This window comes from Chromobacterium sp. ASV23 (assembly GCF_016428945.1).
Classification (GTDB): Bacteria; Pseudomonadota; Gammaproteobacteria; order Burkholderiales; family Chromobacteriaceae; genus Chromobacterium; species Chromobacterium sinusclupearum.
In genome coordinates this window covers 1-44,930 of sequence record NZ_JAELTR010000035.1, presented here as the reverse complement: position 1 = coordinate 44,930, position 44,930 = coordinate 1, and the positions used below count along the sequence as shown (strand labels likewise).

Below are 44,930 nucleotides of genomic sequence, written 5' to 3'. Positions count from 1 at the left end.
CCCCCCCCCCCCCCCCCCCCCCCCCCCCCCCCCCCCCCCCCCCCCCCCCCCCCCTTTTCAAGCAGAAGACGGCATACGCGATAATTGGCGGAGTCTCGTGGGCTCGGAGATGTGTATAAGAGACAGTCAACTAGCTGTACATTTTCAGCTCTGACTGTTATTAATGATTTAAAAGGCGGAGTATTAATGGGGATGTACTTTTCACCCACTTGTATTTTATTGTCAAAGCCATCATTAACGCTTGGTGACAAAGAGTGCATTAGTATGCCATCGAACGCGTCTCTTTCTAATGGGCCCTGATGTATCAGTGGTTGGTTGTATGTGTGATCTTCAATGTGCGGTATTGTTGAATTTGCGGTGGGCACCATCTGATTGCTTGATAGAATATCACCCACCCGAATGTTTTCGTCAATAATGCGAGAGGTTGGAATGTAGTTTGGCAGCACGGGTCTTACGCATCGCCTCGTCTCCAAATCGATACCTGCAGTACATACAATAGTACCATTGCTAAATCTCGTTATGTCTGTAATTGCTATTTGCATGAATATACCTGTTTGGCATTTTGATGGTGAAAAAATAAGGCCGATTGGCCTTATTTAACGAAGTTAGAAAATCAATCCCAGCTCAACGCCCCGCCAGTCTGATACTCGGTGACGCGAGTCTCAAAGAAGTTCTTCTCCTTCTTCAAGTCGATCATCTCGCTCATCCACGGGAAGGGGTTGTTCACCCCCGGGAACAGCTGATCCAGGCCAATCTGCTGCATGCGGCGGTTGGCGATGAAGCGCAGGTATTCCTTGAACATGCTGGCGTTCAGGCCCAGCACGCCGCGCGGCATGGTGTCTTCGGCGTAGGCGTATTCCAGCTCCACGGCTTGCTTGAACAGTTCAACGATCTCGGCCTTGAAGCTGTCGGTCCACAGCAGCGGGTTTTCCAGCTTGATGGTGTTGATCAGGTCGATGCCGAAGTTGCAGTGCATGGACTCGTCGCGCAGGATGTACTGGTACTGCTCGGCGGCGCCGGTCATCTTGTTCTGGCGGCCCAGGGCCAGGATCTGCACGAAGCCGACGTAGAAGAACAGGCCTTCCATGATGCAGGCGAACACGATCAGGGATTTGAGCAGCTTCTGGTCGTTTTCGACAGTGCCGGTCTTGAATTCCGGGTTGCACAGCACGTCGATGAACGGGATCAGGAATTCGTCCTTGTCGCGGATGGATTTGATCTCGTGGTAGGCGTTGAACACTTCGCCTTCGTCCAGGCCCAGGCTTTCCACGATGTATTGGTAGGCGTGGGTGTGGATGGCTTCGTCAAAGGCCTGGCGCAGCAGGAACTGGCGGCATTCCGGGCTGGTGATCTGGCGGTAGGTGCCCAGCACGATGTTGTTGGCGGCCAGGGAGTCGGCGGTGACGAAGAAGCCCAGGTTGCGCTTGACGATGCGCATTTCGTCTTCGGTCAGCTGGCCGGTTTTCCACTGTTCGATGTCGCGCTGCATGTTCACTTCCTGCGGCATCCAGTGGTTGGCGCACTGCGCCAGGTACTTTTCCCAAGCCCACTTGTGCTTGAACGGTACCAGCTGGTTGACGTCGGTCGTGCCGTTGATCACCTTCTTGTCCACCACGTTGACGCGGCCGGTGCCATGGGCGTCCATGGAGGAGGGGGCGGCGGCCGGGGTGGGGAGGGTGTCTTCGAAATTCAACATGGGTGCTCCTGATTTCTGGTTTCTTGCCGCGCGGGGCGCGGCGCTTGGTTTTATGCGGTTTTCACTGCGTATTGGGGGCGTTGCGGGGCAGCCTGCGGCTGGCGCAGCTGGCTGACGGCGACGACGCTGGCTTGGCCCGGCTGCAGCGGGGTGTCCGGCGCGGGCTGGGCCTGGACGAAACAGGCGGCGGAGCCGACGTCTTGGACGGCGATGCGGCGGCCGCCGGCGCTTTGGCGCAGCAGGCAGTAGGCAGTGGCGCTCATGGGGTCTCCCGGTTTAGAAGCGCAGTTGTTCCGCCAGCTGGCGGATGATGCGGCGGTCGCTGGCTTCTTCCTGTTCCATCTGTTCCTGCTGCCGGCGCAGGTCGCGCAGCTGCTGCAGCTGGCGGTATTGCCGGTTGGCGAAGGCGATGTCTTCCTTCAGCGTTTCGATTTCCTGCTGCAATTCCTCCGGCTGGCAGTACACCACCAGGCAATCGCCTTCCACCCATACCTTGCGCCAGACGGTGGCGCGCGGCAGGCGGCGGGATTCGGCGAAGTAGTCTTTCCATTCGTGCGGCGGCGTGTGGCTCAGCTGCAGGTACATGTTGAACAACAGGAACTGCTTGTCCGGGTTGTGCGATTTGTCTTCGCAAAGTCCGGTAATGCCGATGTTTTCAAATGTCTGCATCTGTCTCTCCTCAGGCGCTGCCTGTTGCTGTGCCGCTGCCACGGCTTGTGACTGCCAGCGCTATCCGGCGCTGTGCGCGGGCGACGGTGCCTTCGTCGCTAAGGTTTGCTGCTCCGGCTCGGTGTCGTACTGCACCAGGCCGTATATCTTCCAGACGCCGTTCACCTGCTTCAGGTGGTAGCCGGTGTGGTAGCGCCAGGGCGGGCGGCCCTGCGTGCGCTGCACGGTCCAGGCCACCAGCGCGGTGGCCACGCCGGGGCCCATGGCCATCACATTGACCAGCCGATGGCTGGCGCTTTCAAACCCTTGGCTGCGATACCACTCCAGCAGGGCGGCGGTGGTGTCGACCAAGGACGGCATGTCCTGCCAGCCGGTCAGCTCGCCCTGGTGGATGGCGGTGAACGGCACCGTGAAGTGGCTGGCGATGCCGGCCGCGTCCAGGCGGGAATAGCTGTTGCGGTAGTGCTTGAAAAAGGCTTCCAGGCTCATAGGCGTTCTCGTCGCGTGTATGGGTCTGCTGCTTTTGCTGCGGGTTACCGTCTTGCTTCCACATCCAGAAACCGCCTGCTGGCAAGCGGCTTGAAGATGGGTCCGCCAGTTGGCGGAACGCCTCTTTTGGAGGCTTCCGCCTGATGCTCTGACTAGGCGGAACGCCCCCAAGGGGGCTTCCGCCCTACGAAATCTGCCTTATTGGCAGGATTCGCAATCAGGGTTGTCGATGCTGCAGAACTTGGCGTCGGTGGCCGGGGTGGTGTCCACCGCGGCGGCCGGCGCGGCCTGCATCTGGCTGGATACGGCGTTCAGCTCGCCGCCGCGGCCGGTGGATTTCTCGGCGCTGGTGGCGGCCAGGGTACGCAGGTAGTAGGTGGTCTTCAGGCCACGCAACCAGGCGTGCTTGTACAGCTCGTCCAGTTTCTTGCCGGAAGCACCGGCCAGGTACAGGTTCAGCGACTGGGCCTGGTCGATCCACTTCTGGCGGCGGGAGGCCGCTTCCACCAGCCAGCGCGGGTCCAGCTCAAAGGCGGTGGCGTAGATGGCTTTCAGCTCGGCCGGCACGCGGTCGATCTGGCCCAGGCTGCCGTCGAAGTACTTCAGGTCGGCCACCATCACTTCGTCCCACAGGCCGGCGGCTTTCAGGTCGCGCACCAGGTATTCGTTGGTGACGGTGAATTCGCCGGACAGGTTGGACTTGACGAACAGGTTCTGGTACGTCGGCTCGATGGAGGCAGACACGCCGATGATGTTGGCGATGGTCGCGGTCGGGGCGATGGCCAGGCAGTTGCTGTTGCGCATGCCAAACTGCTTGATGCGCTCGCGCAGCTTGTTCCAGTCCATGCGCTCGGTGCGGTCCACTTCCAGGTAGCCGCCGCGCTCCGCCGCCAGCAGGTTGATGCTGTCGTGCGGCAGCACGCCGCGGTCCCACAGGCTGCCGCTGTACGACGGGTAGCGGCCGCGTTCTTCCGCCAGCTCGGTGGAGGCCAGGTAAGCGTAGTAGGCCACCATTTCCATGGATTCGTCGGCAAATTCCACCGCGGCGTTGGAGGCGTACGGAACGCGCTTGATGTGCAGGCAGTCCTGGAAGCCCATCACGCCCATGCCTACCGGGCGGTGCTTCAGGTTGGAGTTGCGCGCCTTCTTCACCGGGTAGAAGTTGATGTCGATCACGTTGTCCAGCATGCGCAGGGCGATGCGGATGGTGCGCTGCAGCTTTTCGCTGTCCAGGCTGCCATCGGCTTGCAGGTGCGCGGCCAGGTTGACCGAACCCAGGTTGCAGACGGCGATTTCGTCGTCGTTGGTGTTCAGCGTGATCTCAGTGCACAGGTTGGAGCTGTGCACCACGCCCAGGTGCTGCTGCGGGCTGCGGATGTTGCACGGGTCTTTGAAGGTGATCCACGGGTGGCCGGTTTCAAACAGCATGGTCAGCATCTTGCGCCACAGGCTCAGGGCCGGGATGCGCTTGTAGACCTTGAGTTCGCCGCGCTCGCCCTTGGCTTCGTAAGCGGTGTAGGCCTTTTCAAAGGCTTGGCCGTACAGGTCGTGCAGGTCCGGGGTTTCCGACGGGGAGAACAGGCTCCACTCGCCGCCTTCCATCACGCGCTTCATGAACAGGTCCGGAATCCAGTTGGCGGTGTTCATGTCGTGGGTGCGGCGGCGGTCGTCGCCGGTGTTCTTGCGCAGCTCGAGGAATTCTTCGATGTCGGCGTGCCAGGTTTCCAGGTAGGCGCAGACGGCGCCCTTGCGCTTGCCGCCCTGGTTCACCGCCACGGCGGTGTCGTTGACCACTTTCAGGAACGGCACCACGCCTTGCGATTTGCCGTTGGTACCCTTGATGTGGCTGCCCATGGCGCGCACCGGGGTCCAGTCGTTGCCCAGGCCGCCGGCGAACTTGGACAGCAGCGCGTTTTCCTTGATGCCTTCGTAGATGCCGTCCAGGTCATCGGCGATGGTGGTCAGGTAGCAGCTGGACAGCTGGCTGCGGCGGGTGCCGGAGTTGAACAGCGTGGGCGTGGACGACATGAAGTCGAAGCTGGACAGCACGTTGTAGAACTCGATGGCGCGGTCTTCGCGGTGCACTTCGTTCAGCGCCAGGCCCATGGCCACGCGCATGTAGAAGGCCTGCGGCATTTCGATGCGGGTGCCGTCCACGTGCAGGAAGTAGCGGTCGTACAGGGTTTGCAGGCCCAGGTAGCCGAATTGCAGGTCGCGCTCGGCGTCCAGCGCGGCGCCCAGCTTTTTCAGGTCGAACTCGGCCAGCTTTTCGTCGAGCAGTTCGGCGGCGATGCCCTTCTTGATGAAGTCGGCGAAGTAGGCCGGGTATTGCGCGCCCATTTCGTCCTGGCTGACGGCTTCGCCCAAGATTTCCAGGCGGATGTTGCCCATCAGCAGGCGGGCGGTGACGTAGTCGTAGGCTGGGTCTTGCTCGATCATGGAGCGGGCGGCCAGGATGGCGGACTTGCCCACTTCTTCTTCCGGCACGCCGTCGTAAATGTTCTTCAGGGTTTCGGCCAGGATGGCGTCCACGTCGATGCCGACCAGGTTCTTGCTGGCGGCTTCGATATTGGCGCGCAGGCGGGCCACATCCAGCGGCAGCTTGCGGCCGTCCTTGCGCAGCACGTTGATCTGCACGCTGGTCAGCGCCTCGCCGCGGGCGGCGCGCTCTTGCGTGCGCTGTTCGCGGTACAGCACGTAGGCGCGGGCCACGTCGTGCTCGCCAAACCGCATCAGGGAGAGTTCAACCTGGTCCTGGATGTCTTCGATATGGATGGCGCCGCCTTCCGGCTTGCGGCGCATCAGGGCGTTGACCACCTGTTCCGTCAATTGCGCCACTTTGTCGCGGATGCTGGCCGACGTGGCGCCCTGCTGGCCCATGACGGCCAGGAAGGCCTTGGTCATGGCGATGGAGATTTTGACGGGTTCGAACGGCACCACCGCGCCATTGCGACGGATGGTCTTGTACAGGCTGAAATCGGCTTGCGGCGCGGCGGCGCGGCCGAGTTCTGCGGCGGTTTGCCCTTCAAAGGTGGTCAGTTGCATGTATCCCTCGATAAAGAGAAGTTTAAGTCCGGCCGCGCTGCTTCTTGGCGGGCAGGTCGGCTTGTGGACAAATCTGTTGAAAAGCTGTGTGCGAGCTGTGGGTAAACACAATATATACCGTCAGCAGCGCTAGGACTGCCCAAATTCTAGTGGTGGGACTGACGTAGTTCAAGTCTTGACTTTGTGCCGAAAGACGGAAAACCGCGCCGTTATTGGCTTTGCGGGCCATCGAAATTTTTCTGCAAAAATTCGGCGTCTGATGAGGGTGTCAGGAAATTGCAGAAAGATGGCGGTTGGCTAGCTGAGGGTGCTACAGATTCGGGCGGCACAAGATGTTGTGTACATGCACTGTTGCATGGCCGCTACGACTTTGGCGTAAAAATTGCGCCCATTCCCCGGATGGCGGCTTGCCGGCCGCGGCGTGCTTCGTCGGGCCCCGGCGCAAAGCAGCCCCGGCAAGCCGGGGCTGCTGCATTGCAGACTATTGTGCCTTAACGGCAAAGCCGTTTTGCTGGATGAAGCTGTACAGATTGCCCACGTTCAGACTGCCCCAGCCGGTGGCATAGTCCCAGCCGGGGCCGGCGCTGTAGCCGCCGTTACTGCTGCCGTCATTGATGTCGTTGTACAGCGAGGGGTTGGCTGAGAGGTATTGGTAGATCGGCTGCGCCGGGAAGGGCAGCTGATTGCCGCTGGCCGACTGGATGCGCGCCCAGAAGCCGGTGAACAGCGGTGCCGCCAGGCTGGTGCCGCCTACCGGCTGGACGCTGCCGTTAACCAGCACATTGGCGCCGGTGTTCGGGTCAGCGTCAAACGACACGTCAGGCACGCCGCGCTGGCTGGGGTTGACAGTCAGTACGCCTGCGCTGGTTTGCCATGTCGGCGCGCTTTCCGTCGTGCTGGGGCCGCCGCCGCCGCCGTTCCAGGTGCTTTCGGACTGATAGCTGGTTTGTCCGCTGGTGCTCAGCGTGGTGCCGCCCACGGCGATCACATATGGGGAAACGGCTGGGTAGCTCTGGCCGACGGCGTTATCGCCGCATTCGGCGGAGCCGGAGTCGCCGGTGGACACCGAAAAGACCTGTCCTTGAGTCGCGGCGGCCTGGAAAATCTGGTCGTCAGCGGCGGTGGAGCCATCGCTTTGCGAATCGTTTTCACATTCGCCCAGCGATACATTCACCACTTTGGCGCTGCCGTCGCTGACCGCTGCGTTCAGCGCAGCCGTGATGTCGGCGTTGGTCATCGAGGACGCCACGTAGAAGTTCAGCTGTTGCACCGCGCCGCCGGCGGCGGCCACGATGTCCTGGCTATCCAGGTTCCATTCCACGGTGCCGTCGGTATCGGTCGACGGGGTGGCGGCGTTGATCACCTTAGTGTTGACGTCGCCGAAGCCGGCGCCTTTGGTGAAGGCTAGCAGGTCGATCAGCGTTTGCGTCAGATCGCCTTCGGCGATGATGCCGACCGTGGTGTGGCCGGCGGGTGGCAGGCCATCGGCGTTGTAGATGGTGGAGAAGTCGGTTGGGTTGTGCGCGACCTGATCCATGCGGTGGAAGCCCTTGCCGGCCGCGCGGCGTGCCAGCGTAGTATGGAACAGGTGCAGGTTTTGCAGGCCTTCCACGGCCAGCACGGTGTCGCCCAGCTGGCTTGGCACCATGGCGGCGGTGGCGTTGGCATACAGCTGGCGGCCTTTGACGTTGTAGCCGTGCAGGGTGGTGTTGAAGGCGGTTTTTACGGTGGCGGCGCTGCCATCGGCGGTAACCAGCAGATGATTGGACGCAACCTTGATGTTGCGGAAGCCGCTGGCTTGCAGGTGCTTGACCACGGCCTCAACCTGGGCCTGGGTGGGTGCGTACTGGCTCATGAACTCAGTTTTGCTCAGGCGGCGCTTGCTGGCGCCGCGCAGAATCGACTGGGTCAGGACGTCCAGTTGAGCCTTGTTGCGCAGCTTCAGACTGACGGCGACGTGGACGGTCTGGCCTGCCGCCAATTCGCCCGCATCGCGGGCTTTGGCGGCAAGGATGCGGGCTTGCTGCTGGCCCTGGGTCTTGGTGGCAACCCAGTTGGTGCCGGCTTGGGCGGTAGTGGCGCCGAGGAAGAGGGCAGCTACTGCCAGTGCTACAGAGCGTGGCTTGGCAAACATTCCATTTCTCCTTGAAATAAATCACGGTGAGCCATGCGGGGTGGCAGGCTCTGGAACGAAGGCTTGTTTGCGTGCTGATGCGCTGCCTCTGGTTCCGCTGGTTCAGCCCCGGTGCAAGGGCGGCCTCCTGATGGGAGGCAATTTCTGGATAGGCCAATGTCATTTAAAAGCGCAAGGCGATTTGAAATTGGCTCGATATCAAACCAGGAGTTATACGCAAAGAAATGTTTGTGTAACGAGAATGCGATCTTGAAATATGCAAGGATGATTCTTGCAAGTTTTATCCGGAACGTGAAATCTAAAACGGTAATTCTCGCGAGTAAATTCTTTCAAATTGCCAAAATCTGTACCGAAATATTGGCGATATCTGTTTCAACATGAGAGGAATGCCGAATGCGCGCTTTTCTCATGCCTGTACTTAATGACATCGGGATTCCAATTGGGTCGAGAGATGTGCTCAGCCGTAAGCAAAGAATTGCAAGCGCCGCTTGCCCGCCTGCGCAAACGCCGTCTTTATGGTATTCTTGCGCGCCTTGCTCAGCCGTGACCCGTCACCCATCAATGAAAGACCCTTGCGATCATTACACTTTCGACCTGATTGGCGGCGTCCAGAAGAAGCCTGGCCGCAAGCCTCTGGGCGAGCGCGCGATGACGGTTGCGGAACGCAAGCGGCGCAGCCGGGAGCTTAGGCGCAACCGGCTGCAGGAGCTGTCGGTGACGGTGGAGCTGAGCCGTGAGGCCCAGAAATCCTTGGACAAGATGATAGAGTGGTGGGGCGTCAGCAAGAAGGAAGCGATCAACCGCGCGCTGCTGATCGCCTGCCAGTCGCAGATGGGCCGCACCGCCAGCCTGTTTGGCTTTGAGCTGCCGCCGGAAGGCAAGGCGGCCGCCCGCAAGAATAAAGACATCTGAGAACGTGTTCACGATCTTTGGGGCTTTGCATCCGCTTCGCGGATAACCGTTTTCCTTGCCGGGTCTGCCCGGCGCGCAGGGAAGGGATATTTGCTTGGCCAAATATCCCTTCCACCCCTAAAGGCCACCCTGCAAGCCTGGCCTGCGGCTTCCCGCCGGGTCTCGCCAGGCCCGAGGCGCGGCTGAACTCGCGATTTGCTAACGTCAAATCGCTCAAACATGCAGCCGCTTAAAACCACGGGCCTGTCACCCGACGGCAGGCTTGAAGGGACGGGGCGCATTGAAAACGTGTTCTCCACAAGCTAGGCCCCAAAAACAAAGATCGTGAACAGGCGCTAAGGCGAAAACCACTTCACTACCGAGCCTGCTTGGAGCCTGGCCAGAGAAAATTGACGCATCAATCGAATAAAAAAACGCCCTGACGGCATGAGCCGGCAGGGCGTTTCTGTTTGGCGGCGGACCGGCCTAGCGGACGCGTTGCTGAGCGGCTTCCAGCTCTTCCCAGCGTGCCAGCTTTTCCAGCAGCAGTTCGTCGATTTCCTCGATACGTTGCTGCCAGGCCACGGCTTCCTTCGGCGTATCGCGGTAGCAGCTGGGGTCCAGCAGCCGCTGGTTCAGATCGGCCTGTTCCGCCTCCAGCGCGCTGATCTGGTCCGGCAGGGCTGCCAGCTCGCGGGTTTCGTTGTAGGACAGCTTGCTGCGCGCGGCTTTGGGCTTGTCCTGGCGCGCTGTCGCCGCGGCCGGGGGGGGCTCCTTGGCTTTTTCGGTCGGCGCCAGTTCCGCCATGCGCCGCCTGGCGTCCAGCCAGTCCTGATAGCCGCCCGGATATTCTTCCAGCCGGCCGTCTCCTTCGAAAGCGATGACCTGGGTCACCACATTGTCGAGGAAGGCCCGGTCGTGGCTGACCAGGAACACAGTGCCGGAATACTGGGCGATCACATCCTCCAGCAACTCCAGCGTGTCGATGTCCAGATCGTTGGTCGGCTCGTCCAGCACCAGCACATTGGCCGGGCGGGTGAACAGCCGGGCCAGCAGCAAGCGGTTGCGTTCGCCGCCGGACAAGGACTTCACCGGGCTGCGCGCGCGCTGCGGCGAGAACAGGAAGTCTTCCAGATAGCTCATCACGTGCTTCTTCACGCCGCCGATTTCGACGAAGTCGTTGCCCTGGCTGATGATGTCGGCCACGCTGGTTTCCTCGTCCAGCTGCTCGCGGAACTGGTCGAAGTAGGCGATTTCCAGCTTGGTGCCTTGCTTCACCGTGCCGGCGTCCGGCTGCAGCTCGCCCAGGATCAGCTTCAGCAGGGTGGTTTTGCCGGCGCCGTTCGGCCCGATCAGGCCGATCTTGTCGCCGCGCAGGATGCGGGTGGTGAAGTCGCGGATCAGCGTGCGGCCTTCAAAGCCCTTGCTGACGTGCTCCAGTTCCGCCACCAGCTTGCCGGAGCGCTCGCCGGCGTCCAGCTGGAAGTTCACCTGGCCGACGCGTTCGCGGCGCGAGTTGCGCTCGCGGCGAATGGCTTCCAGCCGGCGCACCCGGCCTTCGTTGCGGGTGCGGCGCGCCTCGATGCCTTTGCGTATCCACACTTCTTCCTGAGCGTGGAATTTGTCGAAAATGCGGTTTTGCTCTTCTTCTATGGCCAGCTCTTCCGCCTTGCGCGTCTGGTAGGCGGAGAAGCTGCCCGGATAGCTGCGCAGGATGCCGCGGTCCAGCTCCACGATGCGGCTGGCGACATTGTCCAGGAAGCGGCGGTCGTGGGTGATCAGCAGCACGCTGCCGGGGAAGTTCTTGATCAGGCCTTCCAGCCATTCGATGGCGGAGACGTCCAGGTGGTTGGTCGGCTCGTCCAGCAGCAGCACGTCGGGTTTGGAGGCCAGCGCGCGGGCCAGGGCCACGCGCTTTTTCCAGCCGCCGGACAGCTCGCCGATGCGGACGTCCGCGTTCAACCCCAGGTGGCTCAGCGTGGACGAGATCAGCGCGTCGAACTGCCAGCCGCCGCGCGCCTCCAGTTCGTGCTGGATGGTTTCCATCCGGGCCAGCGCTTCTTCGTGGCCGGCATTGGCTTGCGTCAGGTGCTGGGTGACCTGGTGGTATTCAGTCAGCAGCGCTTTCAGGTCGCCCAGGCCTTCGGCCACGGCCTCGAACACGCTGTGCTCGGGGTTGAATTCCGGTTCTTGCGGCACGTAGGCCACCTTGACGTCGCCCTTGATGTTGACGCGGCCATCGTCCAGCGCCACCGCGCCGGCGATGCCCTTGAGCAGGGAGGATTTGCCCGCGCCGTTGCGGCCGATCAGGCCGACCGCCTCGCCCGGCTCCAGAGCGAAGTCTACGTTGTCCAGCAGCGCGTGGTGTCCGAAAGCCAGACAGGCTTTCTCGACGGTAATCAGGGCCATATTCTGTGTGTCTTGCGGAATGAGGAAAATAACGGAGAGTTTACCACGTAGCCCCTATTGGCGGATGGGTCGCCTAGCCGCGGCCGGACTGATACAATGCGCGCCGAATCATCATTGCCAGAAAGGCCGCATCATGTATTTCGTCGACCGCGCCGTTGCCGTCATCAAACCGAAGCAACCGTTTCTGGATTGGCTGAACCAGCTGCCGGATACCGATATGGTGGATCTGTCGCTGGACAGCCTGCGCAGCGACTGCACCGCCGTGCTGCTGCCGGAGTTCATCGAGCCGGAGGAAGGCGTCGCCCACATCGACGAGATCTGCGAGCAGCTGTTCAAGGTGGAGCTGGCGTCCTGGGACGAGGACGAAAGCCACTGGCCGCAGGATCTGTCGCTGAAGGCGTTTTGGGAATGGTTCGATGTCGAGATCCATTCCATGGTGCTGGACAGCGTCGACGCCGACATCACCAACAGCCCGGCCAGCGAGCTGTAATTTCGATGCGCCGGGACCGGCCGTTGTTGCAGCCATTCGCTGTGGCGCTGCGGCCGTCCCGGTTGTGGCTGAGCCTGGTGCTGGGCGCCTTGGCCGGCTACGTCTTGCTGCTGGCTTTGTATCTGCCGGCGCGTTATCTGTTCAGCGTGCCGCTCGCGGCCTGGCTGGCCTGGCGCGCGGCGCGCGCCAACGGCTGGTGGCGGGGCGACGCGCCGCAGCGGCTGGAAATCGACCCGCGCGGCCGGCTGTTTCTGTGCCAGCGCGGCTTGCGGCAAGAGGCGGAGGTGTTGGACGACTGCTTCGTCACGCCGGTCCTGACGGTATTGAACCTCAAGGTGGCCGGCAAGCGCCGCAGCGTGATGCTGTGGCCCGATGCGGCCGACGCCGAATCCCGCCGCCTGCTCAGAGTGTATTTGCTGTGGTTTGAGCCGCCGCAGCCTAGCGATCAAACGGAATCCACGCCATGACCACAAAAAAGACCCTGGACGACTGGCTGCGTTGGCAGGAAAGCCTGCACCTCAGCGCGATAGACATGGGCCTGGACCGCGTTTCGCGCGTCCGCGACGCGATGAACCTGAAGCCCGCCTGTCCGGTGATCATGGTGGCCGGCACCAATGGCAAAGGCTCCACCTGCGCCATGCTGTCCAGCATTTTCCATGCGGCGGGTTTCAAGGTGGGCGCCTATACCTCGCCGCATATCCTGCATTACAACGAGCGCATCGCCATCGACCTCAAGCCGGCCAGCGACGCGCGCATCATCGCCAGCTTCGAGGCGATAGACGCCGCCCGCGGCGACACCACGCTGACGTATTTCGAATTCGGCACCCTGGCCGCGGTGCATAGCTTCGTCGCGGAAAAAGTCGATGTGATCATCCTGGAAGTGGGCCTGGGGGGGCGACTGGACGCGGTCAATATCTTCGAGCCCGACGTGTCCATCGTGGTCAGCGTCGATCTGGACCACCAGGCCATCCTCGGCGACAACCGCGAGGACATCGGCTTCGAGAAGGCGGGCATCTACCGCGCCGGCAAACCGGCCATCTGCGTCGACCCCGAGCCGCCGCGGCGCTTGCTCGACCACGCCGCCGCCATCGGCGCGGACTTGCGCTTGTATGGCCGGGATTTCGGCTTTACCCGCATGGACAACCAATGGTCGTTCCGCCACGGCGAGCACGCCCGCCACGCGCTGCCGATTCCGGCGCTGCGCGGCGGCTATCAGATGGTCAACGCCTGCGGCGCGCTGGCCGTGCTGGAGGCGATCAAGGACAAGCTGCCGGTAGGCATAGGCGCGGTCAAACAGGGGCTGGTCGAAGTGGAGTGGCCGGGGCGCTTCCAAGTGCTGCCGGGCCGTCCGGTCGTGGTGCTGGACGTGGGCCACAATCCGCACGCGGTCAAGGCCATGGCGGCGGCGCTGAAGCAGCTGCCGTATGCCGAGAATCGCTACGCCGTGTTCTCCATGCTGGCCGATAAAGACATGGCCGCCGTGATCGAGCTGGCGCGCGGCGAATTCGACCACTGGCTGGTGGCCGGGCTGGACATGCCGCGCGGCCAGAGCGGCGCAGCCATCGCCGCCGCGCTGGCGCAAGCCGGCATTGCCGACGTCAAAGCCTACGACACCGTGGCGGACGCATGGAAGGCCGCCTTATCGCAAGCCGGCGACAATGATAGAATCGTCGTTTTCGGGTCTTTCCACACCGTAGCGGAAGTGGAAGCGGCCCGGCGTCACCGGGTTTGAGGAATGCATGGCACTGTCCAGCCAAGATGAACTGATTTTGTTGAGAAAGCGCGCCCGCCGGCGTCTGGTGGGCGCGGTTGTATTGGTTTCCATCGCCACCGCGGTACTGTGGAAGGTAGTGGGCCATCTGCCGGAACAGCAGATGAAGCCCGAATCGATCGAAATCATGGGCGCCGCCTCCGAACCCGCCGCGTCCGCGCCGGCCGCAGCGGTTAAGCACGCCGCCTCGCAAGCGGTGGCGGAGGTCGCGCCTGCCGCTGCGTCCACCACCGAACTGCCGGCCAATCTGTCCACCATTACCGCGCCGACACCGCCGGCTGAGAAGTCCGCGCCAGCTGCCGTGGCGCCCGCGCCCAAAGCCGAACCCAAGCCGCAGCCGGCCAAGCCGGAAGCCAAGCCCGAGCGCAAGCCGGAAGCGCCCAAAACGGAAAGCAAGCCGCGCCAGGCGGACCCGGCGGCGATTCTGGAGGGCCGTTTCGATCCCGACGCCCACGCCGCCAAGAGCGAGCCGGCGCACGGCAAATCCGTGATCCAGCTGGCGGCCTTGTCCGATCAGGCCAAAGTCGACGCCTTGCGCGGCAAGTTGTCGGCCATCGGCGTGACCGCCCACTTTTCCAAGGTGCAGACCAGCAAGGGCGAAGTGACGCGGGTGCGCGTCGGCCCCTTCGCCAGCCAGGCCGAGGCGCAGCAGGCGCTGCAGAAGCTGGCGCACGCCGGCATCAACGGCATCATCATCAATAAGTAGCCGCCATGACCGCCTTCGACTATATCGCAATAGCCATCGTCGCCGGATCGGTGCTGATGGCCCTGATGCGCGGGCTGATCGCCGAAGTGCTGTCGCTGGGTTCCTGGCTGATCGCCTTCTGGTGCGCCAAGCAGTTCTCGCCGGTGGTGGAGGCGTTTCTGCCGGCCAGCCTGCCGGGCGAGGGCGTGCGCATGGTGGCTGGCTTTCTGCTGGTATTCTTCGTGGTATGGCTGGCCACGGCGCTGCTGCGCGTGACCCTGACCGGCCTGGTGGATAGCATCGGACTGGGCGCGATCAACCGGCTGCTGGGCGGCATGTTCGGCTTGGCGCGCGGGGTGGCGCTGGTGACGGCTATGGTGTTGCTGGGCGGGTTGAGCAGCCTGCCGCAGAAACCCATGTGGAGGAACGCCGTGCTCTCGGCACCATTCGAATCTTTGGCCTTGTCATTAAGGCCATGGTTGCCGCCAACAATGGCGAACAACCTGCACTACGACTCACCCGGCCAGGCGCCGGACAGTTAGGTGGAAAAGGCGGAATATCTTGATATCTTCACTTCAAGAATCCGCCTTTTTCTTTGTCTTGTCTTGATTTCAGGTAGTTGGATAGAGGGCATTAAAGATGTGTGGAATTCTAGGCGTGGTCGGTCAGTCTCCGGTCAATCAGCTGCTGTACGACGGTCTGCAAGTGCTGCAACACCGCGGACAGGACGCGGCCGGTATCGTTACCGCCAATGGCAAGACCTTTCACATGCACAAGGGCAGCGGCATGGTGCGCGATGTATTCCGCACCCGCAATATGCGCTCGCTGCTGGGCAATGCCGGCATCGCCCATGTGCGTTATCCAACCGCCGGCTCGGCCTCCTGCCTGGCCGAGGCGCAACCGTTCTACGTCAATTCGCCGTTTGGCCTGGTGCTGGCGCACAACGGCAACCTGACCAATACCGATGAGCTGAAAGCGGACATGTTCCGCCACGACCTGCGCCACATCAACACCAATTCGGACTCCGAGGTGCTGCTGAACGTGTTCGCGCATGAGTTGGCGCAGCGGGTCAAGGGGCCGGAGCTGACGGTGGATGCGGTGTTCGGCGCGGTGGGGGCGGTGCATCGTCGCGTGCGCGGCGCTTACGCCGTGGTGGCGATGATCGCCGGCTACGGCCTGGTGGCATTCCGCGACCCGAACGGCATCCGCCCGCTGGTGATGGGCAGCACCGAGGTGAGCGGTAGGACCGAGTACATGTTCGCCTCGGAATCGGTGGCCTTGGACTGTTCCGGCTTTACCCTGCTGCGCGATGTGCAGCCGGGCGAGTGCGTCTACGTCACCTTCGACGGCGACATGCACAGCCAAGTGTGCGCCGAGCATACCCGCCTGACGCCGTGCCTGTTCGAGTACGTGTACTTCGCCCGCCCGGATTCGGTGATCGACGGCGTATCGGTTTACCAGTCGCGTCTGAATATGGGCGAGATGCTGGCGGAGAAAATCCGCCGCGACCTGCCCGGCCTGGAAATCGACGTGGTGATTCCGATTCCGGATTCCAGCCGCCAGAGCGCGCTGCAGCTGGCCAATGCCATGGGCCTGCCGTACCGCGAGGGCTTCATCAAGAACCGCTACATCGGCCGCACCTTCATCATGCCGGGGCAGGCGGTGCGCAAGAAATCCGTGCGGCAGAAGCTGAACCCGGTGCCGCTGGAATTCACCGGCCGCAACGTGCTGCTGGTGGACGACTCCATCGTCCGCGGCACCACGTCCAAGGAAATCGTGCAGATGGCGCGCGATTCCGGCGCCAAGCGGGTGTACTTCGCCTCCGCCGCGCCGGCGGTGCGCTTCCCCAACGTCTACGGCATCGACATGCCGACGCGCGCCGAACTGCTGGCCACCGGCCGCGACGAGCAGGACATCGCGCGCGAGATCGGCGCCGACGCGGTGATCTATCAGGACCTGGAGGCGCTGAAAGACGCGGTGCGCAGCGTCAACCCCGAGCTGAGTCTGTTCGAAAGCTCCTGCTTCGACGGCCAATACATCACCGGCGACATCACCGAGGCCTATCTGGACGCCATCGAGTGCGCGCGCCTCGATCTGAAGCACAAGGACGGCAGCGAGCAGATGATAGACCTGAACCTGAATGTGGCTGAGCAGAACCTGATGTAGCAATGCCCGCGGCGCGGCGCGCTGGTCTATACCAGGGAATAGACGCCCGCGCGGCCTCGGACGACCGGGGCCCCTCCACATGGAGCGGGCTCCGGTTTTGCTTTGGCTGGGGGCCGTTGCGTGCTCAGAATTGCAATTACATTGCTGCTTCTTGCGGGGCTGCCGGCCTGGGCCGCCAGCCCTCTGGAGCTGGTCACGCTGCAATATCCGCCGTATCAATACCAGGACGGCGCGCAGGTCAGAGGATTCGTGGCCGATATCGTGCGCGAGGCGTTTCGACGGATCGGCGAGCCGGTCCATATTGTCATCTACCCTTGGGGCCGAGCGCTGGCCATGGCCGAGGATGGACGCGCCGACGCCATCTTTACGCTGTACCGTACGCCGGAGCGGGAGGCCCTGCTGGATTACAGCCGCCAGGTGCTGGCGCAGCAAACGGTTTCGCTGTTCGTCCGCAAGGGGCAGGCCATTCGTTTCGACGGCAAGCTGGACAGTCTGAGCGCCTACCGCTTCGGCGTGGTTCGCTCGGTCAATTACGGCTCGGCCTTCGAGCAAGCCTTGAAGCAGGGGCACATCCACGTTGCGGAAATCGCCGCCAGCGGCGAGCAGAATATGGACATGTTGCTGGCCAATCGCTTCGACATCCTCGTCAGCAACCGCCTGGGCGCCTGGGACATCCTCAAGCGCCGCCATGCCGAGCTGCAGGTCAGCGAATTGCGGCCAGCGGTGGAAGATATTCCCAGCTATATCGCCTTTTCCCGCAAACCATCGTTATCGGGCCTGAGAGACCGCTTCGACGCCGCGCTGGCGGAAATGCGCCAGGATGGCAGCTATGCCCGCATGATGAACGAGGCCGATCCCTGAAGTGCCGCAGCGGGCGCGCAAGGCGGATTTCTTCCGGTTCAACCTGCGGCAGCGCACTCAATTCCATCATACTGGAATTGATATTGTCTTTTTGCATAATGTTCTGATTTACTTTAATGAGGCCACCAAGCTGGATGTGCTTGCCCATCTGTGGTCCCGGATGAAGAATGGCGGCCGATTTGCTGATCGGCCATTCCGATTCCTTGCATAAGCTCGATGCGCTGGACGACATATCGGCATGCCGGCCGAGGCGATCGATCAGGGCGGGGCGGATGAAGCCATGCCGCTGGATAGCATTGCGCACACGCTGGCCGGACCAGGGGCTGAGTCATGGGATATCTCGATAAATGGCGGCAGCGTTCGGTGATGGTGGTGGACGATTCCGCCACGCATCGCCTGCTTGCCGCGGGCATTCTGCAGGACTTGGGTTTTTCCAAGGTATGGGAAGCGGAAAACGGTGTGGATGCGCTGAACAAGCTGCAGGGGCTGGACAATCTCGATCTGGTGATCACCGATCTGAACATGCCGTGCATGGACGGCGTGAAGCTGCTGGAGAACATCGCCGCCGCAATGAAGGGCAAGGTGCAGTTCGTCGCGGTGATGAGCAGTGTGCCGCGCGATGTGCTGGACGCGGTGCAAGGCGTGGTGGACGCTTCGGATCTGGATCTGCTGGAGGTCTTTCCCAAGCCCTTGCGCCGCGAGGAGGTGGAGCGGGTGCTGGATGCCTGCAACCCGGATTGGCATTTGCCCAGCCGGGTGGGGAACAAATTCGCCATCAGCCGCGAGGAAGTCGCCCAGGCCTTGCAGATGAAGCAGCTGGTGCCGTACTTCCAGCCCAAGATAACCTTGAAAGACAATGCCTTGTGCGGCATGGAGGCGCTAGTGCGCTGGGAGCATCCCAGCTACGGCGTGCTGTCGCCATCGCTGTTTGTCGAGTACCTGGAAGACGGCGAGCTGGCGATCCGCTTCTTTTATCACTTTCTGCGCGATGTCTGCAGCGCGTTGCTGCATTTCCAGGCCATGAGCCCGGAGCTGCACGCGTCGATCAACCTGCCGGTCCCGCTGCTGAGCGATCCCAACCTGGTGGACGAGATGACCACCATCGTGCAGCCCAAGGGGCTGCCCAGCCAAAGCATTGTGCTGGAGGTGACCGAAACGTCCCTTATGTCCAACCTGGCGCCGTCTTTGGGCACACTGGCCCGGCTCAGGCTGAACGGCTTTGGTCTGGCGATGGATGATTACGGCACGGGGTATTCGTCGATGAAGCAGCTGTCGCGCAGCCCGTTCACCGAGTTGAAAATCGACCGCGAGTTCGTTCACGACGCATCCAGCAGCCCGAAGAAGCTGGCCATCCTGACCGCGGCCATCGCCATGTGCCAGAAGCTGCAGTTATCGTCGGTGGCGGAAGGCGTGGAGACCGAGGCCGACCGGCAGCAGCTGGCCGCGTTGGGTTGCGACATGGCTCAGGGCTATTACTACAGCCGGCCCTTGCCAAAAGAGATGTTTCTGCTGTGGATGCAGGAAAGAGGCGCTTAGGCGCAGTCGATAGGCATGAAAAAAGGGGCCGGCGGCCCCTTTTTCGCGCAGAAGCGGGATCAGGCGGCGAAGTTCTTGGCCACGAAGTCCCAGTTCACCAGCTTCCAGAAGCTTTCCATATAGTTCGGGCGGCTGTTGCGGTAATCGATATAATACGCGTGTTCCCAGACATCACAGGTCAAGAGCGGCTTCTTGTCGGTGGTCAGCGGGGTGGCGGCGTTGCTGGTGGAAACCAGATCCAGGCTGCCGTCGCTGTTCTTCACCAGCCAGGCCCAGCCGGAGCCGAAAGTGCCAACGGCGGTCTGGGTGAAGGCCTTCTTGAACTCTTCGAACGAACCCCACTTGGCCTTGATGGCGTCAGCCAGCGCGCCGGTCGGCTCGCCGCCGGCGTTCGGGGCCAGGCCGAACCAGTAGAAAGTGTGGTTCCATACCTGAGCGGCGTTGTTGAAGATGCCGCCGGAAGACTTCTTGACGATCTCTTCCAGGGAGGCGTTCTCGAACTCGGTGCCCTTGATCAGGTTGTTCAGGTTGGTGATATAGGTCTGGTGGTGCTTGCCGTAGTGGAATTCCAGGGTTTCCTTGGAAATGTGCGGGGCCAGGGCGTCCAGCGCGTACGGCAGTTCAGGCAGTTTGTGTTCCATTATGCTCTCCTTGTTGAGAAAGTAAGCCGCATAAGCGGATGCTTTTTTCGGAGTTTACTGGAATATGGCCGGGATGGCCAATAGTTGACTAAAATGATAGGAATAAGCTTTTGCAATTTGATGTAATTGTCATCGGCGCCGGCGCGGCCGGCATGATGTGCGCCGCCACTGCCGGCCAGCGCGGCCGAACGGTGCTTTTGCTGGATCATGCCGCCAAATTGGCGGAGAAAATCCGCATCTCCGGCGGCGGCCGCTGCAACTTCACCAACGTCAATGCCCGTTTCGACTGCTATCTGTCGGCCAATCCCCATTTCTGCCGCTCCGCGCTGGCGCAGTACACGCCGCAGGACTTCATCGCCATGGTGGAGCGCCACGGCATCGGCTACCACGAGAAGAAGCTGGGTCAGCTGTTTTGCGACGACGGCAGCGAGCGCATCATCGCCATGCTGGACGAAGAGTGCCGGCTGGGCGGCGTGGACAGGCGGATGGAAACGGCTGTCCTCGGCGTAGCGCGCGGCGATGACGGCGTGTTCGCAGTGGAAACCAGCGGCGGCCGCTTCCGCTCATCCTCACTGGTTGTCGCCACCGGCGGGCTGTCCATTCCGCAAATCGGCGCCACGCCGCTGGGCTACCAGTTGGCCGAGCAGTTTGGCCTGCCCGTGACACCCTTGTCGCCAGCCTTGGTGCCGTTGACCTTCCATGTGGAAGATGCCGAAATCTTCACGCCCTTGGCCGGCGTGTCGATAGATGTGGAAGCCAAAGCCGGCAAGGGCAAGTTCCGCGAGAACGTGCTGTTTACCCATAAGGGCGTATCCGGCCCGGCCATCCTGCAGGTTTCTTCCTACTGGCAGCCCGGCATGGAGCTGTTGCTGGATCTGATGCCGGACGGCGACGCCGAACACTGGCTGGAGCTGCGGGCGGACAGCGAACAACTGATCGCCAACGCCCTGGCCGAGCTGGGCTGGTCGCGCCGCTTCGCCGACGCCTGGCTGGACCGCGTCGGCATGAACAAGCGGCTCAAGGATTTGGGGCCGAAGCAACGCCGCCAATTGGCCGAGCAGCTGCACCGCTGGTGTGTCAAACCCAACGGCACCCAGGGCTACAAAAAAGCCGAGGTCACGCTGGGCGGCGTATCCACCCAGGCCCTGTCATCCAAGACGCTGATGGCGGCCGATGTGCCCAATCTGTTCTTCATCGGCGAGGTCGTGGACGTGACCGGCTGGCTGGGCGGCTATAACTTCCAGTGGGCCTGGTCGTCCGGCTATGTGGCCGGAATGAACTGCTGAGCCGCGCCGCCAGATGGCGGCGTTTCGGGTTAGAATCACGCTTTGCCTTACGCGCATTTTTCCGCGCATGCACTCCGGGTCTACATGACACAACAGTACGATAATTTCGATAGCGAAATGGCGGCCATCCGCACGCCGCCTCATTCGGTGGAAGCCGAACAATCGGTGCTGGGCGGCCTGTTGCTGGACAACAGCGCCTGGGACAAGATCGCCGACGTGGTGACGGAAGCCGACTTCTATCGCCATGACCACCGGCTGATCTACCGCCACATCGCCAGACTGGTGGAAATGGCGCGCCCGGCCGACGTGGTGACGGTGGCCGAGTCGCTGGACAAGAACGCCGAGCTGACCGAAGTGGGCGGCCTGGCTTATCTGGCCACGCTGGCACAGAACACGCCGTCGGCGGCCAATATCCGCCGTTATGCGGAAATCGTCCGCGAGCGCTCCATCATGCGCCAGCTGGCGCAGGTGGGCACCGAGATTGCCGACGCCGCGTATTCGCCCATGGGCCGCGACGCGGCGCAATTGCTGGACGAGGCCGAGGGCCGCGTGTTCCAGATCGCCGAATCCACCGCCAAGTCCAAGCAGGGCTTCCTGGAAATGCCGGGCCTGCTGAAGGAAGTGGTGGAGCGGATCGACATGCTGTACAGCCGCGACAATCCGGATGAAGTCACCGGCGTGCCGACCGGCTTCATCGACCTGGACGCCAAGACCTCCGGCCTGCAGCCAGGCGACCTGATCATCGTGGCGGGCCGTCCGTCCATGGGCAAGACCGCTTTCTCGATGAACATCGCCGAGCACGTGGCGGTGGAAACCCATCTGCCGGTGGCGGTGTTCTCCATGGAAATGGGCGGCGCTCAGCTGGTGATGCGTATGCTGGGTTCGGTGGGCCGGCTGGATCAGCATGTGCTGCGCACCGGCAAGCTGGGCGACGACGACTGGCAGAAGCTGACCTACGCCATCGGTAAATTGTCCGATGCGCCGATGTACATCGATGAAACCCCGGCGCTGACGGCGCTGGAACTGCGCGCCCGCGCGCGCCGGCTGGCCCGCCAGCACGGCGGCAAGCTCGGGCTCATCGTGATCGACTACCTGCAGCTGATGAGCGGCTCCGGCCGCGGCGACAACCGGACGGCCGAACTGGGCGAAATCTCTCGCGGCCTGAAGGGTTTGGCCAAGGAACTGCAAGTGCCGGTGATCGCGCTGTCCCAGCTGTCCCGTGCTGTGGAGCAGCGGCCCAACAAGCGGCCGATGATGTCCGACCTGCGGGAATCGGGCGCCATCGAGCAGGACGCGGACTTGATCATCTTCATGTACCGCGACGAGTACTACAATCCGGATTCGCCGGACAAGGGCCTGGCCGAGGCTATCATCGGCAAGCACCGTAACGGCCCCACCGGCGCGGTGCGGCTGGCCTTCATCGGCCATTACGCCAAGTTCGACAATGCCGCCAGCGTCGGCGCCGCCGGCTGGGCCGACAACGACAGCTAACGCGATATCGAGACTACGACATGAGCTTTTTCGACAAGCACGTATTCATCTGCTGCAATCAGCGCGACGCCTGTCAGGATTGCTGCAACAACCACGGCTCCAGCGAATTGCTGGGCTATATGAAAGACAAGGTCAAGGCGCTGGGCCTGGCCGGCGAGGGCAAGATACGCGTCAACAAGGCCGGCTGCCTGGGACGCTGCGACGATGGCCCGGTGATGGTGGTCTACCCGGAAGAGACCTGGTACACCTTCCTCGACAAGGAAGACATCGACGAAATCGTCCATGAGCATATGGTGAACGGCCGCGTGGTGGAAAGGCTGAAGATCTGATGTTGAAGGCTTTGAACAAGATTCAGATTGCCGGCCCGGCCGGCGCGCTCGACACCATCATCGTTCCGGCCCAGGGCGAAGCCAGCGGCGTCGCCGTGATCTGCCATCCCAACCCCTTGCAGGGCGGCACCCACACCAACAAGGTGGTGCAGACCGCCGCCAAGGCGCTGTCGCAGATGGGGTACGCCTGTTATTGCCCGAACCTTCGCGGCGTGGGCGATAGCGAAGGCGAGCACGATTACGGCCAGGGCGAGGTCGACGACGTCATCGCCGTGGTCGAATACGCCAAATCGCAGCATCCGGGCCTGCCGCTGGCGCTGGCCGGCTTTTCCTTCGGCGGCTTCGTCGCCGCCCGCACCCGCGCGCGCATCGAGGCCGACAAACTGCTGCTGATGGGCGTGGCCGTGGGCAAATACCCGATCCCGACGCCGGACGTCCCGGCCGATGCGCTGGTGATCCATGGCGAAGAAGACGAAGTGATCCCGCTGTCCAATGTGCTGGACTGGGCGCGCCCGCAGAGTCTGCCGGTGCTGGTGTTGCCCGGCGCCGGCCACTTTTTCCATGGCCGGCTGGTGCAACTGGCGCAGATGATCCAGCGTTGCTGGTAAAGACTACAAGCAGACCGCGGTCTGCTTTTTTTGCATCTACAGAAAGAGAACAATATGCAGAACATCATCGATTTTGTGCTGGAAATCGACAAGCTCAAGCAGGTGACGCGCAAGACCAAGGTGCTGAACAGCGAGCGCTATGAAAACTCGGCCGAGCACAGCTGGCAGATCGCCCTGCTGGCGGCGTCCTTGCAGCCCTACGCCAGCGAGCCGTTGGACATCAACCGCGTCATCGGCATGCTGTTGGTGCACGATATCGGCGAAATCGAAACCGGCGACACCATCGTCTATGCGGAAGGCGGCTGGGAGGAGCGCAAGGCGCAGGAGCTGGCCTGCGTCACCCGCATTTTCGGCATGCTGCCGGCAGAGCAGGGACAGCGCTTCCTGGCCCTGTGGAACGAATTTGAAAGCGGCGAATCCGCCGAAGCGCGTTTCGCCCATGCCGCCGACCGCGCCATGCCGGTGCTGCTGAACCTGGCCAACCAGGGCCAAAGCTGGCTGGAAAACGGCATTCGCCACGAGCAGGTGGTCACGCGCGTTGCTCCGCCGATACGCGAGGGCTGTCCCGCGCTGTGGGCGTATCTGGAGGGACGCCTGCAGGAAGCCAAGGAGAAGGGCTGGCTGGGTTAATATCTGCCGGTCTGCACATCCCGAAGACGCCCATGGGGCGTCTTTTTTTATTTGAAATCATGGTTTCTTGATATGCAGGATGATCAGGAATGCCCTATACATAAGCATCCCCCGGTTTGCCTGGTTTTAGACAGCCAGAAAACCTGTCGACACGCGGAGGATGGCGCTCATGCAGCAAGCGGATTCGGATTCCTCTCCCGAACTGGCGTTTCTTTCCACGCAGTCGCCGACGCGCGGACAGCGCAGGCTTGCCCTGGCGGTGGCCGTCTGGTCGCTATTGGTCTTCATCGCGGCCTTGCCTTATGCCCAAACCCCTCTACCCAAAGTATGGGCCTTCATTCCTGCCTATCAATCCGCGCTGGCGGCCAACGATTTGGTGACTTCGGCATTGCTGTTCGGCCAATTCGCCATTCTGCGCCATCCCGGCTTGCGTCTGCTGGCGGTCGGCTATCTGTTCACCGCGCTGATGGCGATATGCCACGCGCTAAGCTTTCCCGGCTTGCTCACTGAGCGGGGCTGGCTCAGCGGCGGGCCACAGACCACTGCCTGGCTGTACATGCTCTGGCATTTCGGCTTTCCTGTGATGGTGATCGCCTACGCGCGGCAAGCCCCTGACAGCGCCTTTTCTAACGATGGGAGCGGTTTGAAATGGATTTTGCGCGCCATCGCGCAAACCTTTCTGGCTGTGGCCGCGCTGGTGCTGTTGGCGATATGGGGACATGACGCCTTGCCCGCCATCATGCATGGCAACCGCTACTCGCCGCTGATGTGGGCCGCGGTGTCAGCTGTCTGGGGCGTGAGCGCGCTGGCGCTGGGCATGGTGTTGCTGCGCCGGCCGCAATCGTTGCTGGATGTATGGCTGGCCGTGGTGATGCTCGCCTGGCTGTGCGACGTCGGCCTGTCCACCATGTTCAACGCCGCCCGCTTTGACCTGGGTTTTTACGTCGGCAGGAGTTTCGGCTTGATGGCGGCGAGCTTTGTGCTCTTGGTGCTGTTGCTGGAAAACGGGCGGTTGTATGCGCAACTGGCGGATAGCGCGGCGGCGCTTAGCCATGCCAAGCAGGTGGCCGAGCAAGCCACGCGCGCCAAATCGATTTTCCTGGCCAATATGAGCCATGAGATCCGCACGCCGATGAACGCCATCATCGGCATGTCCTACCTGGCCATGCGCACGGGCCTGAGCGAGCAGCAACGCGACTATATCGGCAAGATACACAATGCCGGCACTTTATTGCTTGGCATCATCAACGACATTCTGGATTTTTCCAAGGTGGAGGCGGGTCGTCTGGAGCTGGAGACGCAACCGTTCTGGCTTGACGACATGCTGGACGGGGTATCGGCGCTGGTTGCGCAAAAGGCGGCTGACAAAGGGCTGGAACTGGTCTTTGAAACCAGCCGGGAAGTGCCGCAGGCCTTGGTGGGCGATGCGCTGCGCCTGGGGCAGGTGCTGACCAATCTGGTGAACAACGCCATCAAGTTCACCGATAAAGGACAGGTTGCCGTCATCATTGGCGTGAGCGGGCGCATGGGCGAAAAAGTGCAACTGAATTTTTGCGTGCACGATACCGGCATCGGCATGAGTGAAGAACAATGCGCGCGCTTATTCCAGGCTTTCAGCCAAGCAGACAGCTCCACTTCCCGGCGATTTGGCGGGACCGGCCTCGGGCTGGCCATCGTCAAGCGGCTGGTAGAAATGATGGGGGGCTCGGTGCGGGTGGAGTCGGCGCCGGGCTGGGGCAGCTCCTTCATTTTCCAATGCTGGCTGGGCGTGTCCAATGACCACTCGGCAGGCAAGCGTCCGCCGTTGCCCACGGAAATGCGCGGGCTTCGCGTGCTGGTGGTCGATGACAACCAAGCCGCGCTGAATGTGCTGTGCGAACAGCTGCGCATGCTGGACTTTGCGGTCACCGATTGCGCCACTGGGGCGGAAGCCGTGGCGTTGGTGCGCCAGCATTGCCGGGATTGGCCATTCGACATCGCGCTGGTGGACTGGATGATGCCGGAAATGGACGGTCTGGAAACCATACGGCGCATGCGGCAGATCAGCCGCAAGCTGCGGGTCATCCTGGTTACCGCGTTCGGCCGAGACGAGGTGCGCAGCCAGGCCAGGGCGGCTGGCTGCGACGGTTTTCTGACCAAGCCTGTCAGCCAATCTTCCTTGTACGACGCCTTGCTGGAGGCATTCGGCTTCGGCCGCGGGGGCGATGCCTCCCCGCTGATGGGGCTGCCGGACCTGCATGGCATGCATTTGCTATTGGCCGAGGACAACCGGATCAACCAGCAAATCGCGGTAGAGCTGCTGGAAGGCACCGGCGCCACGCTCACCGTGGTGGGCGATGGGCAGGCGGTTTTGGACAAGTTGGCCGCCTACGGCCCCAAAGGCTTCGATGCGATCCTGATGGACGTGCAAATGCCAGGCATAGACGGCATTGAGGCGACGCGCAGAATCCGCGCGCAAGACGGGTTTGCCGAGCTGCCCATCATTGCGATGACGGCCGATGCGATGGGCGATGATCGGGGACGTTGCCTTGCCGCCGGCATGGTCGATCATGTGCCCAAGCCGATAGATCCGCATGAGCTGTTTTCCGCGCTGCTGCGCTGGTTGCCCGTGCCGCAGATGCCGACAACCAAGGAGGCGCAAGAGCAGCCGCTTCCGCTGCCCGAAGTGGCGGGCTTGGATCAGGTTGCGGGTCTGGCGCGCGTGGCCGGCAACCGCGAGCTGTATTTGCACGTGCTTTGGCAGTTCGTTGAGGAGGAGGTCGATGCGCCGGCGCGAATCTCCACGGCCTTGGAGGAGGGCGATCGCGCGGTAGCGCAACGGATCGCGCATACCTTGAAGGGCGCAGCCGGCAGCATAGGTCTGGAGGCGTTGCAGAACGGCGCAGCGCGCCTGGAGCGCGCATTGCGGGATGGGCAGGATGCGACGGCCGAGCTGGCGCAATTGGCGGACGATCTGGCGCGAACCATCGCGGCCTTGCGCGCGGCCTTGCCAAGCGCAAAGCAAACGGCTCAGCCGCCCAGCGCAGCGGATGAGCCTTTGCTCAATCGACTGGCGCTACTGCTGCAGCTGGGAGATGGCGAGGCGCTAGGCTTCTTCCTGGAGCACGCGCCGGATATTCGCGCCAGCTTTCCCGATGACACCTACGAGGCGTTTGAACGCAGTCTGAACAGCTTCGACTTTGTCGCCGCGCTGGAGCATTTGCGCGCGGCGGCCAAGGCGGCTGGCCTGACCTTATCGGAGCATACGATATGAGCGGAATGGCGGAGTCCAGCCTGCAGACGGTGCTGATCGTGGACGATGCGCCCGAGTGTCTGACCCAGATGTATGGCCTGCTCAAAGGGCGCTATCGGGTGTTGGTAGCCAATAGCGGCGAGCGCGCGCTGCAGATTGTATCTGGCGAGGTGCTGCCGGATCTGGTGCTGCTCGATGTGATGCTGCCCGGCATCGGCGGCTACGAAGTTTGCCGGCGTCTGAAGGCCGATGATCGCACGGCGGCGATTCCGGTGATTTTCCTGACAGGGCAGGGCGAAAGCGAGGATGAGCAAGCCGGCTTCGATGCCGGCGCCGCCGATTACATCATCAAGCCGATATCCCCGCCCATTGTGTTGGCGCGCGTGCTGACGCATGTGCGGCTGAAAGCGGCGGCGGATTTTCTGCAGGACAAGGCGGCCTTTTTGGAGAGCGAGGTGGAGCGTCGCACGCGCGAGGTGCAAGTGATACAGGACGTCACCATCATGATGATGGCGGCGCTGGCCGAAACGCGCGATCACGAAACCGGCAACCACTTGCTGCGGACGCAGAACTACGTGCGCGCGCTGGCGATAGAGCTGAGAAATCACCCGCGCTACCGTACCGAACTCGACGAGCAAACCATACAGCTGCTGTACAAATCCGCGCCGCTGCATGATATCGGCAAAGTCGGCATTCCCGACCGCATCCTGCTGAAACCAGGGAAGCTGACCCCGGATGAGTTTGAAATCATGAAAACGCACACCGTGCTGGGCCGGGATGCCATCGCCACGGCGGAGAAACTGCTTGATGGTCCAAGCAATTTCCTGAGGCTGGCGCGCGAAATCGCGTATTCGCATCAGGAAAAGTGGGACGGCAGCGGCTATCCGGAAGGATTTGCCGGGGAGCAGATACCGCTGTCGGCGCGGCTGATGGCGGTGGCGGACGTCTATGACGCCCTGATTTCGCGGCGGGTGTACAAGCCGCCGTTTTCACATGAAACGGCGGTCGACATGATCAGGGAGGGGAGCGGCCGGCATTTCGATCCGGACGTGGTCAACGCTTTCATGCAGATCACGGAGCAGTTCCGCCAGATCGCGCAGCGCTACGCCGATACCGAGTGAACGGATGTACTTAACGGTGGAGCGCGCCGGCCGACTCCGGCTGCTCGACAATTTCCAGCACGGTCAACGCAACGCTGCCGGATGGTGTTGGCCAGTGCATGGTCTGCCCGACCGAGAGCCCTAGCAAGGCGGCCCCGATAGGGGCCAGGACAGAGATGCGGCCCAGCGTCCCATCGGCGTCTTTAGGGTAAACCAGAGTCAGCTGTTTTTCCTCGCCGCTTTCCAGTTTGACGCGAGCGGTGCTGTTCATGGTGATGACATCGGACGGAATCGCAGATGGCTCCACCACGTCCGCCCGTTCCAGTTCCGCCTCCAGGCGGCTGGCTACGGGGTGGCCGTATTCGCACGTTTCCAGTACGGCTGCCAGACGCTCGTAATCCAGCGTAGACACAATAATGGAGGGCGGGATAGACATATGAGCTCCTTGCAGATGGACAAAGGGCACCGCAAGGGTGCCCGTTGGACAAATCCGGAATGGATTCATATATCGATCATATAGGACTCATCGTTGCCAAAACAAGCCCAAGAGCCGAGTATATATTTTGCCTTGCCGGGAACTTCTGGCTAAAAATAGCTTACCCCAGCAGCGACAAGGCAGCCTGTGGCGCGATATTGGCTTGCCCCAACGCGGCGGCGCCCGCTTTTCCTAGGATCTGCTGGGCGGTCAGGTTCGCGGTGGCGGCGGCAAAGTCGGTATCGCTGATGCGGCTGTTGGCAGCCTGGTTGGCGATATTGGAGGTCTGCAGATTATTCACCACAGCCTCAAAGCTGCTGTTGACCGCGCCAAGGGTGGCGCGCTGCGAACCTATCGTTTGCAGATCGCTTTGCGCCGATTGTTGCGCATTCAGCGCGTTGGCCTGGGTGGTGACGTCGATAGTATTGGTCGCCGCCAGATTGGCGTTATAGCCGTTCAAGCCGCCAGCGCCGGGAGCGGCCGTCAGATTGATGCTTGGAACGGTGATCTGGTTGCTGCTGGTGCCGTTAGGCCCCACTTGGAAGGTGGAGGCGTTGCCGCCGGTCAGCAGGGGCGTGCCATTGAACTGCGTGCTTTGCACAATTTGCGAGTTGGATTGAGTCAGCTGATCCACTTGCTGCTGCAGCGCCTGGCGGTTGCCGGCATTCAGCGCGCCATCGCCTGCCTGGATGGCTAGTTCCTGGATTTGCTGGGTATTGCTCTGAATCTGGCCAAGGGCGGAGTCGGCAGTCTGCACCAGCGAAACGCCATCGTTGGTATTGTTGATGGCCTGGTTGCTGCCGTTGATTTGCGCCTGCAGCTGCTGGGAAATGGCGAGATTCGCCGCATTGTCCGCAGCGCTATTCAATTGCGAGCCGGACGCAAGTTGGGCCAGAACCTGCTTGGTGGCTTGCTGCGTCTTGTTCAGCTGAGCCTGGCCAGCCAATGAGGCCAAATTACTGTTGATGGTCAGCGCCATGATGTTCTCCCGCGTGCTGCGTGCCGATAGGGCAATAATGCTCATACAGTTTAGAAACAAGTACTTGCCCTGGCAAGAGTAATTTAAAGCAGGAAACAATTCGCAACGAATTCGGCGGCGCAAAAATACAAAACCCCGCGACAGCAGGCGCGGGGCGATTGGGCTTATTTGAAGCTGGGCTTGTCTGGCGTGCCGGCGGACTGGGTCATGATCTCGTAACCGGTGTCGGTCACCAGCACGGTGTGCTCCCATTGCGCGGACAGGCTGCGGTCCTTGGTGACCACGGTCCAGCCGTCAGCCAGGATGCGCAGATGGCGCTTGCCTTGGTTGATCATCGGCTCAATGGTGAAAATCATGCCGGGCTGGATTTCCAGGCCGGTGCCAGGGCGGCCATAGTGCAGAATTTGCGGTTCTTCATGGAATTTCTTGCCGATGCCGTGGCCGCAGAACTCCTGCACTACGCTGTACCCGGCGCCTTCGGCGTAGCTCTGGATGGCATAGCCGATGTCGCCGAGCATCGCGCCCGGCTTCACTTTCTCGATGCCTTTCCACATGGCCTCATAGGTGATCTTGCACAGGCGCTTGGCGTGCGGGCTGACATCGCCGACATAGAACATGCGGCTGGTATCGCCGTGGTAGCCGTCCTTGATCACCGTGATGTCCAGATTGACGATATCGCCGTTCTTCAGCGGCTTGTCGTTGGGAATGCCATGGCAAATCACGTGATTGACCGAGGTGCAGATCGACTTGGGGTAGGGGTTGTGGCCGCCCGGCGCGTAATTCAGCGGCGCCGGAATCGTGCCTTGCACATTGACCATATAGTCGTGGCACAGCTTGTCGATGGCCTCGGTGGTGACGCCGGGCTTGATGTGCGGGGTGATAAAGTCGAGGACTTCGGAGGCGAGACGCCCCGCGACTCGCATTTTTTCGATGTCGGTCGCGTCTTTGATCTGGATAGACATGTGTGGCTTGTTTGTTTTCATCGGCTAATGAGACGTAATTCTAGCAAAATGCGGCTCCTCTGGACATGCCAAGCGTGCAGTACGCCGCGCCGGGCTTTCTATACTGGACCTAAACGGCCTTGTGGGAGAAGGAGATGCGCGCATGGATGCTTGCGTTGTGGCTTGCGCTCTTGTCATGTCAGGCCCATGCCGAGAGCCCAATGGAGGTACGTTATATCAGCGACGCGCCGCGCTATCAGGAATACATCGAGATACTGCGCACGGCGCTGGACAAAACCATTCCGGAATACGGCCCGTATGTGATGAGCCACCCGGAAGCCGAAATGAATGAGCCCCGCTATATGGCGGATGCGGTTTCAGGCAAATCGGTCAACCTGGTATGGGGCTCCACTTCGGTAGAGCGTGAGCGAACCTTGATTCCCATCCGCATCCCGTTGGGGAAGGGATTGCTTGGCTATCGCATCGGCCTGATTCGCGCGGGCGAACAGGCGCGTTTTTCCGGAGTGAAAACGCGGGACGATCTCAAGCGCTTTACTTTCGGCATGGGGCCGGGCTGGGGCGACATCGCCATCTGCCGCCACGCTGGATTGACCGTGTGGATCGATCCCTACGAGAAGCTATTCAAGATGCTGACTGCGGGCCGGTTCGATTTCTATTCGCGCGGCGTCAACGAGATATTCACGGAATTCCAGGCTTTCCATCTGTCCGAGCAGGGCATAGCCGTGGAAAAGGATTTGCTGTTGCACTCTATCTATCCGTTCTACTTTTTCGTCAGCCCGGCCGAGCCGAGGCTGGCCAGCCGGCTCAAGATGGGCTTGGAAAAAATGCTGAACGATGGCAGCTTCGACGCTATTTTCTGGAAGTACAATCAGGCCAATATCGAGCGGGCCGGCCTGGCGCGCCGGCATGTGATCGAGCTGGCCAATCCGGCCCTGCCGCCCGATACGCCGCTGGATGACCATCGTTTGTGGTTCGTGCCATCGGCCCGACGGCCCTGAGGGCGTGACATGTCTCCACGGCCCCGGCGTGTGCCGGCGCAGCGCGCGATTGGATGGGGTGTGGTGATCGGCTGGCCATGAAAAAGCCCGCCGGGAGGCGGGCTTGCTGGTTTTGTGAAAGCCGGATCAGGCTTGCTCTTGATGGTAGCGCGTGACGCGCTCCACTTCCTGTTTCGAACCCAGGAATACCGCCACGCGTTCGTGCAGCTTCTGCGGCTGGATGTCCATGATGCGCTGGTAGCCATTGGTGGCCGCGCCGCCGGCCTGCTCGACAACGAAGGCCATGGGGTTGCCTTCATACATCAGCCGCAGTTTGCCGGCCTTGGCGGGATCGCGCGCATCCTTGGGGTACATGAAGATGCCGCCGCGCGTCAGAATGCGGTGCACTTCGGCCACCATGGACGCCACCCAGCGCATATTGAAGTCGCGGGCGCGCGGACCGGTCTTGCCTGCCAGCAGCTCCTCGACATAACGGCGCACCGGCGCTTCCCAGTGGCGCATATTGGACATATTGATGGCGAATTCGCTGGTCTGCTCCGGCACGCGCATGTCCGGATGGGTCAATACGAACGAGCCCTGTTCGCGATCCAGCGTGAAGCCATGCACGCCGCTGCCGAAAGTCAGCACCAATTGGGTTTGCGGGCCGTACACGGTATAGCCGGCCGCCACCTGATGGGTGCCGGGCTGCATGAAGTCCTGCTCGGTCGGCAGCGTCACGCCTTCGGGGCAGCGCAGGATCGAGAAAATCGTGCCGACCGAAATGTTGACGTCGATGTTGGACGAGCCGTCCAGCGGATCAAACAACAGCAGATATTCGCCCTTGGGGTATTCGCCCGGGATGTGATACGGCAGTTCCATTTCCTCGGACGCCATCGCGGCCAGGCTGCCGCCCCACTCATTGGCGTCAAGCAGGTAGTCGTTGGCGATCACGTCCAGCTTCTTTTGAGCCTCGCCCTGGATGTTGCCGGTGCCGGCTTCGCCCAGCACGCCGGCCAAAGCGCCCTTGTTGACCGAATAGCTGATGGCCTTGCAGGCGCGTCCGACCGTTTCGATCAACAGGCGCAGTTCGGGGGGAAGCGTGCCCGCCTTGCGCTGCTGTTCGATCAGGAATCGGGAGAGGGTGATGCGGCTCATGACTTTCCTTTGGAATGGATAGGTGCGCGAATGATAATGCCGGCGGATTGTCGGCACAACGCCGAATTATAGCGAAGATACGGGCGGAGGCGGTGTGGAGCGGCTATCAAGATAGAAAGTTCCATCCAGGAGTGCATCATGCGAGCCAGTATTTTGGGACTGCTGTTCAGCCTAGCCATCTGGTCGTCCGCCGCATCGGCGCTTGTCATCTACACCGAGGACTGGCCGCCGATCACCTTTCAACACAATGGCGTAGCTGATGGCATGGCGGTGGAAGTGGTGCGGGAAATCCAGTCCCGCATCAAGGACAACAGCCCGATTGAGGTGGTGCCCTGGGCGCGCGGTTACAAAGAGTTGCTGACCAATCCCAACGTGATGCTGTTCACCGTAGGCCGCAGCGAAGCGCGAGAGAAACAGATGACGCTGCTGGGGCCGATAGCGGTATCGCAGACCGTGCTGCTGGCGCGCAAAGGCGAAGCCGCCAAACTGCTGGCGCTGGGCGCCGGCATCTACCAGCGCCCCGTGGGTGCCTACCGCGGCAGCATCTTCGCCGACGCCGCGTCCGCAGCCGGCTTTGTCGAGGTGGACCTTGCCCCTACGCCGCAAATCACGGCGCAGAAAATGCTGCTGGGCCGCTACGACATGTGGGTGGAGGGCGGCTTCGTCGTGGCCTCGGTCCTGAAGGACATCCACCAGCCGCCCGATGCGGTGGAGGTGGTGAGGGTGCTGGAGTCGTTGGAGTTGTATCTGGCGTTTTCCCGCGGCACGCCGGGCGATGAGGTGCGGCGCTGGCAGGATGGCTTCGCCGCCATCAAGAAGGACGGCACGTTCAAGCGCATCTACAACAAATGGCTGCCGCGCGACGCGGCGCCGTTGGAGATCAAGCTGATAGGCGTGCCGCCATCTCCGGCTCATTAACTCTGCGTATTTTGCGGGCCGGCATCCGCCTGAAGGCTGGACGGCCGCGGCGCCTTGCGCAACTCGGCCCACTCCGACAGCCGAATGCTTTCCGGCACGCCGCGCCGCTTGGCGATGCCGACGCGTTGCGCCCGGTAGATGCCGGAGTGGCCGGAGCATAGATAAGCCACCACGCAAGCCAGCCCGGCATAAATGCCGATTTCCGGACCGAACAGCTCCATGGCCATGACCGTGGAAGCCAGCGGCGTATTGGCCGCGCCGGCAAAGACAGCGACAAAGCCCATGCCCGCAAGCAGGGGAACGGGCAGGTGCAGCAACGGCGACAGCGCATTGCCCAGCGTGGCGCCGATATAAAACAAGGGCGTCACCTCGCCGCCCTTGAAGCCGGCGCCCAGCGTGGCGATGGTAAACGCCAGCTTGCCGGCAAAGTCATAGGAGGGCAGCGGGTGCTGAAAGGCGGCCACGATATTGGGAATGCCCAAGCCCAAGTAGGCGCGGGCATCGAACAAGGAGGCGGCGATGGCGACGCAGCCGCCGCCAATCAGCGGCCGCAGCGGCGCAAACGCGACAAACCGCTTGAACAGCGCGGCCAGCGCATGGACGGATTCCGCGAACAATTTCCCAGTCAGCCCGAATGCCACGCCAGCCGCCATGGCCGCGCCAAGGCCCAGCGCAGTCGGTTGCGGAATATACGGAATCGCGTAATGGGTGTGCTGCACGCCCCACAGCAGGCCTACCTGGTCGCCCGCGACGGCGGCAAGCAGGCAGGGCAGGATGGCATCGTAGCGCATACGTCCGATGGCCAGCACCTCCAGGCCAAAGATGGCGCCGGCCAGCGGCGTGCCGAAAACCGAGGCGAAACCCGCGCTGATGCCGGCCATCAGCAGCAAGCGCCGTTCCGACGTCGGCAGGCCGAACAGTTTGTGGACCTGATCGGCTAGGGCGCCGCCCATCTGCACCGCCGTGCCTTCGCGGCCGGCCGAGCCGCCAAACAAATGGGTAATGACGGTGCCAATCAGCACCAGCGGCGCCATCCGCAGCGGGATGGCCTTTTTGGGGTCGTGAATCTCGTCGATCAGCAGATTGTTGCCGCCTTCGACTTCGCGCCCAAACCATAGATACAGCATGCCGACGGCGAAGCCGCCCAGCGGCAGCAGCCAGATCAGCCAAGCATGGGCGATGCGCGTATGGGTGGCCCACTCCAGCGAGAACAGGAAAAAGGCCGAGGCGCTGCCGACAAGCGCGGCAACCAGTAGCGACAACAGCGTCCATTTGCCGATGAAAGGCAGGACGGAAAGCCGTTCGGGGATGAGTTTTGGAGTCATCGTTTGTCCAGTGCAGTCAGATTGACACGCCTGGACCGTGGGTGCGGGATATGCGTACCTACAGCTTCCGGTCCAGGAATACTGTAGGCATCATCAGCCTTCGCAAAGGCGGTTACGGGAGGAATGCCATCTCCGCAGCAGATGGGCCATTGTATGGCGTTGCGGCCGTCCGCGCAACGGCGGGCGATTCATGCGGTTTTGGCCGCCTCGCTCTCCAGCCATCCGCAAAAAGCCTCCACAGTCGCATCCTCGGCGGACATCCGCGGCACGACCCAGCAGTAGTCGCGCACCGTCACCACCGGCTCCGGCAGCGGCGAAACCAGTTGCCCGGAGGCTATCAGCGCCTGAGCCATCGGCAACGGCCCCAAAACCACCCCCAAGCCGTCTATGGCGGCTTGCAAGGCGAGCGAGAATTTGTCGAAGTGCAGGCTGCAAGCCGGCTTCAGCTCCGGCGCGCCGGCCAGCGTCAGCCAGCGCGGCCAGGCCGTGGGGCGGGTGTCCGCGTGGAGCAGGGTATGGGAGACCAGATCGGCCGGACTGTTCAGCGGCAGGCGCGCCAGCAGGCCGGGGCTGGCCAGCGGCAGCTCCCATTCCTTCAAAAAGGGTTTGGCGATATGGCCGGGCCAGTCGCCGGGGCCGCGACGAATGGCGATGTCGAACGGCGCATCCAGCCGCGACAGGTCACGGTCCGACGTGACAAGATGCAGTTCCAGATCGGGATGCCTGGCGCGGAAGCCAGCCAGCCGCGGCAGCAACCAATAGGCGGCAAACGTGGGCGTGGAATTGATGCTGAGTCGGCGCTGCCGGTTGGGCTGAAGCAGTTGGGCCGTGGCGTTGGCGATCAGATCCAGGCCGTCCTGCACCTGCACCAGATAGCGCCAGCCGGCGTCGGTGAGCTTGACGCGGCCGCCGCTGCGCTCAAACAGCGACACGCCCAGCCAATCTTCCAGCTGCTTTATCTGTTTGCTCACAGCGCCATGCGTGACGAATAATTCGCCCGCAGCGGCGGAGAAGCTTTCCAGGCGGGCGGCGGCTTCGAAAATCCGCAGGGAATTGAGAGGAGGGTAGGCGCTCATGCTGTGATTTTAACTCACAATGCGTGTTGCGATTACTCGTTTGTATGCAAGCTCCGAAAAGCGTAATCTTCAGCCACTACAAAGCGCATATTCGCAGCGCCCGGCGCGCGTATGATGCAGAATTACCGAGTGGAGACTGTCGGCGTTTTCGCTGGCAGGCTTGCCGACAACCAAAGCCAAGAAGGTCCCGAGTCATGCTAGAAGCTTATCGTCAGCACGTTGCCGAGCGCGCCGCGCTGGGCATTCCGCCCCTGCCGCTGTCCGCCAAGCAGGTTGAAGAACTGGTCGAACTGCTGAAAAACCCGCCCAAGGGCGAGGAAAGCACGCTGGTCGACCTGATCACCCACCGCGTGCCGCCGGGCGTGGACGACGCCGCCAAGGTGAAAGCATCCTTCCTGGCCGCCGTGGCCGAGGGCAGCGTGAAGTCGCCGCTGGTTTCGCGCGAACTCGCTACCGAGCTCCTGGGCACCATGCTGGGCGGCTACAACATCAAGCCGCTGGTCGACCTGCTGGACGATCCGTCCGTGGCCAAGATCGCCGCCGCCGGCCTGAAGAAAACCTTGCTGATGTTCGATTCCTTCCATGACGTGAAGGAAAAGATGGACAAGGGCAACGCCGTGGCCAAGGAAGTGATCGAATCCTGGGCCAACGCCGAATGGTTCACCAGCCGTCCGGAAGTGGCAGAGAAAATCACCGTCACCGTGTTCAAGGTGCCGGGCGAGACCAATACCGACGACCTGTCCCCGGCGCCGGACGCCTGGAGCCGCCCGGACATCCCGCTGCACTATCTGGCCATGCTGAAGAACACCCGCGCCGACGCGGCCTTCAAGCCGGAAGAAGACGGCAAGCGCGGCCCGATCCAGTTTATCGAAGACCTGAAGAAGAAGGGCCATCTGGTGGCTTATGTCGGCGACGTGGTCGGCACCGGCTCTTCCCGCAAATCCGCCACCAACTCGGTGGTGTGGGCCACCGGCCAGGATATTCCTTACGTGCCGAACAAACGCTTCGGCGGCGTGACCCTGGGCGGCAAGATCGCGCCTATCTTCTTCAACACCCAGGAAGACTCCGGCTCGCTGCCGATCGAAGTGGACGTGTCCAAGCTGGAAATGGGCGACGTGATCGACGTCTACCCGTACAGCGGCAAGATCGAGAAGAACGGCGCCGTGGTGGCCGAATTCAAGCTGAAGTCCGAAGTGATCCTGGACGAAGTGCGCGCCGGCGGCCGCATCAACCTGATCATCGGTCGCGGCCTGACTTCCAAGGCGCGCGAAGCGCTGGGCCTGCCGGCATCCACCACATTCCGCCTGCCCAAGGCGCCGGTGGATTCCGGCAAGGGTTTCAGCCTGGGCCAGAAGATGGTCGGCCGCGCCTGTGGCCTGCCGGAAGGCAAGGGCGTGCGTCCGGGCACCTACTGCGAACCGAAGATGACCACTGTCGGCTCGCAGGACACCACCGGCCCGATGACCCGCGACGAGCTGAAAGACCTGGCCTGCCTGGGCTTCTCCGCCGATCTGGTGATGCAGTCGTTCTGCCACACCGCCGCGTATCCGAAGCCGGTGGACGTGAAGATGCACAAGGAACTGCCGTCCTTCATCTCCACCCGCGGCGGCGTCTCGCTGCGTCCGGGCGACGGCGTGATCCACAGCTGGCTGAACCGCCTGCTGCTGCCGGATACCGTGGGCACCGGCGGCGACAGCCACACCCGCTTCCCGATCGGCATTTCCTTCCCGGCCGGCTCCGGCCTGGTGGCCTTTGCCGCCGCCACCGGCGTCATGCCGCTGGACATGCCGGAGTCGGTGCTGGTGCGTTTCAAGGGCAAGCTGCAGCCGGGCGTGACCCTGCGCGATCTGGTCAACGCCATCCCGCTGTACGCGATCAAGGCTGGCCTGCTGACCGTGGCCAAAGCCGGCAAGAAGAACATCTTCTCCGGCCGCATCCTGGAAATCGAAGGCCTGCCGGACCTGAAGGTTGAGCAAGCGTTCGAACTGACCGACGCCTCTGCGGAGCGCTCCGCCGCCGGCTGCACCGTGCACCTGAACAAAGAGCCCATCGTCGAATATATGCGCTCCAACATCACGCTGATGAAGTCCATGATCGCCGACGGCTATCAGGACGCGCGCACGCTGGAACGCCGCATCAAGGCCATGGAAGACTGGATTGCCAATGGCAAGCTGCTGGAAGCCGACGCCGACGCCGAATACGCCGCCGTGATCGAAATCGACATGAATGAGATCAAGGAGCCTATCGTCGCCTGCCCGAACGATCCGGACGACGTGAAGTACATGTCCGAAGTGGCCGGCACCAAGATCGACGAAGTGTTCATCGGTTCGTGCATGACCAATATCGGCCACTTCCGCGCCGCCTCCAAGCTGCTGGAAGGCAAGGCCGACATCCCGGTGCGCCTGTGGGTGGCGCCGCCGACCAAGATGGACGCCAAGCAACTGACCGAGGAAGGCCACTACGGCGTGCTGGGCCGTGCCGGCGCGCGTCTGGAAATGCCGGGCTGCTCGCTGTGCATGGGCAACCAGGCGCAGGTGCGCGAAGGCGCGACAGTGATGTCCACCTCCACGCGCAACTTCCCGAACCGTCTGGGCAAGAACTCCAACGTGTTCCTGGGCTCGGCCGAACTGGCGGCGATCTGCTCCAAGCTAGGCAAGATCCCGACAGTAGAGGAGTATCAGGCGAACATCGGCATCATCAACGAGAAGGGTGCCGAAGTTTACAAGTACTTGAACTTCGACCAGATCCAGGAATACCAGGAGCTGGCCGCCAGCAAGGCTTGATAGCAACATTGAGGGGCTAACCATAACGACGCCGTCCATCCCGCAGGAGGACGGCGTTTTTTCATGCCTGTTATGGGAGGCTGGCCACGCTCAAGAAAGCGCCGCGTCGCGCCAGCGTGCCGAGAAGTCCATTGCCGGCAATGGCCGTCCGTAGAAAAATCCCTGAATGGCCGAACATCCCGCTTTGCGCAGAAAATCCGCCTGTTCGGCGGTCTCCACGCCTTCGGCAACGGTATCCAACGCCAGATTGGACGCTAGCGACAGGATGCTGCGGACAATGGCCTCTCCGTCCTGCCCGCCGCCAATGCCCAGGATGAAGCTGCGATCAATCTTGAGCGTCTGCACCGGCAACTGATGCAAATAGGCCAGCGAGGAATAGCCTGTGCCAAAATCATCTATAGACAGGCGGACACCCAGTTTGCGCAAGGCCGTCAAGGCGGCGACGACGTCATCGGCCGCCATGATCACGCTTTCGGTGATTTCCATTTCCAGCAGGGAAGGGGGCAGGGCATAGCGCTCCAGCATCGACTCAACCCGCTGCGGGAAATCCATCCGCTCCAACTGTCTGACGGAAAGATTCACCGAAACCGAAGGCACGGCGAAGCCGTCCGCCAGCCACTGGGCCAATTGGTGGCAGCTTTTGTCCAGCACCAAATCGCCCAGCGCCTCGATCAGCCCGCTTTCCTCGGCAATCGGAATGAATCGGGCCGGACCTATCTCGCCCAAGGCGGGGCTGTGCCAACGCGCCAAGGCTTCCGCGCCATACAGCTCGCCGCTGTCGCACGCGATCTTGGGCTGAAAATGCACGTCGATTTCGCCGATCTCTATCGCTTGGCGCAGGTGGCGCTCAATCAACACGCGCTGCTCCAAGGCGGAAGATAGCTCAGGCGTGTAGCGCAAGCAGCGGTTTCGGCCTGCAGCCTTGGCTTGGTACATCGCCAGGTCGGCGTTGCGCAGCAAGGTGTCCCCATCGGCGCCGTCCTGCCGGGAAAAACTGATGCCTATGCTGGCGGATAGATAAATATCCTGACTGCCGATATCGAAAGGGCGCTCGAACAGAGACAACAAACGGCCGGCAGCGGCATCAGCCGCATCCTGCTTTTCCAAGCCCTCCATCACGCAGACAAACTCGTCTCCGCCCAAACGGGCCAGCAGATCGCCTGGCGGGACATGGGCAAGCAGCCTGTTGGCCACTGCGATCAACAGCAAGTCGCCTATGTGGTGGCCCTGTGTATCGTTGACATCCTTGAACCTGTCCAGATCGATAAACAGCAACGCCAAACCATGTTCGCCCATCGCGGAGCGGTCCAGCGCATGGCTCAGCCGTTGCTGGAATTGCAAGCGGTTGGGGAGGCCAGTCAGGGTATCATGGTGAGCCAAGCGATCCAAGGTCGTCTCGGCGCGGCGGCGCTCGGCAATTTCATCATGATAGTTCGCATAATCTATATTATGTCAAATCATCAGAAGGCGGATTTTGAAGCGTATGCTTACGATGACACTGACACGCATCATGTCGTTTCTGTACAACACACGGGAGAAACTGGCACCTCGCAAACTTCGACCCGCAGCAAGATGAGACCGATCGCAAACTTCCCTTGCAGCCCGGACGACCTCTACCGGGCTGTTTGTTTTGGTGACATTGAACAAATGGCTGCTGAACTGGGCGTCACTGCGCAGCAGCTAGCCTACTGGCGACGCGGACGCGAGCCGGTGCCGAAAGCGGTCTACTTATGGCTGAATCACAAATCAGACACGGCGCTGGGTAGTCAGTTCGGACCTTTTCGCGGATTTCGACTCAGCCAGCACGGCGACGCCCTGGAATGCCCAGCAACCGGCGTCCGCATCCCTTACGACGAAATCGCCATGCTGCCAGAATATCGACGGCTGAATCGGCTTGTAACGCAACAGACCGAACTTATCGAAACGCTCATGACCGAACGCGACTTCTACCGCAGCAACTGTCACCAGCAGGCCCGCGCCGGTTGGCTTATTAACCAGATTTTCCCACTCGATAGAAAAAAGTAAAATTTCCCACTTCTATTTCCACAAGCAATGACAAACACGTAGAGGTATGATTGACACCCTCGAAGAAAGCACCGGAGCAAAGCCAATGACAGGCTTCCTTGTATTCCTAACCATCATGATCGGGGCAGCTGCTGCACTCAAAAAGAACAAGCCAAAGACCACTAAAAAGCCGCCGAAAACAGAACTGCAGATCAATCCAATACCACCGCAACCACAGCCTCAACGCCCGCAAGTCCAGCGTATCAACGCGCAAGAGATCGAAAATGCCATTGAAAGCGAGCCGGAAAAAAAGATCGACTTCGGAAATGCAAGGTTCGTATTAAAGAGAAAAACAATTCTCACCGAGCGGGAAATCGAGTGTTACCAGCGCCTAGTCAAAAGTCTGTCACCAAATTTCCTTGTCTTCCCGCAGGTCGCCTTTAGCCAAATCCTTGATGCAAAAGGCGGAAGCTACAAGCAAAACATGTGGCTGCACAGAACCATGAGCCAAAAAGTGGCGGATTTTCTGATCTGCAAAGCAGACTTGACCATGGTTGCCATCATCGAACTAGATGACAGCTCACACGCAGGAAAAGAAGACAAAGACCGCCAGCGCGACAGCGTGGTACGACAAATCGGCCTACTTCCATTAAGACTGCCGAGAACGCCGAAGCAGGAGCTACTAGACCGCTATGCAGAAATCTTGCAAAAGCTGCACAGCCCAACAAACCGCGAAAGCGTTACAAGCTAAATACAAACCAGCCCTCGCCGGGCAGGCGTCCCCGGGTGATGTTTTCAACATCATCCAGGGAGCGCTAAAGGGTATCAGATCGCAGGGCGTCAACGACTGGCCGCCGCTGCGCGGTCTCCCGAGCCAGTCATTGACACCCCGAAAATATCCAGCGCGCCCGATGGCGCGAATACCTCTCATTAAAAACCACTCTTGATCGACAATTCACGCTTCGGATAACGTGTATGGTCTTCAAGAGCGTAGACGTGCGATGACGCCGACTGTGACGCATCCATGCGAACCGGAGGCGGCACAGACTGGCCTGTCCCTGATTTGTTGTCCTGGGCTTTGCCCCATTGGTCTATCGGCCACGCGGTTACAACATGAGGTCCGCCCGTGCCATCCATGCGCGTGAGTACAACATAGTCGCCGCGCAGTTCGTAGCGATAGCCGAAATAGACCAGACCAGACAAGCGGAACTGTTCGCGGACGTGGTAGGCCTCGTCCATAACCTCTACCAGACCGTCAGTTTGCTTGGCGTTGCGCACCAAAACGGCAAGCCGCGGGCGATATTTGGTCAACATGCTAGTAACGTAGTCTGCAGGTTGCTGACTGGTATTCTCGTTGACGCCCTGCCCTTGCACCGGCTTGACCTGCTGCGCGCCGGTAGCGCTAGTAACAGCAGCCGTAGCCGAGACCGCAGCGCCCTGCCCTTGCGTCTGAGTTTGCGCATTGCCTGCCAGCGGCGCGGACCCATGAAAGAAGCCCCACAGAAAATAAACGGCAGCGCCAGCCAACAGCACAAACAACGGGATAACGGTAGTGAACAGCTTGGACCTGAAGATACTGGCGCGTTCGTCCTTGAGATTGCCCTTGTTATTAACGCCATCGACGTGACTTTTGTAAATCCCGTAATATTTCTGTTCGTACCGTTCGACACCGCTTTGCACTTTGGCGAACTTGTCAGGGCCGGAGCGCTCATTCATCACCCACTGGTAACGACCCTCGGCACCTAGCGCAGACAGCTTTTTGAAATAAATCAAGCGCTGGACGCGATCGCGCCAAAATGCATGGATATTCTTAAATGCTTGACCACACAACACAACGTCAATACCGCGCTGGCCATGCTGGGTAATGAATTCGACTTGAGCGGGACTCAACTTAAACTTTGACGGGTGAAAATCCTGCACTTCATCGAAAATGACGAGGCAGTCATTAACCGCAAATTCGTGAATATCGCCTGATTTCTCCCACGGAACCTGAATCAGCAGTTTTTCAACGGCGTCCAATTCCATTTCAAGAATCGTGGCAACTTTTTTATGATTCAGGCCCTTTATATTCGTGACAACAACACGACCATTTTTGATGGCGGGTAACGCCTGTTTAACCATAGCCTCGTAGGATTTGCCAGCGCGGGGCAGGCCCTCATGAAAAACGATCATTTTCGAATAGCCCTCCTGATAAACTTACGGCCCTTATATTCGAATACCGTTCGATACACACGCGGTCGAACGTATTTAATGTAAAAAAATTCAAAAATGCCCTTAAAAAACACAAATGACATTCCAAATATCATTCCCAACAAAACCGCCATCGTGACAGTGTAAAACATGGTGAACCTAACAATATGGTCCAAATCCTGAAGGGTCACTGAATAAGTCATTTGAGTGCCATCCATACAAAAAATGCCATAAACAATAACACCATAAATAATTCAATGATTTCTGCCGTTATCATGTCATCACCATTGGAATAGCGTTACAAACTTGCGAATTACGCGAAACACGTAAGCCGCGCCAATAATAGACATCCCCGTTGCAAATCCCGTCACGCCGAGAAAGTAAAGAATGTCCCCGCCCAAGCCATCCAAGAACGATTGCAAGCCACCCGCAAGCGCTTGCGGAAAGGGTATTAGCGATATGATAAACGTGACCAGATTCAAAAGCTCACCGAATATTTTCACCGCGACATCGTAAAGCATATCCGGGATGGATTTTAAAATCGCCATCATCAAATTGATGCAGTTCTGAAAAAAGGCTGTCATGAATTCCCCTTATTCAATGGCGCGACGGAAAGCGAAGAACGCACACATGACGCACCAAACGCCATATATGACGTGGAACATATTCTGCGCTGGCTGAGAACAAAACTGATCTATCGTTACAGGCGGGAGCGACCCCGCACCATCAATCTGAATGGCCGGGATCGTATAGGTCGGGCACGCACCCGCGCCGATAGTGATCTTGAAAAATCCAGCCGTCGCATTCACAAATGGCGTCGCGGTAACAGCCTGCTGAAACGACTGGAATTTACTCTGAAATGTATCCTTATTTGGCGTATAGACTTGCGGCATTTGTATAACCGTCGTGAAATTGGCGAAAAAATCTTTCATCGACGCCGCTACATCTTTGAGCGTACCATCTTGCGCCACACCGCAGGTATTCACGTCATTACACGTAATATGAGTTTGGCCTCCATGTCCAGTATCAGAACCGGTTCCGGTTCCCGTGCCAGGATCAGTACCCGTACCCGGCTTAGTACCCGTGCCAGCGCCCGGAACGCCAAGAGAAACGCCGTTAGTCGTATTGCCCTTTTCAACGCCCTGCCCTGTAACCACCCCACCCGCTATATTCGTAACATAGGTTTGATCATTTGCAGCATCATACTGTTTAACCTGAATACCACCACCAATAGGGAACGAAACAGCTGCAGGTTTATCAGGGTTATTTTTGGCAGCATCTTTTGACATATAAAGTTTTATATTGTCATTCGAAACTACTGAAAATGTGCCGTTTTTCATTGTTATACCACCATCAGAACCCACAGCAGCACATGCAGGATTTCGCATATCAACAGTAGGCTTATCACCAGTAGCATCAACCTGACACGGATTTCCGGGAGGCATAGGCACCTTACTAGCATCCGTCAACCCACAAGCCGAACCATTGACATCATAACCCGCAGGACACGGAGAGGATGGCGGAGCAATATAAACTGGATGGCCAGAACACATGAATGGATTACCATTTGCACAAACACGACAATAATTTGCACCCCATGTTGCATTATCTAACGTCGCGCCGGGACCCAAATCTGAACAATATTGTGCAGGATCTGGACCTGTAATTTTTGATGTAGACGACGGCGGAACAGGTTTTCCCGTCGACGAATCACGCGACCAATTACCACCCGCACTAGTTGCAGGCTGTCTCTTATACACATCTGACGCTGCCGACGACAGCACGAAAAAAAGTTTTTTGGGGGGGGGGGGGGGGGGGGGGGGGGGGGGGGGGGGGGGGGGGGGGGGGGGGGGGGGGGGGGGGGGGGGGGGGGGGGGGGGGGGGGGGGGGGGGGGGGGGGGGGGGGGGGGGGGGGGGGGGGGGGGGG

General features: G+C 60.9%; 40 protein-coding genes and 1 riboswitch. Of the genes, 22 read left to right on the top strand and 18 right to left on the bottom strand.

Going from position 1 to position 44,930, the window contains the following annotated elements; genetic code table 11:
• Positions 1 to 613 precede the first annotated feature (613 nt).
• The 6 genes from JHD59_RS14475 to JHD59_RS14450 all read right to left on the bottom strand — a co-directional run bounded on the left by JHD59_RS14475 (position 614) and on the right by JHD59_RS14450 (position 8,033).
• Positions 614 to 1,696, bottom strand: coding sequence for a ribonucleotide-diphosphate reductase subunit beta (locus tag JHD59_RS14475; RefSeq protein ID WP_199154751.1), 1,083 nt, complete (start codon positions 1,694 to 1,696; stop codon positions 614 to 616).
• Positions 1,697 to 1,746: 50 nt separating this feature from the next.
• Positions 1,747 to 1,959 (bottom strand): hypothetical protein, encoded by a 213-nt coding sequence (locus tag JHD59_RS14470; protein WP_103321666.1) that lies wholly within the window; start codon positions 1,957 to 1,959, stop codon positions 1,747 to 1,749.
• A gap of 13 nt (positions 1,960 to 1,972) precedes the next feature.
• Entirely contained in the window at positions 1,973 to 2,365 is a 393-nt protein-coding gene (locus tag JHD59_RS14465) for a hypothetical protein (protein ID WP_199154750.1), read from the bottom strand.
• 60 nt (positions 2,366 to 2,425) lie between these two features.
• Entirely contained in the window at positions 2,426 to 2,854 is a 429-nt protein-coding gene (locus JHD59_RS14460) for a hypothetical protein (protein ID WP_199154749.1), read from the bottom strand.
• Between the two features lie 198 nt (positions 2,855 to 3,052).
• Positions 3,053 to 5,899, bottom strand: coding sequence for a ribonucleoside-diphosphate reductase subunit alpha (locus tag JHD59_RS14455; protein ID WP_103321669.1), 2,847 nt, complete (start codon positions 5,897 to 5,899; stop codon positions 3,053 to 3,055).
• Positions 5,900 to 6,380: 481 nt separating this feature from the next.
• Positions 6,381 to 8,033, bottom strand: a complete 1,653-nt coding sequence (locus JHD59_RS14450) for a protease pro-enzyme activation domain-containing protein (RefSeq protein WP_199154748.1) — start codon at positions 8,031 to 8,033, stop codon at positions 6,381 to 6,383.
• Between the two features lie 561 nt (positions 8,034 to 8,594).
• Between JHD59_RS14450 and JHD59_RS14445 the strand changes: the two genes are divergently transcribed.
• Complete coding sequence (locus tag JHD59_RS14445) at positions 8,595 to 8,945, top strand: hypothetical protein (protein ID WP_199154747.1); 351 nt, start codon at positions 8,595 to 8,597, stop codon at positions 8,943 to 8,945.
• Between the two features lie 465 nt (positions 8,946 to 9,410).
• On the opposite strand, the gene JHD59_RS14440 is transcribed toward JHD59_RS14445, so the two are convergent.
• Positions 9,411 to 11,333 carry an ATP-binding cassette domain-containing protein gene (locus tag JHD59_RS14440; RefSeq protein ID WP_199154746.1) on the bottom strand — a complete coding sequence of 641 codons (1,923 nt, stop codon included), beginning with the start codon at positions 11,331 to 11,333 and terminating at the stop codon, positions 9,411 to 9,413.
• A 133-nt stretch (positions 11,334 to 11,466) separates the two neighbouring features.
• Between JHD59_RS14440 and JHD59_RS14435 the strand changes: the two genes are divergently transcribed.
• From JHD59_RS14435 to JHD59_RS14395, 9 genes are all read left to right on the top strand, one after another.
• Positions 11,467 to 11,823 (top strand): hypothetical protein, encoded by a 357-nt coding sequence (locus JHD59_RS14435; RefSeq protein WP_199154745.1) that lies wholly within the window; start codon positions 11,467 to 11,469, stop codon positions 11,821 to 11,823.
• 26 nt (positions 11,824 to 11,849) lie between these two features.
• Entirely contained in the window at positions 11,850 to 12,290 is a 441-nt protein-coding gene (locus JHD59_RS14430) for a protein YgfX (protein WP_199154744.1), read from the top strand.
• Entirely contained in the window at positions 12,287 to 13,555 is a 1,269-nt protein-coding gene (gene folC / locus JHD59_RS14425; protein WP_199154743.1) for a bifunctional tetrahydrofolate synthase/dihydrofolate synthase, read from the top strand. Before JHD59_RS14430 ends, folC begins: the two co-directional genes overlap by 4 nt.
• A gap of 7 nt (positions 13,556 to 13,562) precedes the next feature.
• Entirely contained in the window at positions 13,563 to 14,300 is a 738-nt protein-coding gene (locus tag JHD59_RS14420; RefSeq protein WP_199154742.1) for an SPOR domain-containing protein, read from the top strand.
• Positions 14,301 to 14,305: 5 nt separating this feature from the next.
• Complete coding sequence (locus JHD59_RS14415) at positions 14,306 to 14,821, top strand: CvpA family protein (protein WP_103321675.1); 516 nt, start codon at positions 14,306 to 14,308, stop codon at positions 14,819 to 14,821.
• 97 nt (positions 14,822 to 14,918) lie between these two features.
• On the top strand, positions 14,919 to 16,445 hold the full coding sequence (gene purF / locus JHD59_RS14410; protein ID WP_199154741.1) for an amidophosphoribosyltransferase: 1,527 nt from the start codon (positions 14,919 to 14,921) through the stop codon (positions 16,443 to 16,445).
• Between the two features lie 141 nt (positions 16,446 to 16,586).
• Positions 16,587 to 17,306: an ABC transporter substrate-binding protein gene (locus tag JHD59_RS14405; protein WP_103321677.1), complete on the top strand. Its 720-nt coding sequence runs from the start codon at positions 16,587 to 16,589 to the stop codon at positions 17,304 to 17,306.
• Position 17,307: 1 nt separating this feature from the next.
• Complete coding sequence (locus tag JHD59_RS23335; protein ID WP_199154740.1) at positions 17,308 to 17,517, top strand: CheR family methyltransferase; 210 nt, start codon at positions 17,308 to 17,310, stop codon at positions 17,515 to 17,517.
• Between the two features lie 119 nt (positions 17,518 to 17,636).
• The gene (locus JHD59_RS14395) at positions 17,637 to 18,842 is read left to right on the top strand and encodes an EAL domain-containing protein (RefSeq protein WP_199154739.1); all 1,206 of its coding nucleotides are present in this window, start codon (positions 17,637 to 17,639) and stop codon (positions 18,840 to 18,842) included.
• 59 nt (positions 18,843 to 18,901) lie between these two features.
• On the opposite strand, the gene sodB is transcribed toward JHD59_RS14395, so the two are convergent.
• Entirely contained in the window at positions 18,902 to 19,483 is a 582-nt protein-coding gene (sodB, locus tag JHD59_RS14390) for a superoxide dismutase [Fe] (protein ID WP_103321680.1), read from the bottom strand.
• A gap of 110 nt (positions 19,484 to 19,593) precedes the next feature.
• Here sodB and JHD59_RS14385 point away from each other — a divergent pair, with 110 nt between their 5' ends.
• The 7 genes from JHD59_RS14385 (at position 19,594) to JHD59_RS14355 (ending at position 28,180) form a co-directional block, all read left to right on the top strand.
• The gene (locus tag JHD59_RS14385) at positions 19,594 to 20,769 is read left to right on the top strand and encodes an NAD(P)/FAD-dependent oxidoreductase (RefSeq protein ID WP_233164180.1); all 1,176 of its coding nucleotides are present in this window, start codon (positions 19,594 to 19,596) and stop codon (positions 20,767 to 20,769) included.
• 84 nt (positions 20,770 to 20,853) lie between these two features.
• Positions 20,854 to 22,260, top strand: coding sequence for a replicative DNA helicase (gene dnaB / locus JHD59_RS14380; RefSeq protein WP_103321681.1), 1,407 nt, complete (start codon positions 20,854 to 20,856; stop codon positions 22,258 to 22,260).
• Positions 22,239 to 22,589: a ferredoxin gene (locus JHD59_RS14375; protein WP_255521400.1), complete on the top strand. Its 351-nt coding sequence runs from the start codon at positions 22,239 to 22,241 to the stop codon at positions 22,587 to 22,589. The genes dnaB and JHD59_RS14375 overlap by 22 nt, the downstream gene beginning before the upstream one ends.
• Complete coding sequence (locus JHD59_RS14370; protein ID WP_199154738.1) at positions 22,589 to 23,197, top strand: alpha/beta hydrolase; 609 nt, start codon at positions 22,589 to 22,591, stop codon at positions 23,195 to 23,197. Before JHD59_RS14375 ends, JHD59_RS14370 begins: the two co-directional genes overlap by 1 nt.
• Before the next feature lie 54 nt (positions 23,198 to 23,251).
• Positions 23,252 to 23,827, top strand: a complete 576-nt coding sequence (locus tag JHD59_RS14365; RefSeq protein ID WP_199154737.1) for an HD family hydrolase — start codon at positions 23,252 to 23,254, stop codon at positions 23,825 to 23,827.
• Between the two features lie 169 nt (positions 23,828 to 23,996).
• Entirely contained in the window at positions 23,997 to 27,080 is a 3,084-nt protein-coding gene (locus JHD59_RS14360; RefSeq protein WP_199154736.1) for a response regulator, read from the top strand.
• Complete coding sequence (locus JHD59_RS14355) at positions 27,077 to 28,180, top strand: HD-GYP domain-containing protein (protein WP_233164179.1); 1,104 nt, start codon at positions 27,077 to 27,079, stop codon at positions 28,178 to 28,180. Before JHD59_RS14360 ends, JHD59_RS14355 begins: the two co-directional genes overlap by 4 nt.
• Before the next feature lie 10 nt (positions 28,181 to 28,190).
• Here JHD59_RS14355 and rnk read toward each other — a convergent pair whose 3' ends face one another.
• From rnk to map, 3 genes are all read right to left on the bottom strand, one after another.
• Positions 28,191 to 28,595 (bottom strand): nucleoside diphosphate kinase regulator, encoded by a 405-nt coding sequence (rnk, locus tag JHD59_RS14350; RefSeq protein ID WP_199154735.1) that lies wholly within the window; start codon positions 28,593 to 28,595, stop codon positions 28,191 to 28,193.
• Positions 28,596 to 28,755: 160 nt separating this feature from the next.
• Positions 28,756 to 29,613, bottom strand: a complete 858-nt coding sequence (locus JHD59_RS14345) for a flagellin (RefSeq protein ID WP_199154734.1) — start codon at positions 29,611 to 29,613, stop codon at positions 28,756 to 28,758.
• A gap of 164 nt (positions 29,614 to 29,777) precedes the next feature.
• Positions 29,778 to 30,575 (bottom strand): type I methionyl aminopeptidase, encoded by a 798-nt coding sequence (gene map, locus JHD59_RS14340; RefSeq protein WP_103321689.1) that lies wholly within the window; start codon positions 30,573 to 30,575, stop codon positions 29,778 to 29,780.
• A 200-nt stretch (positions 30,576 to 30,775) separates the two neighbouring features.
• Between map and JHD59_RS14335 the strand changes: the two genes are divergently transcribed.
• A complete protein-coding gene (locus JHD59_RS14335) occupies positions 30,776 to 31,573 on the top strand; it encodes an amino acid ABC transporter substrate-binding protein (protein WP_199154733.1) in 798 nt (265 codons plus the stop codon).
• Between the two features lie 126 nt (positions 31,574 to 31,699).
• Here the strand turns inward: JHD59_RS14335 and JHD59_RS14330 are convergent, their stop codons facing one another.
• A complete protein-coding gene (locus JHD59_RS14330; RefSeq protein ID WP_103321691.1) occupies positions 31,700 to 32,707 on the bottom strand; it encodes a class 1 fructose-bisphosphatase in 1,008 nt (335 codons plus the stop codon).
• 138 nt (positions 32,708 to 32,845) lie between these two features.
• On the opposite strand from JHD59_RS14330, the gene JHD59_RS14325 reads away from it, so the two are divergent.
• Positions 32,846 to 33,625 carry an ABC transporter substrate-binding protein gene (locus tag JHD59_RS14325; protein WP_199154732.1) on the top strand — a complete coding sequence of 260 codons (780 nt, stop codon included), beginning with the start codon at positions 32,846 to 32,848 and terminating at the stop codon, positions 33,623 to 33,625.
• On the opposite strand, the gene JHD59_RS14320 is transcribed toward JHD59_RS14325, so the two are convergent.
• Entirely contained in the window at positions 33,622 to 34,950 is a 1,329-nt protein-coding gene (locus JHD59_RS14320; RefSeq protein ID WP_199154731.1) for a voltage-gated chloride channel family protein, read from the bottom strand. The two genes, JHD59_RS14325 and JHD59_RS14320, sit on opposite strands and share 4 nt — an antisense overlap.
• A 77-nt stretch (positions 34,951 to 35,027) precedes the next feature.
• Positions 35,028 to 35,093: riboswitch (Fluoride riboswitch) on the bottom strand.
• A 45-nt stretch (positions 35,094 to 35,138) separates the two neighbouring features.
• Complete coding sequence (gene gcvA / locus JHD59_RS14315; RefSeq protein WP_199154730.1) at positions 35,139 to 36,026, bottom strand: transcriptional regulator GcvA; 888 nt, start codon at positions 36,024 to 36,026, stop codon at positions 35,139 to 35,141.
• A gap of 194 nt (positions 36,027 to 36,220) precedes the next feature.
• Here gcvA and acnB point away from each other — a divergent pair, with 194 nt between their 5' ends.
• Positions 36,221 to 38,809, top strand: a complete 2,589-nt coding sequence (gene acnB, locus JHD59_RS14310; RefSeq protein WP_199154729.1) for a bifunctional aconitate hydratase 2/2-methylisocitrate dehydratase — start codon at positions 36,221 to 36,223, stop codon at positions 38,807 to 38,809.
• A gap of 90 nt (positions 38,810 to 38,899) precedes the next feature.
• Here acnB and JHD59_RS14305 read toward each other — a convergent pair whose 3' ends face one another.
• Positions 38,900 to 40,198 (bottom strand): bifunctional diguanylate cyclase/phosphodiesterase, encoded by a 1,299-nt coding sequence (locus JHD59_RS14305; RefSeq protein ID WP_199154728.1) that lies wholly within the window; start codon positions 40,196 to 40,198, stop codon positions 38,900 to 38,902.
• Between JHD59_RS14305 and JHD59_RS14300 the strand changes: the two genes are divergently transcribed.
• Positions 40,181 to 40,834, top strand: coding sequence for a hypothetical protein (locus JHD59_RS14300; protein ID WP_199154727.1), 654 nt, complete (start codon positions 40,181 to 40,183; stop codon positions 40,832 to 40,834). The genes JHD59_RS14305 and JHD59_RS14300 overlap by 18 nt on opposite strands.
• Before the next feature lie 46 nt (positions 40,835 to 40,880).
• Positions 40,881 to 41,564, top strand: a complete 684-nt coding sequence (locus tag JHD59_RS14295) for a DUF2726 domain-containing protein (protein ID WP_199154726.1) — start codon at positions 40,881 to 40,883, stop codon at positions 41,562 to 41,564.
• A 179-nt stretch (positions 41,565 to 41,743) separates the two neighbouring features.
• On the opposite strand, the gene JHD59_RS14290 is transcribed toward JHD59_RS14295, so the two are convergent.
• The 3 genes from JHD59_RS14290 to JHD59_RS14280 form a co-directional block, all read right to left on the bottom strand.
• The gene (locus JHD59_RS14290; protein WP_199154725.1) at positions 41,744 to 42,985 is read right to left on the bottom strand and encodes a zonular occludens toxin family protein; all 1,242 of its coding nucleotides are present in this window, start codon (positions 42,983 to 42,985) and stop codon (positions 41,744 to 41,746) included.
• Between the two features lie 299 nt (positions 42,986 to 43,284).
• Positions 43,285 to 43,587 carry a DUF2523 family protein gene (locus JHD59_RS14285; RefSeq protein ID WP_199154724.1) on the bottom strand — a complete coding sequence of 101 codons (303 nt, stop codon included), beginning with the start codon at positions 43,585 to 43,587 and terminating at the stop codon, positions 43,285 to 43,287.
• Between the two features lie 9 nt (positions 43,588 to 43,596).
• Entirely contained in the window at positions 43,597 to 44,343 is a 747-nt protein-coding gene (locus tag JHD59_RS14280) for a hypothetical protein (RefSeq protein ID WP_199154753.1), read from the bottom strand.
• Between the last annotated feature and the right edge of the window lie 587 nt (positions 44,344 to 44,930).

What these genes read in the sequence shown, in the direction of transcription:
- JHD59_RS14455 (WP_103321669.1), bottom strand. Translation starts at nt 5,899, where the DNA reads ATGCAACTGACCACCTTTGAAGGGCAAACCGCCGCAGAACTCGGCCGC.
- JHD59_RS14460 (WP_199154749.1), bottom strand. Translation starts at nt 2,854, where the DNA reads ATGAGCCTGGAAGCCTTTTTCAAGCACTACCGCAACAGCTATTCCCGC.
- JHD59_RS14335 (WP_199154733.1), top strand. Translation starts at nt 30,776, where the DNA reads ATGGAGGTACGTTATATCAGCGACGCGCCGCGCTATCAGGAATACATC.
- JHD59_RS14445 (WP_199154747.1), top strand. Translation starts at nt 8,595, where the DNA reads ATGAAAGACCCTTGCGATCATTACACTTTCGACCTGATTGGCGGCGTC.
- JHD59_RS14290 (WP_199154725.1), bottom strand. Translation starts at nt 42,985, where the DNA reads ATGATCGTTTTTCATGAGGGCCTGCCCCGCGCTGGCAAATCCTACGAG.
- JHD59_RS14330 (WP_103321691.1), bottom strand. Translation starts at nt 32,707, where the DNA reads ATGAGCCGCATCACCCTCTCCCGATTCCTGATCGAACAGCAGCGCAAG.
- gcvA (WP_199154730.1), bottom strand. Translation starts at nt 36,026, where the DNA reads ATGAGCGCCTACCCTCCTCTCAATTCCCTGCGGATTTTCGAAGCCGCC.
- JHD59_RS14370 (WP_199154738.1), top strand. Translation starts at nt 22,589, where the DNA reads ATGTTGAAGGCTTTGAACAAGATTCAGATTGCCGGCCCGGCCGGCGCG.
- acnB (WP_199154729.1), top strand. Translation starts at nt 36,221, where the DNA reads ATGCTAGAAGCTTATCGTCAGCACGTTGCCGAGCGCGCCGCGCTGGGC.
- JHD59_RS14280 (WP_199154753.1), bottom strand. Translation starts at nt 44,343, where the DNA reads ATGAAAAACGGCACATTTTCAGTAGTTTCGAATGACAATATAAAACTT.
- JHD59_RS14355 (WP_233164179.1), top strand. Translation starts at nt 27,077, where the DNA reads ATGAGCGGAATGGCGGAGTCCAGCCTGCAGACGGTGCTGATCGTGGAC.
- JHD59_RS14435 (WP_199154745.1), top strand. Translation starts at nt 11,467, where the DNA reads ATGTATTTCGTCGACCGCGCCGTTGCCGTCATCAAACCGAAGCAACCG.
- JHD59_RS14470 (WP_103321666.1), bottom strand. Translation starts at nt 1,959, where the DNA reads ATGAGCGCCACTGCCTACTGCCTGCTGCGCCAAAGCGCCGGCGGCCGC.
- rnk (WP_199154735.1), bottom strand. Translation starts at nt 28,595, where the DNA reads ATGTCTATCCCGCCCTCCATTATTGTGTCTACGCTGGATTACGAGCGT.
- JHD59_RS14345 (WP_199154734.1), bottom strand. Translation starts at nt 29,613, where the DNA reads ATGGCGCTGACCATCAACAGTAATTTGGCCTCATTGGCTGGCCAGGCT.
- JHD59_RS14295 (WP_199154726.1), top strand. Translation starts at nt 40,881, where the DNA reads ATGATTGACACCCTCGAAGAAAGCACCGGAGCAAAGCCAATGACAGGC.
- map (WP_103321689.1), bottom strand. Translation starts at nt 30,575, where the DNA reads ATGTCTATCCAGATCAAAGACGCGACCGACATCGAAAAAATGCGAGTC.
- JHD59_RS14395 (WP_199154739.1), top strand. Translation starts at nt 17,637, where the DNA reads ATGGGATATCTCGATAAATGGCGGCAGCGTTCGGTGATGGTGGTGGAC.
- dnaB (WP_103321681.1), top strand. Translation starts at nt 20,854, where the DNA reads ATGACACAACAGTACGATAATTTCGATAGCGAAATGGCGGCCATCCGC.
- JHD59_RS14325 (WP_199154732.1), top strand. Translation starts at nt 32,846, where the DNA reads ATGCGAGCCAGTATTTTGGGACTGCTGTTCAGCCTAGCCATCTGGTCG.
- folC (WP_199154743.1), top strand. Translation starts at nt 12,287, where the DNA reads ATGACCACAAAAAAGACCCTGGACGACTGGCTGCGTTGGCAGGAAAGC.
- JHD59_RS14465 (WP_199154750.1), bottom strand. Translation starts at nt 2,365, where the DNA reads ATGCAGACATTTGAAAACATCGGCATTACCGGACTTTGCGAAGACAAA.
- sodB (WP_103321680.1), bottom strand. Translation starts at nt 19,483, where the DNA reads ATGGAACACAAACTGCCTGAACTGCCGTACGCGCTGGACGCCCTGGCC.
- JHD59_RS14450 (WP_199154748.1), bottom strand. Translation starts at nt 8,033, where the DNA reads ATGTTTGCCAAGCCACGCTCTGTAGCACTGGCAGTAGCTGCCCTCTTC.
- purF (WP_199154741.1), top strand. Translation starts at nt 14,919, where the DNA reads ATGTGTGGAATTCTAGGCGTGGTCGGTCAGTCTCCGGTCAATCAGCTG.
- JHD59_RS14475 (WP_199154751.1), bottom strand. Translation starts at nt 1,696, where the DNA reads ATGTTGAATTTCGAAGACACCCTCCCCACCCCGGCCGCCGCCCCCTCC.
- JHD59_RS14320 (WP_199154731.1), bottom strand. Translation starts at nt 34,950, where the DNA reads ATGACTCCAAAACTCATCCCCGAACGGCTTTCCGTCCTGCCTTTCATC.
- JHD59_RS14420 (WP_199154742.1), top strand. Translation starts at nt 13,563, where the DNA reads ATGGCACTGTCCAGCCAAGATGAACTGATTTTGTTGAGAAAGCGCGCC.
- JHD59_RS14360 (WP_199154736.1), top strand. Translation starts at nt 23,997, where the DNA reads ATGCAGCAAGCGGATTCGGATTCCTCTCCCGAACTGGCGTTTCTTTCC.
- JHD59_RS14440 (WP_199154746.1), bottom strand. Translation starts at nt 11,333, where the DNA reads ATGGCCCTGATTACCGTCGAGAAAGCCTGTCTGGCTTTCGGACACCAC.
- JHD59_RS14415 (WP_103321675.1), top strand. Translation starts at nt 14,306, where the DNA reads ATGACCGCCTTCGACTATATCGCAATAGCCATCGTCGCCGGATCGGTG.
- JHD59_RS14285 (WP_199154724.1), bottom strand. Translation starts at nt 43,587, where the DNA reads ATGACAGCCTTTTTTCAGAACTGCATCAATTTGATGATGGCGATTTTA.
- JHD59_RS14365 (WP_199154737.1), top strand. Translation starts at nt 23,252, where the DNA reads ATGCAGAACATCATCGATTTTGTGCTGGAAATCGACAAGCTCAAGCAG.